Source organism: Citrifermentans bremense R1 (genome assembly GCF_000426865.1).
Taxonomy (GTDB): domain Bacteria; phylum Desulfobacterota; class Desulfuromonadia; order Geobacterales; family Geobacteraceae; genus Geomonas; species Geomonas bremensis.
Genome location: NZ_AUGE01000011.1, coordinates 55,538 through 113,208 on the forward strand (window position 1 = coordinate 55,538; position 57,671 = coordinate 113,208).

The following is a 57,671-nucleotide window of genomic DNA, read 5'->3' on the forward strand; positions in this document are numbered from 1 at the left end:
TGGAGACGATGCTCTCCTTCCAGCCTATACCCGCTTTCTCCGCGTAGGCGGATCCGACCAAGGCGCCCAGGATGAGCGTTGCCGCCAAAGCGCCTCTTGCTGTTGCTTTTATCATGTTCATACCTCGTTCATTGATGAAGCCTACGGGCTGCTATCTCCTAGCAACCTTGCATTTCGTCTCCCTCGCACTCGGTAAGGGTCATCTTGGAGTCAACTGCGATCTTTGCCGCCTTGGACTTGCTGAACTTCAAGGTCACCTCGTTCCCCTGGACCGAGACTACCTTGGGGGAGCCCCCTGCAGCGGTCACGTTGGCGCCCTTCTTGGCCCAGGCGGGAACCGCCCCCTCGACCGTCACGGTCACCTTTTCACCGTCCACCTTGGTCACCTTGCCGGAGACCGGGCCTGCCGCGAAGGCCGAAACTGCGAGCGTTGCCGTAATGATGGCTGCCGCAAGCAAAGCGATGATTTTCTTCATGGTTTTCCTCCTCTTCGTTTTAGGTCGTGCCAGCCCCCCATCCCCGGATGCAGGAAAAGAGGGCTGGCACCGCCGGTGCTGTCGTTAGAAGATAAGCTGCAACTGCGTGATGTAGGTCATGAAGTCTTCGGTGGTTTCGGTCCCCCCGGCCTTGTTGAAGCCGGTCGAGTTTGCCTCGAAGGTAAGCTTCAGGTTCTGGCCGCGCAGGTAGTAGTTGAACCCGCCGCCGTACCAGTCGATCCTCTGGTCGAATACCCCGTTCAACTCGGCAAAGCGCCACCTCTCGTACCTGACGAAGAGCTGCAACGGCAGGTTCGGGAGCATGTAACCACCCTTCACGTAATAGCCGTTCTTCTGGCCGTTGATGCCTGAGGTCAGGGGGTCCGCCCCGGGTCCGCCCAGGTATGCGTCTTCCAGGTCGACCTTTTCGTAGGCCGCCGATGCGGTGACGGTGCCCATCCCTTCGAGCGGGTACTCGACGAAGCCGTCGACCGTCCACGCCTTGTAATCCTTCTTGTCGGTCCGCGTCAGCGTGTCGCCGTAGGCTACCTCCGGCTCGAACTGGTAGGCGGCGCCGATGGTGGCCACCTTTTTCTTGCCCAGATAGGTCCCCTTGTAGCCGTAGTCGTTCTCGGGGTCGAGGAGAGTGACGTGGGCGCGTGCGGAGTAGCGGAAGTTCGAGGCCGGCGCGGTCTCGCCGGAAACGGCCTTGCGCCCTTCCATGGCATCGACGCGGTACTGGAACATGTCGTCGAAGAGGTTGCCCCAGACCGCCACCCCGGTGTCGCGGGTGGTGGTGTAGGGGGCGCGGATGAAGAGCGAGCGGTCCAGGGTGAGCGGCATCTCGCACGCCTCCAGGTTCTCGCGGGAGAGGTTGTACTTGAATTTACCGACGTTGATGCGGAAGGCGTCGTTGACCTTGAAGCGCATCACGGCGTCTAAGAGCTGGAACTCCGAGCCCTGGTTGCTGTCGGCGACGTCGAACGGGGTGATGTTGGCGTCGGAGATGTACTCGGTCTGGACGTAGAGGGACATGTTGTCGCCGTATTTACCCATGAGCGCCAGGCGGTTTCTGCGGAAGTTGAAGTTCATGGTGCTGTCGCTGTTGTTCTCACCGGAGCCGGTGTCGCGCAGCGTCATCTGGAACTGCCCCTTGTAGTCGAGCTGCAAGGCGCCTTCGTCGTTGGGGCCGAAGGTCATTTTGGGGCCGGCGAAAGCGGTTCCCGCCATGAGTGCAATCCCTAAACCCAGCAAGGGAATGGTCGCTATCTTGGACGTTTTGGTCATAGATTCACTCCTTTTTTGTTATGGTCCGCCCCCGGCAGGGGCCAGGCACCCGGACTAACAGCCGCCACCGCCGCCGGAGGTAGAGCCGCCGGTCGCACCGCTTACGCTGCTGCGATAGGCCTTGTCGGCGCTCTCGATCTGGTTGCCGTCCGCGAAGCTAGGCTCGACGGGGTACATACGCGCCCCGTAGTCGACTATCTTGCGCAGGGTGGCATCGGTGCTGCTGATCGGACGAAGCAGGTTGAAAGTCAGGTTGTCCATGAGCGCCGTGGTATCCCATATCGAACCCGCTTTGAGCTTGCCGCCTATGTTCACGTTGGCGCCTGCGGCCCCCAGGACGCCGTTGGTATCCACGGTGGTGAGGGTGCTGGGAGCAAGGAGGTTCCACTGACCGAGCGAGCCGTCGTACCACTTCACGTCGACATTGGAGTTGTTGTAATAGGCGATGCCGTCGAGTGCAAAGTAGCCCACCGAGGCGTAGTTGCCGGCCCGGCAGAAGACGATGAAGGTTTTGGTGGCGTCGCGGGTTGCCGCGCCCATCGCGGTCGTGCCGCCGGTGCCGAACGCCGTGGCCAGGTCGGATTTTATCGTCGCGGCATCCTTGAACGTGAGGCTGCCGGTCGGTGAGGTCATAGCGGTCGCTATGTAGGAGTACGAACCTTTGATGGCACCGTCGAAGGGGGTGTATTTGGTGCCCTCGAAGAGGTCGGTGGTGGAGGAAACCTTCGATGCGCCGCGCACCGTATCCACCAGCGTCACCTTGTTGGTGTTGCCGGCAACGATGGCTTTTACGTAGGTGATCATCTCCGAAAGGGAAACCCTCATGTCGGTGTTCACCCTGGTGGCCCCGTTCTGGGCTACGCCGTAGCTCGACCTGGCGACGGTCGGCACGGCGGTGGTCAAGGCATAGCTTGCCGCCCACGCGGCGTTGCCCCCCTGCAGGACTTTAAGCCGCTCTTTCGGGAAGCCCCAGTAACGGAGGGTCGTATAGGCACGGGTCACGTTGACGAACCCTGCCGCATTGTTGGTCAGGACGATGGTGGTGTTGCCGTCGATGCCGGCGTTCTGGACGATGCTGTCGATGGCGGAGCCGGTGCAGACCATGCTCCCCACGACCGTCATCGGTCCCTCTGCACGTGTGTTGTCCATGAAAGCCGCAGACCCGGCCGAGATCAGCTGAGCTCCTGGAATATGCCCAACCGTGTTGTACTTGTTGGTCCCGTCACTCTCGTTGTTGGACACGTCGAGAACGACGACGCGGTCGTAGCCGCCTTGCTTGTTGACCAAGCCGGCATCCATCCAGCCTTTAAGATCGCCGGCTGTGATTAAAGCAGTCGCAGTTTTCGTGGTGACAATCGCTTGCGACGGAGTGGTGTAACTGTCAGTGCCGCAGCCCCAGATGGTAAGGGCCGCTATGGCGATTCCCAACAGGGCCGCCAACATTCCCCTGCTCTTCTTCATCATCTTTTCCGACATACAACCTCCTTTGGATTAGGTGACTATCATGTAATTAACCCCTGAACCTTTCCCTCCTTTCGCAGCATTTGTTCAAGCAAATTATTTATTACAAGTTAAAAGCATTTCGCGCACTGTCAAGCGCGCCTGCCTACAGCTCATTATTGTTGTCTAATGTTTGTATAATGGGTGTGGAAAGACTGTCACAGGGGAAACACTGAGAGAGATGTTGCATGTGGCTAGAACTGCAGTGGAATTGCAAGTACAGCATTTCATAACACTCCTGAGATATGACTGTGTATCTCATTCGGGAATATGACAATTTCCTAAAGTGAAAGATTGTCATAGCCCTATGCGCATGTCGCATACATTATGTTTTGCTAACTTTTCACTGTTGCAGTGGGGCTTTTGGCAAAGGCAGACCTCCCGAAAGAAACCCGCACAAATCGTGTTGCAATACTATAGGATTAGTTGCAATATACCCAAACGAAACAAACTCATAAGGCCATGACGCTTTGGCATACTCTCTCAGGAGGGAGAAGACCTGATGGATCTGGTAAACCTCAAGACTCTTATTGAGTCGGCCGAATGCGGCAGTTTTTCCAAAGCTGCAGAGAGGCTCTTTGTGACGCAGTCCGCGGTTTCCCGGCGCATAAAGATACTCGAAGATCACTACGGCCACCTGCTTCTTGATCGTTCCGGCCCAGTACTGACTCCGACCACTGCCGGGGAGCTGCTGATTGATAAAGCGCGCCAGTTATTGAGGTTGGAACAGGACTTCGTGCAAGAACTACAGGCTTTGAGACAGAAAAAGAAGATCTCCTTCTGCTGCACGACCCCCTTCGGCGTCTCCTATCTCCCCGACATCTTTACCAGTTTCATGGCCACAAAGGCCCAGGACACCGAACTTGAGTTCGTCTTCGAGATGCCGGAAGCGGCGCTTAAGGGGCTCAGGGAAAAGCTCTTCGACCTGGTGCTCATCGAGTACTGCGAAGACCTGAACCTGCAGGAGTTCGACTCCTACCCCCTCCCCGACGATGAGATGGTCTTCGTCAGCGCCCCGGGCTACGGCATCGATGCGCCGCTGGTGGAGGTTGACACCCTGCTTTCGCAGCGCCTTTACTGCAAGAAAAGCGGCTGCTGCGCGCGGCGCTTCCTGGAAAAGAGCATGCAAACCCTGGGAAGAGACGCGGCGGAATTCAGCAATACGGTGTTTTTTGACGATATCCCCTTCATCATCAGGGCGGTCATGGCCGGCAACGGGATCACATTCATCTCGCGCAGCGTCGTCGCCTCCGCCTTGGAAAGCGGCGAGCTCATCGCGCACCAGGTCCAGGGGTTCGACACCTCCCGCCCACGGCGGCTGGTGCTCAGGCGCGATTGCAGCCCCGACCCGGCACTTCTCGATTTCATCCAGGGGATCTTCCGGCACTTCTCCCTCAACCCTCCCTCCCAGTTCTCCACCGCAGCCTGAACCCGACCCGAACCTGACGTTCCCCCTCCCTTTTTGCAGCCCCCCCGGACCCTGTCGCATTCTTCCATTAAAATAAATTCGTGATAGGATATTAAACTTCATTATTAACGAGCTCCCGGCTTACCCATGATGGGGCGAAGGCGGGTGCACCCATCTCTGACAAGGGGGAACGAGCAATGAGCGGAAACAGGAAAACCATGGACGGCAACACCGCGGCGGCGCATGTCGCCTACGCGCTCAGCGAGACGGCTGCCATCTACCCGATCACCCCCTCCTCCACCATGGGGGAGGTCGCGGACGAATGGGCGGCGGAGGGGCGCAGGAACGTCTTCGGGCAGGTGCTGAACATCAAGGAGCTGCAGTCGGAGGCGGGAGCGGCGGGGTCGGTGCATGGCTCGCTGGTGGCGGGCGCCCTCACCACCACCTTCACCGCATCGCAGGGGCTTTTGCTCATGCTCCCCAACATGTACAAGATCGCCGGCGAGCAGCTCCCCGGCGTGTTCCACGTCTCGGCACGCGCCGTCGCAACCCATGCGCTCTCCATCTTCGGCGACCACCAGGACGTGATGGCGGCCCGCCCCACCGGCTTCGCCCTGCTCTGTTCCTCCTCGGTGCAGGAGGTGATGGACCTGGCCCTGGTCGCGCATCTGGCCGCACTGGAGGGGAGCATCCCCTTCCTGCACTTCTTCGACGGCTTCCGGACCTCCCACGAGGTGCAGAAGATCGAGGTGATCGAGTACGAGGAGATGGCGCGCCTTTTGAACCGCGAGAAGCTGGCGGCCTTCCGCGCCAAGGCGATGAACCCGGAGCACCCGGAGCTGCGCGGCACGGCGCAAAACCCTGACATCTACTTCCAGGGGAGGGAGCGCGCGAACCCGTTCTACCAGGCGCTCGCCGCCGTGGTGACCCAGACCATGGACAAGGTGGGGCAGCTGACCGGCCGGCACTACCGCCTATTCGACTACATAGGGCACGCCGAGGCGGACCGGGTCTTGGTCACCATGGGGTCCTCCTGCGAGACGGCCGAAGAGGTGGTGCGCTACCTAAACGGCGCCGGCGAGAAGGTGGGGCTCGTCAAGGTAAGGCTCTACCGCCCCTTCGACGCAGAGGCGCTCCTCTCGGCGATACCTGCGTCCGCCTGCAAGATCACGGTGCTCGACCGCACCAAGGAGCCGGGGTCTTTGGGCGAGCCGCTCTACCAGGACGTCTGCACCGCCTTCATGGAGCGAGGCGGCGCCGTCCCCGAGCTCTACGCGGGGCGCTACGGCCTGGGCTCCAAGGAGTTCCGTCCGGTGCACGTGAAGAGCATCTTCGACAACATGAACGGCTCCCCCGGCAAGCGCCACTTCACGGTGGGAATCACCGACGACGTGAGCAACAGTTCGCTCCCGGTTGAGGGGACCCTCTCAACCACGCCGGAGGGGACCATCCAGTGCCGCTTCTGGGGGATGGGTGCGGACGGGACCGTCGGGGCCAACAAGGCCGCCATCAAGATCATCGGCGACAATACCGAACTCTACGTCCAGGCCTATTTCTCCTACGACTCCAAGAAGTCCGGAGGGATCACCGTTTCCCACCTGCGCTTCGGCGAAAGCCCGATCCAGTCCACCTACCTCGTGGACGCGGCCGACTTCATCTCCTGCCAAAAAGCCCCCTACGTGCAGATCTACGACCTTCTGGAAGGGATCAAGGAGGGGGGGATTTTCCTTTTGAACTCCCCCTGGAACACGGTGGAGGAAATGGAGCAGCACCTGCCGGCCAGCATGCGGCGCGACCTGGCCCGGAAAAAGGTACGCCTCTACAACGTGGACGCGATCCGGATCGCCTCCGCCTCCGGGCTCGGCGGCCGCATCAACATGATCATGCAGACCGCCTTCTTCAAGCTCTCCGGGGTGCTCCCCTTCGAGCGGGCCGTGGAACTCCTCAAGGATTCCATCCGCAAGGAGTACGGCAGGAAGGGGGATCAGGTGGTCGAGATGAACCTGGGCGCGGTCGACCTCGCGGTGCAAAGCCTGGTGCGGATTGAGTACCCGGAGTCGTGGCGCGACGCCGACGATGAGCGCGGGCTGGACTTCCGCCTCTCGCAGCAGATGCCCGACTACATGCGCGAGATGGTGTTCCCCATCCTGCGCCAGAAGGGGGACGATCTCCCGGTCTCCGCCTTCTCCCCCGACGGCGTCTTCCCCTTCTCCACCGCGCGCTTCGAAAAGCGCGGCGTCGCCATCAACGTCCCGGAATGGATCAAGGAGAACTGCATCCAGTGCAACCAATGCTCCTACATCTGCCCGCACGCCACCATCCGCCCTTTCCTCGCCACCGATCAGGAACTCTCCGGCGCCCCGGAGAGCTTCGAGACCATCCCCGCCAACGCCAAGGAGATCAAGGGGCACGGTTTCCGGATCCAGGTCTACACCCTGGACTGCATGGGATGCGGCAACTGCGCCGACATCTGCCCGGCCAAGGTCTCCGCCTTGGTGATGAAGCCAATCGACACCCAGTCCGAGGTGCAGGAGGTGAACCGCAAGTTCGCCGAGGCGCTCGCACCCAAGGGTGAGCTGATGAAGCGGAACTCGGTGATCGGGAGCCAGTTCCAGCAGCCGCTTTTGGAATTCTCCGGCGCCTGCTCCGGCTGCGGCGAGACCCCCTACGCCCGCATCGTCACCCAGCTTTTCGGTGAGCGGATGATGGTCGCCAATGCCACCGGCTGCAGCTCCATCTGGGGCGCCTCGGCTCCGGTCTCCCCCTACTGCGCCAACGCGCAAGGGCACGGCCCCGCGTGGAACAACTCACTCTTCGAGGACGCGGCCGAGTTCGGCTTCGGCTACCACATGGCAATCTCGCAGCGGCGCTCGCTCCTGGCCGACCAGGTGCGCCACGCGGTCCAAAGCCTCCCGGAGGGGGAGCTGCATGAGGAATTATCCGGCTGGCTGCAAGGGATGATGGACCCCGAGCTCTCCCGGCGCCACGGCGACCGGTTGAAGGTGCTCCTTCCGCAAGCGGGGAACAACGAGTTGCTGCAGCAGATCCTATCGTCGGCCGACCTCTTCACCAAGAAATCGATCTGGATCTACGGCGGCGACGGCTGGGCCTACGACATCGGCTTCGGCGGCCTGGACCACGTCATCTCCACCGGCGAGGACGTGAACCTTCTGGTGATGGATACCGAGCTCTACTCGAACACCGGCGGGCAGTGCTCCAAGGCCACCCAGTTGGGCGCCATAGCGCGTTTCGCCGCTGCAGGGAAGCGGACCTCCAAGAAGGATCTCGGGCGCATGGCGATGACCTACGGTTACGTCTATGTCGCCTCCATCGCCATAGGCGCCGACAAGAACCAGACCCTGAAGGCGCTCGCCGAGGCGGAAGCCTACCCCGGGCCTTCGCTGGTGATCGCCTACTCCACCTGCATCAACCAGGGGCTCAGGAAGGGGATGGGAAAATCGATCGAAGAGAGCAAGCTGGCGGTGAAGTGCGGCTACTGGCCGCTGTACCGCTACAACCCGCTTCTGAAGCTGGAAGGGAAGAACCCCTTTGTACTGGAATCGAAAGAGCCCGACGGCTCCCTCGCCGAATTCCTCTCCGGGGAGGTGCGCTATCAGGCCCTTGAGAAGCAGAACCCTGAGGTCGCGCGCGAATTGCGCCAGCAGATGGAGCAGGAGGCGCTGGAGCGCTTCCGGGTGCTGAAGGAGATGGCGGACTGGCAGCCGACCGCGGGCGACGTCCCGGAGGACGGCGGGAGGAGCCACGACCACGTTCCCGCCGCGGCAGGAGCCGCCGAGGAGCCGTCACCGGTCTGCGTCAGCGCCACCAGCGACCCCCGCTACAGCCGTCCCGGCCAGCCCGAGGAAGAGTGCGACGACGGCCGCGCCGGCATCGACAAGAAGATCAAGGAGTGAGGATAGACTGGGTGATCAAGCGGGAGCGGCTTGCCGACTGCGAGTAACTGGCGCGGTCGCGCGGAAAGCCGCTCCCGCAGCATTTCAGCAAGACGACCCGATGCAGCTTTTTTTCTCCCACGCCGCGTTACTGGCGGCGAAGAGCCCCACCGCCGCCAGGCCAATCCAGCCGGCGGCATAAAAGACGGCGGTGAGCCCGAAACGGTCCTGCAGCCATCCCCCCAGAAGCGGTCCAGCCACGAATCCAAGGTTTAGCGACGTGTTGAAGATCCCGACAGCCAGACCCGTCCCGTGACGCTCCCCCTGTTCCAAAAGGAGCGCGGTGCTGGCAGGCTGGGAGAGCACACTGCAAAGCCCGATCCCTCCCCCCAGCATAAGCACCTGGTGGAACCCCTGCGCCACAGGAATCAGGAAGTAGAGCAGCGACACGGAGACCCCTCCCAGGAGCACCAGGGACTTGCGGGGAAGGCGGTCCGAGAGCCGGCCGACCGGACGCAAAAGAGAGGTTATCACCAGGGTACTGGAGGCGAGCACCAAGCCGGTCTGGGTGCCGTTGAGACCAAGCCGCGCGTTCAGCAGGATGGGAAGGAACCCCGCCAGAAGCGATATGCCGCATCCCCGGCCGAAGATGAAGACCAAGAGCCCTCTCATGGGGCGGTGGCGCGCCGCCTCAAGGGCGGCCGGCAGCGCCGCGCGGACGGTTTGCTTTCCGGCGGGGATTGCCGTGCCGCAAACGCGAGGGATGCCCCGCAGCGCCACCGTCAGCGCCAGCAGACACAATAGCGCCAGACAGGAGAAGATGCCGTAGAAGCCCCACCGGTCGTGCAGCACCCCCCCCAGAAGCGGCCCCACCCCGACGGCCAGGTAGAAGGAGATGTCGAAGGTTCCCGCAGCTCGCCCCTCCCCTTTGGTGCAGCTCGCGGCCCCGACCAGCGAGAGCATCACCGGCCGGAACATGGCGCAGGCAACCCCCTGAACCAGGCGCAGCAGCGTGATGAGCGCCAGATCCGAGCTGAAAAGGTAGCCAAGTGAAACCAGCAGGTAGAGGCTAAGGCTCAGCGTGACGGCGGCCCTCGGGCCGAAGCGGTCCACGCAGGCGCCCATCACCGGGCCGAAGAGTATTTTGGAGAGGGAGAAAAGAAGCAGCGGCAGCCCCAGCAGGATCCCGCGCCCGCCCAGGCTGAAGAGGTAGGTGGAGAAGAAGGCGTCCGCTATGCCGAAACCTAGGCTGGTGGAAAAATTTATCAGAAACAGCGACTTGAACAGATTTCCGTTCTTCATGCCGGGTTCCTCATAGCCTCTTGACGACAGCCTGCCGCGCCTGAGGTGGCGGCAGCGCCCTGGCGCCCCAAGGGTTGGCGCCCTGCGTATCGCGTAACGCAGGGCGCCCGTTTTTACCGTCGTACCTTACTTTGCTTCCTTGACGAAGCGTGCCGCGTTGTTGCCGGCGATCCTGCCAAAGACCACGGTGTCCGTGATGGCGTTGCCGCCCAGGCGGTTCCAGCCGTGCACGCCGCCAGTGACTTCACCCGCCGCGTAGAAGCCGGTCATCGGTTTGCCGTCCTTGCCGATCACCTGGGCCTCGGTGTTGATCTTCACGCCGCCCATGGTGTGGTGGCGCCCCGGCTTGACCCAGATTGCGTAGTACTTGGGTCCGTTGACCGGCCTGGGGATATCCTGGCGCTGGAATTCAGGGTCCTTCTTTGCGGCGAAGGCCTTGTTGTAGGCGTCCACCGTAGCGGTCAGAGCGTCGGCGGGGACCCCCATCTTCGCCGCCAGCGCAGCAACGCTGTCGGCCTCCTGCACCAGGCCGAGGACGATGTAGCCGTCTATCTGGACGTTGCTCTTACGGATATCCTCGCCCAGCACCAGGAACGCCGACTTCTCAGGCTGCGCCAGGATGGCGGCGGAGGCCTTATCGCGGGTGGTCAGCTCGTTCACGAAGCGCTTGCCGGCATGGTTCACCAGGATGGCCCCGCTGCCGCGCACCGTCTCGGAGATGAGGACCTTGGTCTCCCCTCCCATGGTCGGGTGGATCTGGATCTGCTCCATGTCGATCACCTTGGCGCCGATCTTTTCCGCCAGGGCGACCCCCTCGCCGGTAGCCCCGGGCTGGTTCGAGGAGGCGGTCTCCTTGAACTGAGGCTTGTAGAACCCGACCAGCTCGTTGTTCGCGGCAAAGCCGCCTGCCGTGTCGATCACCGCCTTGGCCTTGATGGTATAGACCCCGCTGTGCTTGCCCCTGACCTGGACGCCGGTGACGCGCCCCTTGTCGTCTGAGAGTATCTGCACCACCTCGGAGTTGACCCGGACATCGAGGTTGCGCTTGGCTGCATTCTCACGGTACACCTTGATCAGGTGCGGCCCCACTGCCGCCCCGCCCACCGGACGGTGGGTGCGGTCCACAGCGACCCCCCCCGAGCGCACCAGGTCGGTCATGTCCGCGCCCAGAGAAACCAGGAAATTCACGGCGTCAGCAGAGTTATAGGCAAGCACCTTCACCAGTTCGGGATCGTTCTTGTCCTTGCCCCCCTTCATGGTCTCCTTCACCATCTCAGCCGGGTCATCGTGCATCCCGAGCCTCTCCTGGTACCGGGTCCTGGCGGCGTTGATCCCGCCGGCGGCCAGCATGCTGTTGCCGCCGGTTATGGGCATCTTCTCTAAAAGGATGACCTTGGCCCCTGCATCGTGGGCGCTTATGGAAGCGACGTAACCCGAGCCGCCGGCACCGATCACGACCACGTCGGCCGATTCGATCCGCGCCGATTTCAGGTCCTTTTTCTCCCGGGTTGTTTCCTGCACCCATTTCTTGTCGCTCGACTCCTTCTCGCTCCCCATGGCGGGGATCTTCATGGCGAAGCTGTGGCAGTAGTTGCAGTACGCCTTGGAGGCTACATGCCCCTTATGGCAGACGGTGCAGTTGGTATTCCCCAGGTGCGAGGCGTGCGGGTTGATGTGCTCCTTGGTCTTGGCAGCCAGATCCTTGAAGCCGCCATGGCAACCCTTGCAGTTCTTGTTCAGGGCGGTTTCGTTGTCGTCGACCGCAAGCGATTTCCCGTGGCAATCGGCGCAGGCTACCTCGTTTTTCTTGTGCATGCCGGCCAGAAAGGCGCTCTTCGACCCCTCCGCGCCCCAGGCTACGGAGGCCGCGATCGTGAGGGCTGCCGAGAGAAGCAGTGCGTTTGCCATATTTTTGAATTTCATTTTTCTCTCCTGTAATTTCTCGGTTCTCGTCATCGGGAGCACGCCCTAGAAGAGGAGCTGCACCTGGGCGCGCGCCACCAAGTCGTCGGACTTGTTCTTGTAGGTGTGGCGGTTGCCCACGTCGCCCTGGATCTTCAGGTTGTTGCCGTACAGGAAGTAGTTGACCCCTCCTTGGATCTCGGAAACGGCGTCGTTGGCAAGCTGGCGGTTCGGATCCATCCAGGCGTAACGGAGCGCAAGCTCCAGGCGCTTCGGAATCACGAAGTAGCCGGCCTGCACGTAGGCGCCCTTCGCGATAAGTTCCTTGCCCGAGGCCTCGCCCTGGGCTTTGCCCCAGAAGTACTCACCCTGCATGGAGGCGCCCAGCCACTTGCAGGCGAAGTCCGCTTCCCAGGAATCCACCGAGATGTTCTCGGCGGCCGCAGTCCCGAAATACTTCCCTTTCACCGCCGTGCCGAGCCAGCCGTTGCCGTCGGTCACGAAGTTGGAATTGTTGTTGTCGATGGCGGAGGTCGCCGTGGAACCGGTTCCGGAGACCGTCTTTTTCAATGTGCTCAGGTAGTAGCTGCTTCCCAGGGAAACCAGGGGTTTCGCGGAGTGCTCCAGGTCGCCCTCGCCGTACTTCATGTCGCCCAGGGGATTGAAGGCCAGCCTGAAGTTGTAGGCGTTGTCGTTGGTCTTGTTCTTGGTGTTCTGGCCGGCGCCCCCGAACAGCCCCGCATCGTACTTCACCACCCCCTGCCAGAGGTCGCCGTGCAGGTTGATGCCGGTATCGTACCCCTGCATGAAGGCGTTCCTCACGAAGGAGCCGTCGACGAACTGCTGCGCCGTGTTGGAGGTGATCCACTGCCTGGAATACTGGATCTTCTCCTGCCCCAGCATGACCTGCAGTTCGTCGGCGACCCGGTACTTCAGGTTCACTTCTTCCATGGCCTTGGTGTTGTCCTTTACCACGTTGGCCCAGTTGTAAGTCGCCTTGTAGGTGAGGTCCTTGGTAAAGGCGTAGCCGCTCAGGAGGGTCTTGACACGCCGCAGGTTGAACTGGCTCACGTCCTGCTTGCTGGCCGCTTCGTAGTTGTCGAGTTCGTATTGCGCCTGGATCTGTCCGCCCAGCTGCAGCTGGAACTTCTGGTCCGGCGAAGTGAAAACGAAACCCTTGCCCAGCTTGTAGTCTAAAGGCTTCGCTTTCGACGCTTCCTTGTACTCCGCCTCGGTAATGACACCTTTCTCCTTCAGGATGTCCTCAAGGCTTTTCGCCTGGACGTCGTGCCCAACCGCCATCACCGCCAGAAAACCTGCCATTGCCACTGCCGTATGCTGTCTCATGATCCTCTCCTTCGGATTTTAGGGCGCAGGCCCTGTGATTGCTTTTGATCTTAATTAGAGCAGGATCGATACCAAAGCAGGGCAAATGAGATAACAACTCGTAATTGCGGGCTAATTTGACAAAACAAGGGAGGATGCTGCAGACAACCGCTATAGTCCCAGACTATTGGGGTTTTGCGGCGGGGGCGGGGAACGGTTGTATTTACTGGAACTTACGATGGGTATTGCCGGAGTCTATAGCTATAGACTCCGGCAATAGGGGTTCAGCCGCGGGCGAGTTTCAGGCGCTTCCAGAGGGAGGGTTGGGAGATGCCCAGCAGTCGTGCCGCCAGTGTCTGGTTGCCGCCGGAGCGGTTCATGGCCTCATCGAGGAGGTAGTTCGCGGCGTTGGCGAAGGTCGGGAGAGGCTCGAAGCCCGCAAACGGGTTCTGATCGGGCACCCGCTCCGCAACTCCTCCGCCGGCGGCGCTGATCGCCTTTACAAAGGAGTCCATGGAGAGCATGCGCTCCTTGTGCGTGCTGACCGCGTCGAACACCATCGCCTTGAATTCCCTGACGTTTCCCGGGAAGCTGTAGGTGGAAAGGAGCTGCACCAGCCCCGGGGGCGGAGTCGGCTTCTTCTTGTCCAGCATCTGCGCTGCTTGCTCCAGGAACAGGTCGAGCAGGTACGGGATGTCCCCCTTTCGGCTGCGCAGCGGCGGTACCTCGACGTGGTGGGTGCGCAGCCGGTAGAACAGGTCGCGCCGGAAGCCCCCTTGGGCGACCTTGGACTCCAGGTTCTGGTGGGTCGCCACCACGATGCGCGCCTTGAGGCGCCGGGGCTGGTCGCTCCCCAGCGGGAAATACTCCCCCTCCTGGAGCAGCCGCAAGAGTTTCACCTGCGAGGCGATGCTCAGATCCCCTATCTCGTCGAGGAAGAGGGTTCCGTTCGCTGCCGCCTCTATCATGCCGCGGCGGACCCCTTCCGCGCCGGTGAAGGCGCCGCGCACATGCCCGAAGAGGGTGTCCGCGAATACGGTGTCGTCCAGGCCGGCCACGTTGACCGCCACCAGGTCCCCCCGGCAGCCGCTCAACCGGTGGGTGGCCTGGGCCAGGAGTTCCTTGCCGCAGCCGCTCTCGCCGGTGATCAAGAGCGGGAGGGGGCTTACGGCCACCGCCTCGATGTAGGCGAAGATGGCCTGCATGGCGCGGTCGGCCGTGCAGATGGCGCGGAAGGCCTCCGGATGCTGCAGCTCGCAGGAGACGAAGCGCCGGGTCATCTCCTTGTTGTCGCGTTGCAGTTCCAGGTGCTTGATGGCACGCTGGACGCCGCAGACGATCCTCTCCTCGTCGTCCGTCTTCACGTAGTAATCGTAGGCGCCGAGCTTCATGCAGTTGACCACCTTCCCCACCTGGTTCAGGCCGCTGACCACAATCACCGCCACCGCTGGAAAGCGCTCGGCGATCTGGATCAACAGCTCCTCCCCGGAGAGATGCGGCATGGTCAGGTCGAGTAGAACCAGGCCGATCTCCCCCTGCGCTATGATCTCCAGCACCTTTCGGCTGTCGCTGCAGTACTCCACGTTGGTGATTCCGGAGCTGCTCTCCAATGCCAGCGAGAGCGAGCGCAGCCAGGCCGGTTCGTCGTCCACCAGCAGCACCCGGAAGGAGGGGTAGAACTCACTGTCCATTTTTGCTCCCTGCCACGGCAGCCGGCAGGGAAAGGGTGACCGTGGTCCCCTCCCCGAGCCTCGAATCGAAGGCGATATCACCGCCGTGGTCCTTGATTATGTTGGCGGAGATGGAGAGCCCAAGCCCCGTCCCCCCGCTCTCGCGCTTGGTGGTGAAGAAAGGGTCGGTGAGGTGCTTCAGGTGCTCCGGCGAAATCCCGCTCCCCTGGTCGCGGACCGTGAGCATCACCCTGCCGCTCCCCGCGTCGTACCTGGTCTGAAGCGCGATGGCGCAGCTGGGGTCGGGAAGGGCCTGCCCCGCGTTCATGACCAGGTTCACCACCACCTGCTCCAGCCTCTGCTCGTTGCCGAACACGGCAGGCAACGCTTCTGCATAGCTGACGCTGAAATCGTTGGTGAACTTGCGGGTGGCGACATCCACCAGGCGTACCGCCGTCTGCACCACCTGGTTGAAATCCAGCAGCTCCTTGCGGGCCTCGTCGTCCTTGCGGGCGAAGTTCTTCAGATCCTCGACGGTCTTCTTGATCCGCTCGGCGCCATCCTGCATCTCGTCCAGCATCAGCGGCACTTCCTGCCGCACCCGCTTGTACCTGATCCCCCCCAGGGTCAGCTCCCCCTCTTCCTCCTGGTAACGGTCGAAGATCCGCTCGGCATCGCGGAAAATCTTCTTCAGAGTAGGCATGTTCATCAGGATGATTCCGGTCGGGTTGTTGATCTCGTGAGCCACCCCGGAGACCAGTATGCCCAGCGCAGCCATCTTGTCCGCCTGCACCAGCTGCTGCTGGTTTCTCTGCAGTTCGGCCAAGGCGCTGGAGAGCGACTCGGTGCGCTGCGCCACCTGCCGACGCAGCGAGTAGGACCAGAGCACCGTTCCCATGAGGACCAGGGAAAGGGGGATCACGACCAGCGCCGCGTACTTGGCCACGTCGAGCCAAGAGGTCCGCTGCGGCTCCAAGACCCCGATCCACCTGTCGTAGATCTCGTTGAACTCGCCTGTTTTCTTGAGAATGGAGAGCCCTTCGTTCATCTGGGCCACCAACTCCGCATTGCCCTTTTTCACCGCGTAGCAGTAGTACCGCTGCGGCGCCACGTTGGTCGCCACCGGCACCAGGTTCGAAAGCTTCTCTTCGCGGATGATATACATGGCGGGGAGCAGGGCCACTACCGCGTAGTCGCAGCGTCCCGCCGCCAATTGCTGCAGCGTGTCCCGCGGGCTGCCGGTCAGCACCAGGTCCGCATCATAATGCTTTTCCAGCAAGTAGCTGTGCATGCCGCCGCCGCTATGCACCAGCACCTTTTTCCCCTTGAGCTCTTCCAGGCTTTTGACCGCCGGCGTCCCTTTTCGGGCAAAGATGGCCTGAACTATGATGGAGTGGGGGGTGGAGAAATCGTATTCCCGGGCCCTTGCATCCGAGTACGAGAGCCCTTCCAGAATGTCGACCTCGCCGCTGTCGAGCTCCTTGAGAATCTTGCCGAAATCGTCAAGCCGGATCTCGATCTGCATCCCCATTACCCTGGCGATGGCCCGGGTCAGGTCCACGATGAAGCCGCGAGGTTCGCCGTTATGATCCAGGAACTGGTAGGGAGGGTAGTTGCTGTTGCCCCCCACCACGATGACCCTCAGGTCGCGGCCGGGTGCCGGCCCGGCGTGCGCCGACGAGACAATGAGGGTGAGAGCGGCCAGCAGCAAAAGGGCTTTGATGGACATGGCAAGCGGCTCCAGAGACGCAGCAGGTGACATCTGTTGCCAAGCGGGAAGCAGCACAACAATATCGGGGAAAGTTGCGCCACTTATAGCACCTGCGGCAACTTCGCGTCAAAGCTTTTCCCCCAGCATCAACTGTCTGCACCCTCTACGGTCGCTCCGGCCTTACCGGAAAGGAGATCATAAAAAGCACACGCTATATTAAAATGAATTCATATTGTTATAATGTTCCCTGGCCAGGCCCCAGATAGCCGGGTAATCCCCAGGAAAGAGGTGCGATATGGGAACTTCTGCAGGCGTTGGCTTCAGCCTTCACAAAAACCCGGCTGACGCGGGCAAGGAAGCGGCTCTCCAGGCGATGGAGCGGGGCGGGATGGCCAAACCGGATTTCGTCTTCGTCTTCGCCACGGTCGGGTACGACCAGGAGCTTCTGATACGCTCGGTGCGCGACGCCACCGCCGACGCCCCCTTGAGCGGCTGCTCAGGGGAGGGTGTGATCACGGCGGGCGCCGCCGCCGAGACCAACTTCGGGGTCTGCGTGCTGGCCATAGCCTCGGATGAGGTCAGCTTCGCCAACGCCTACGTGCAGGGGCTCGATGCCGGATACGCCCGGGCCGGCGAGTTGCTGGCCGAGCAGGTCCGCCCGCTGCTCCATGCCGACGCCGTCGCCTGCTTTCTCTTTGCCGACGGCCTCCTCTTCGACTTCGATCCCTTCCGGGACGCCTTCGAAAGGGCCCTCGGGCACGGGAGGCCGCTCCCCCTGTTCGGAGGGCTTGCTGCCAACAACCTCTCTACCCGGAAGACCTACCAGTACCATGACGACCAGGTCATTTCCGAAGGGATCTGCTGCGTCGTCATGTCCGGCAATGCCAGGCTCGCCTGGGGGGTCAACCACGGCTGCGTGCCGGTGGGAACCCGGCGCACCATCACCCGCTGCCACGGCAACATCATCTACGAGATCGACGGCATCCCTGCACTGGAAGCCTTGAAGGAGTACATCGAAGACGGCTCCGGCAGCGACTGGAACAAGGTCACCCTCAACCTCTGCCTCGGCTTCAAAACCCCGGAGCACCTGAGGAAGGAATACGGCGAGTACATCATCCGCTACATGATGGACAAAAACGACCAGGAGGGGTGGGTAAGCATCCAGTCGGATGTGACCCCGGGAAGCGCTCTTTGGATCATGAGGCGGGACAAGGAGCTGATGCGGGAAGGGCTGCAGGCCATCTCGCAGCATATCAGGGAGCAGTTGGGAGAGAACCGGCCCAAGCTGGTGATGCAGTTCGAATGCATGGGGCGCGGGCGCGTGGTCTACCGCGAGCAGGAGAAGATCGAGCTGCTCAAGTCCCTGCAGGACGACCTGGGGGCGGAACTACCCTGGATAGGATTCTACTCATACGCCGAGATCGGACCGGTCTCCGGCTACAACTGCATCCACAATTTCACGTCCGTGCTGTTGGCCGTGTACTAGAGTGCCACGGGGTAACATGGAAAACGGGAGTCCCACCGACAAACAGGCCCTGGAGCAGCAGTTGACTGCCCTGCGCAGGGAAAACGAGGAGCTGGCCCAACAGGTCAAACGGCTGATCAGGGCCGAAGGGAAGCTCTACGAGTACCAGCAGGTGCTCGACCTCCAGTTGAACGAGTACAAAGGGCTTTACGACCTGAGCAGGAGGCTGAGCGGGAGCTTCTACATCCAGGGCCTGTTCCGCGAGACCGTGCAGTACGTGGTCCAGCAGCTGGAGTACGAACGGGCTATCCTGCTCCGCCGCGAAGAAACGGTTACCTACCGCGTCTTGGCCCTTGACGGCTACTACGATCCAAGCGAAAAAGAACAGGCCGCCGCAATTACCATGAAGTACGGCGCCCCCTGCCTCTCCCCCCTTCTAGCCGGCAGGGAGCATGTCACCTGCACCGCAACCTCGACGGAACCCGGAAACGGATGCCGACGGCGCCTACTGATGGACGAGTTCCTGGTATACCCCCTAGGCCACGACGAGGTCCCTCACGCCCTGCTGGTGGTCGGCAACACCGCGGTCAATGCACCCTTTCACCGGCGGGTGCAGGAAAGCGACCAGGCGCTCCTCAGCATGGGAAACCTGGTCGGTCTCGTCTCATCCATTCTGGATACCCACATATTTTTCGAACGGATGATGGAGGCCCGCGAGCAGGAACGGGTCGCCGAGGCGAAGTACCGCAGCCTTTTCGAGAACGCGGCGGAAGGGATCTTCCGCAGGACCCCCGAAGGGCGATACCTCGACGCGAACCCCGCCCTCGCCCACATGATGGGATATACCTCGCCGGAGGAACTGGTCGCCTCCATCACCGACATCGGTACCGAGGTCTACGTGGACCCCGCCTCCTATGCGGAGATGCAGAGGGTGCTGGCGGTCCACGGCAGGGCCGAAAGTTTCGAGACGCAGATCTACCGCAAGGACGGCAGTGTGATCTGGGTATCCCTGAGCCTGCGCGCAGTGCGGGACAGCGAGGGGAAGGTGCTCTTTTACGAGGGGATGTCGGAGGAGATCACCAAAAGGAAGATCGCCGAGGCCGCGCTGCGCGAGAGCGAGCAGAAGTACCGCCAGTTGAGCGAGGCGCTGGAGCTGCGCGTGCAACAGGCGGTCGACGAGCTGCGCCAGAAGGACAAGATGCTGATCATGCAGGGGCGGCAGGCGGTGATGGGGGAGATGCTGAGCAATATCGCCCACCAGTGGCGCCAGCCACTGAACATGCTGGCCTTGCTGGTCCAGGACGTCCAGTTGACCCACAGGCAAACCGGGCTCAGCGAAGAGTTCATATGTGAGAACGTCAGAAGGAGCATGGAGATCATCCAGCAGATGTCCCAAACCATAGACGATTTCAGGTATTTCTACCGGCCGGACCGGGAAAAACTGGAGTTCACGGTGAGCGAGCCGCTGGATAAGGCGCTGGCCCTGTTGAATGGGAGCTTAAGGATACACAGCATCGAGATCCAGGTCCTCAAAACAGGCGAGCCTGCAATCAAGGGATATCTCGGAGAGTTCGTCCAGGTCCTGCTCAACATCCTGATCAACGCTCGCGACGCGCTCATCGCCAGCCGCGCCGCTTCGCCGCTCATCACCGTCAGGCTCTACGAGGAAGGTGGGGAAACGGTGGTTAGCATCGCTGACAACGCCGGCGGCATCCCCGAGGAGATCAAGGAGAAGATCTTCGAACCCTACTTCACCACCAAAGGGCCCGACCAGGGAACCGGCATCGGGCTTTTCATGTGCAAGACCATCATCGAGAAGAGCATGAACGGCAGGCTCTGCGCCAGAAACAGCAGCGAAGGAGCCGAGTTCGTCATCACCGTCCCCAAAACTCCCTGATATCGCTCAATATGGCGTCCGAGACCAGCTCCTCGGCCCCGGACTCGAACCAATCCCCAGGCATGGCGGAACTGTACTCCTCTTGCAGGAAACGGTCGTCCATCAGGACGATCAGGCCGCGGTCCGTTTCCGAGCGGATCACCCGCCCCGCCGCCTGGATCGCCTTGGCCATGGCCGGAATGGTGTAGGCGTACTGGTACCCGTTGCCGTAATGGCGCTGGTAGTACCCCCTCATCTCCTCCCGCTCCAGGTCGAAGTTGGGAAGGGGAGGACCGACCACGAAGGCGCCGATCACCATGTCCCCCGCGTAATCCACCCCCTCCGAAAGGGAACCTCCCTGGACGGCGAAGACAAGCGTCGGGGCGTTCCCCGCGCGCAGCCGCTCAAGGATCTCGGCTACCCTCGCCCCGCTCATCTTTCTCTCCTGGAGCAGCACCTCAAACCCCTCCGGCGCCCGGAAGAGCTCCGCCACCCGCTCAAGGAAAACGAAACTCGGGAAAAATGCAAGGTAGTTGCCGCCTTTCAGCGCCACCACCCGGGCCAGCGCGTCGGCGATCCTGCCGTAATTGCGTTCGCGCCTGGAGTACCTGGTCGATATCTGCGGGATGATCATCAGCTTGCGCAGGCTGCTGGGAAAGGGGCTCTGGAACTCGGCGCAGCGCACCTGTTCGGGGTCGAGCCCGGAAAGCTTCGCGTAGTACTCGAACGGCTTCAGGGTTGCGGAGAAAGCCACCACCTGCTGGTACTCCCCGTACCGGTCTGCAATGAGGGCGGAGGCGTCGCAGCAGGTGATCTTGACGCTCCCCCCGCCGGAATGCGGCTCATAGGAGGTGAAAAACTCCTGCCGCTTCGAGGCGGTGGCAAACTCCAGGATCTCGGCAAACTCCCCCCAGTAATGGCACAGCCTCAAAACCGGGTCCTTCTGCCTGATCTCCACCTCCGCCTCCAGGTAGCGCGACAGCAAGGCGCGCAGCCTTGCGTCCAGCTCAAGGAATGGGGCCAGGGGGGGCTCTATCTTCACCGGGCGCATCCCTTTTCCGCTACCGCTGCAGGACGCCACCGCCGCCAGGCACTCCTCCAGAAGTTCCAGCGCGTCGCGCCGGAAAGGTTTGGGAAGTTCCGCCAGCTCGCCCCGCAGCCCCTCCAAAAGCGCGCTGGAAAGCCTGGGGGAGTAGTAATCCATGGCGCGGGATGGAAGGTTGTGCGCCTCGTCTATTACCAGATTCGGCTTCCCGCTCTGCTCCACGGCGAGTGCCGCGGCCCGCCCCAGCGCGGACCTGGGGGCGAAGACGTAGTTGTAGTCGCAAATGACGACGTCGGCCAGCGGCACCGCTTCGATCTGCAGCTCGAAGGGGCAAAGCTGGTACTTCTCCCCGAATTCCCGGAAGGTCCGCGCTTTCAGCTTCCTTTTCCTGGCCATCAGCTCGACAACGCCCAGCCGGGCGAGCTTGCCGTAGTAATCGCGCGCATACTCGCAGTAGTCAGGCATGCAGACAGGTTCGTTCATGAAACAGATCCTGTTCTTCGCCGTCACGGTGAGCGAACGCAGCGGCACCCCCGACTCGCGAAAGCGCTCCATGGCGTCCTCCGCCACCTCGTGCTGGCTGTTTTTCGGCGTCACGTAGCAGACCGTCTGGCCGCGCCCGAGCGCCTCCTTCAGCACCGGGTGCAGGACCCCAGCGGTCTTTCCCAGCCCGGTCGGCGCCTGGATCAGCATGGCGCGCCCATCGGCCATGCCGGACTCGATCTCCCCCATCAGCTCAAGCTGCCCGGGGCGGGGGGCGGCAAAGGGGAAAGGGAACTCCTTTGCCGCCTTCCTTCTTCTACGGGCGCGCTTCGAGGCCTCGTCCGCCTCCCGCGCCAGTTCGTCCAGGCGCAGCTCCAGCCAGCCCCGGTACGCCTCCAGGTCCAGTTGCACCGGGAGGTCCTCCGAGGCGCCGTTACGGGAGGAAACGAGGTGGAAGGAGAGGCGCGGTATCACGCCGTGCTCCAGCCAATGGAAGTAGCCGTAGGTGAGAAGCTGCAGCGAATACGGCTCGTCCGTGCCCGCGTGAGCCAGCCGGCGCCGGAGCTCCCACAGGTTGAAGCAGCTCTTGATCTCCTCGATTAAGGGTGGAGCGTGGCGGAAGATCCCGTCCAGGCGCCCGTTCACCTGGAACTGGTACCCTCCCCTTTCGAAGACGCGGCTGACCGGCACCTCGGCCTGATAGCTACTGTCGGTCAGCGCGCGCTTTTTCTGGATCTTAAGGTGAATTTCGCGCCCCTCCGCGGTGGAGCGGTCGTAGCCGGAACGGGGCTCTATGCTCCCGGTGCGGGGAACGGGAAGGGCGAAATATCCTACCGGGATGTTGATGAGATTCGGTGCAGGCTTCATGGGAGAACTCTTGACGCGAGGACGGACATACCTCTTTGATTTAGCGACACTTTCCAATGAATGACCTGCGCTTGTCAAGTTAAGAATGAGGACGATTGCAATCCATGAGGAAGCGAGTATTCTCTTTCCCTGTGCATTCTCATTACTTGTCTAAAGGAGATCTCACCAATGAAAAGAATCCTCGCAGCTGTCGTGCTCTCCCTTTTCTGCGCCGGTTTCGCTGCCGCTGCCGACGACGCCGACGTGGTACTGCCGGCGAAAAACGGCAACGTCACCTTCCCCCACAAGAAGCACCAGGACATGAAGGAGCTGAAGTGCACCGACTGCCATGAAACCGACAAGGGAGGGAAGATCGCCAACCTGGGCAAGGAGTGGGCCCACAAGACCTGCAAGGGGTGTCATACCGACAAAGGGAAAGGCCCCACCAAGTGCACCGAGTGCCACAAGAAGTAACCCCTCCCCACTCACCTATAAAGGCGGAGGCTGTCACGGCCTTCGCCTTCGTTGTTTCCCCAGCCTCTGCCCCCCAATTAAAATTAAAATAAACAAACTACATGAAGGCCAACATTGACATCTGTTAATTTTTATAGATAATGAACCCTGCTCGTGGCAGCAAGATTGTTCAGGGGAAGGGCCGTCGGCAGCGCCGCGTCACCCATCAGGCTCTAATGATCGACATTCTGTGGTAGGGAGAACGTATCATGAGGGACCCGTTCCACGATCTCCATCATCAAGAAGCGAGCATCACCTCACACATCAGGCTCATCTCCGAAGGGGGCAGTTCCCATGCCGGCAGTGTCGAGCTGGTTTGCATCGACTCCATCCACGCCACCCAGACCTGCACGACCGAATCCCAGCACAGCGGCTATCGCTCAGCTACCGCGTGCAACGCGGCCACCCCTTTGGAAATATCGCTATGCTGCATCGGCGCGGAACACGCCCATGAACTGGACCACCAGTCGATCCCGGAGGTACTCAGGCAGCGCTTGGAGCGGCTTGGGAAGGCTCTCGGTGAAGGCGCCAGCGTGAGCGTCAGGCACCCCGGCAGGCTTTGGTCCATAAGCGACGCTAAGCGCAGGTTCTCGGCAAGAAGGGTCGCGGCACGCATAGCGGTGTACCCCGAGCCTGAGCCTTGAAGAAAATCTCACCCGATTAGGTTCCGCTGGCCGGTCCTTTCAACGCATAGCGGCCACGGTGCTTACCAGACGAAGACCACAGGAGAGAGCAATGGGCGAAGACAACAACCATGGGGGGGAAGCCGGTTCCGCGTCCACGCATGTAAAGCTCGTGTCGGAAGGTGGAGTCGATGCGCCCGAGGCGCAACGCGCGCGGTTCTGGTCGCCGGAACAGATGGTGGCTAGCTGCATCACCCCACAGCAGATGGATAATTTCAGGGCCTACAACAACGTCTGCATGACGCTTCCCACCAACGACAGGTATGCCTTTTCCGTTACCATGGAACATGCGACAAAACTGGATGAGGGGGTGATCCCTGAATCCATGCTTCAGGAATTCGAGGCAAACGCTACGCCCCTCTCCCAGGCAGCCCGCCTCAAGGTGCAGCACGCAGGCAGGGTCTGGTTCATCCTCGATCTGGACAAGAAGTACTCGGTGCGCATGGTACCGACGAGGCTGCTGGTGTACAGCGAAACGCTGTGACCCGCCCAGGGGCAGAGAACCATTATGAGTGACTATCACGCCTTCGAGCAAGGCGGCGACAACTTCCTGTTTTTCTCGCGCTCCGCGCGGCTCTACCAACTGAGCGAGATAGCCTCCCGGATGCTCACTGAACTCCGGCCGCCGCAACCAGGGCTTGGTACACTCCCCCCCCCAGGCCTCCCCCCACGCCATCTTTCCGCCGGTGAAGCGCCGCTTTATGCCGAGCTTTGCGACTTGCTGCACCAGGAGCTCGGGGTTCCGCTTCCCGTGTCCCGGGACCCGCAGACCAAACCGGGAGAAAACTGCCTCCAGACCTTCTCCATCTATCTGGCCCAGAACTGCAACATGGCGTGCTGCTACTGCTGGAACTGCGGGGGAACCTTCGGAAAACCCGGGCATCTGATGGGAGAGAAGTCGGCGCAGCGTGCCATAACGCTCATCCTGGACCTGGTTCAGGCATCCACCGCAGACAAGATTTTCATCAACTTCTACGGCGGCGAGCCGCTGCTTGACTTTCCTATCCTGACCAAGATAACCCTGGAATTGCTGCAGCACGAGGCGCGGCTGGGCAAGAACTTCTACCTCACGCTGGACACCAACGGCACTCTGCTGGAGGGGCCGGTAGCGCAGTTCCTGGCACGCTACTTCACCCAGATCGGTGTCAGCCTTGACGGAAACCAGCGGGTCCACGACATCCAGAGACCAGGAAAGTACGGCGAGAGCACCTGGCAGCTCATCGTCAACAACATGAAGGCCTTCCCCAACCCGAAGCTCTTGGGCATCCGGGCCACCCTGACCGCGTTCTCCGACAGCTACCTGGAGACCTTCCGCCAGCTCAGTACGCTGGGGGTGAGCCGGATCCAGCTGGAATACTGCCATGAGCCCGGGTACCACAAATACCCCATCTTCGAAAAGCTGAACGTGCCGGTGGAGCGGCAGTTGACCGAACTCCGGGAGTTCATCGACTACTACGTCGATTACATCAGCCATTACCAGGAAACCCGCGACATCCCCTTAGCCTCCAACGTCCTCGACAACATCACGAGGATCAGGCGCGGCAGCCGCTTCACCAAGCCGTGCGGCGCCGGAACCAACACCCTCGCCATCAACAGCCGCGGAGAAATCTTCCCCTGCATCGCCTTCGTGGACCGTGACGACTTCGCCATGGGGAAGGCTGGCGTCGACTGCGGTCTCTCCCTGCACGACACCCTTTCCGGCTTCGAGGTCGACGGCCAGCTCCCATGCCATTCCTGCTGGCTGCGCTACGACTGCGCCGGCGGATGCTACGCCACCCATTACGACATGACGGGGAACCCCCGGCACCCGCACCCGCATTACTGCGAGAGCATGAAGGGGCGGGCCGAGGTCTACTTCTACGCCCTGACCCAGATGCTTAACAAGTGCCCGTGGCACCTGCAACGCAATCCCCATTCTGATCCCTCCTAGCCTACTGTTTCCCCCTCGCCCCTTCATGAGTTTTTTCGTGTTGACACGAGACTGCATCGGTACGATTATGAGGGCGGCTCTGCCGTTAATGAGCCATTCCGGGGGATATTATGGCCAGGAAGATCTTCATCGCGGCATCGGGTCAGAACATAGGCAAAACCACCATCAGCGTCTCGCTTTTGCACCTGGCCCAGAAGAAGTACGGGCGGGTCGGTTTCATGAAGCCTTTGGGGCCAAAGCCTGCCCTTTTGCGCGGGGTGTCCGTCGACAAGGACGCCGCCCTCATCGCACAGGTGTTCGGGCTCGACAAGGACCTCCCCTACATGTCCCCGGTCGTGGTGCACCCTGACACCTCGCGCCAGGCCATTGACGGCAAGATCCCCCTGGACGAGCTTCCCGACCGGATCCTCGCCAGCTACGCGGAACTGGAGAAGCACTGCGACTTCATCGTGATAGAAGGGTCGGGGCATCCCGGGGTCGGGTCCGTGCTGAACCTCTCCAACGCCCGCATCGCGAAGATGCTGAACGCGCCGGTCCTGATGGTGAGCGGCGGCGGGGTCGGCAACGTCATCGACACCATCGCCATGAACACCGCGCTCTTCAAGTTGGAAGGAGCCGAGGTGCGCGGGGTGCTGGTGAACAAACTCTTTGCCGAGAAGCGGGCGCAGACCCTCGACTACCTCACCCGCGCCTTCGCCGGAAAGCCCTTCTCGGTGTTGGGCGGGTTCGACTATAAACCCGTGCTCGCCAACCCGACGCTTAGCCGGGTGGCGCGCCTTTTGGACCTGCCGCTGCACGGCAACCGCCGCGAGGTGCGGCGCATCATCCATCACGTGCAGATCGGCGCCGCCTCCACCCAGCGCGTCACGGAAATGCTGCGCGACTCCTCGCTGTTGCTCGTCACCAGCAGCCGAGACGAACTCCTGGTCACCTTGGCCAACCTCTACCAGATGCCGGAATACCGTTCCCGGATCGTGGGTCTGGTCATCCCCGGGATCTCCGACGTCAGCGTCATCACCCAGCGCATCATCGACCGCAGCAACATCCCCTATTTCCGCACCGACAAGCTGAGCACGGCCGACCTTTACCGCATCATCACCGACGACGTCTCGAAGATCACCGCAAGGGATACGGAAAAGCTGCGTCTCATCAAGTCACTAGCCGAGGAAAGGCTCGATTTCGACGCCATAGACGAGGTCTTCGCCACCCCGCCGCAGGTCTGACCGGCTGCGGGACGCCAGTTCTGCCCCCTCTCTTCAGAGGCCAAAAAAAATACCCCTCGCCGTATGGAGAGGGGTATTTTTCGCGTTCAGCGCAGCGCCATTACTTCTTGTGGCACTCACCGCACTTGGTCGGGCCTGCGCCCTTGTCCGAGTGGCATCCTTTACAGGTCTTGTGGGCGAAATCCTTGCCGAAACCCTCGATCTTGCCCGGTCCCTTCTCATGGCAGGCCTTGCAGTCCTTCAGGGTGTCCTGGTGTTTCTTGTGGTTGAAGGTGACGTCCCCGTTCTTGGCGGGGAGGGTGATGACATCCGCTGCCAGAACTGCCCCCGCGCTGAAGATGACCATAGCTACTGCGGCGATTGCTTTTTTCATTTCGTTACCCCTTTTCTTTTTTGAGTTTTTTGCTGCCGAACTGTGGTAAAAATAGCATCGAACGAGGGCCCCCGGTATCGACATCTATAGCAATATGACCCGATGTCGGGTTCCGGACACCCCGCATCGGGCTGGAAACGGTGCTGAAATGACGCCAGGGGAGCCGGCAGCATGATGGATGCAAACGACAGAGCCGACAAGTTATCCGCCGCAAGCGTCGCCATAGACGGGGTCCGGATAAGGACGGTCCGCGAGGCGAAGAGGCTGACCCAACTCTACGTCGCCAACGTTGTGGGAGTAACCACCGACACCATCTCGCGGTGGGAAAATAACCGCTATCCCTCCATCAAGCGGGAAAACGCCCAAAAGCTTGCCGACGCCCTTGAGGTCCCGCTCGGGGATATCCTGCGCGACGAAGCACCTGTCCCCGAGGACGAACCCGGCACTGAGTTCCCTCCCCCCTCCCCGCGCCGGACGAAGCTCCTTATCCTCTTTGGCCTGGCCGCGCTCCTGCTGCTTCTCGTTGTCGTCATTCTCGCCCGCACCCCCTCCTCCGCTCCAAAAGCAGTGCGCTGGCTGCCGCGCTACGCAGCGCCGGGAGAGGTCATCCCGGTGCAGGTCAAGGTCACACGCCTGCCTGCCGCCCCGTTCGGGTTCATCCTCAAGGAGAAACTTCCCGACGGGATGCGGCTGGTGAGTTCGGTTCCCCCTAATTCCGCGGCCGAACCTGCCGGGTCGAGCCTCAAATGGCTGGTTCCCGGTGGAGGAAGCCCCGTTACCATCTCGTACTCGGTGCGAACCCCTGCCCCCTTCGCGCAGGGCAAGGACGTCAAGGTAAAGGGGGAGATCGTGCTGCACGGAGGAGGCGCCAACCGGACCGAAGAGGTCGGCGGCGGCAGCGAGGTTCGCATCGGCCCGTACCACTGGGCAGACGCCAACGGCGACGGACGCATCGACGACGACGAGATCATGCCGGCCTACTACGTCTGCGACGAGATGAAGGGGCTCGGGCTGGACTGGAAGACCATCGAAGCGATCTGGACCGGCAAAGGGTACCGTTGGGATCCCAAGACCGGTTACACCGTCCTCAAGTAGTCCCGGCACGCATTCCAATCCCGCCAAAATTCTCTCCTCTCCCCGTCAAACATTGGGTTACACTAAGAAAAGGCATGGTAAACTGATCTCCGCCGCTCACCACAGACCTGCCGCCAGCGGTAGCTTAACTAAACGGAGCAGAGGAGGAGTCATGAAAGCCCTGATTTTAAGTGCGGATAATTTCGAAGATACCGAATTGCTGGTTCCTCTTTACAGACTGCGCGAGGCCGGGTATGCGGTCGACGTGGCATCGGAAAAGGCGGGTTCCATACACGGTAAGCACGGTTACGAAGTGCCCGTGAACAAGCTGTTCAACGAGGTGACGCCGGCCGATTACGCGGTCCTGGTACTCCCTGGCGGCAAAGCGCCCGCGGCCATCCGCAACAGCCCGGCGGTCCATGAAATCGCCCGCGCCTTCATGTCGGCGTCCAAACCAGTGGCCGCCATCTGCCACGGCCCGCAGATCCTGATCTCTGCCGGACTGCTGAAGGGGCGCAAGGCGACCTGCTATGAGTCGGTGGCCCCTGAACTGCGGGACGCCCAGGCGCAGTACCAGGATGTCGAGGTGATAGTGGACGGAAACCTGATCACCTCAAGAAAACCCGACGATCTGCCCGCCTTCTGCCGCGAGTTGGTGCGCATGGTCAAGGCGGCTGCGTAAACCGAAGAAAAGGCATGCACCACAGAGGACACGGAGGAACACAGAGGATAACCAGAACCGGGTACAACCAAAAGGTTTATCTTAAAGCCTTGACTTTTCCTCTGTGATTCCTCTGTGACCCTCTGTGGTGAGAGCTTTTGATGCTACCTACAAACAAAAGGGCGGCCCCATCCTAGCGGGGGCCGCCTTTTTTTGTATCTCTGCCGTGACCTTGCTACTTCTTGAGGTTCTTCTTGATCCTTTCGACAGCCTCGACGACGTTGTCGCGGTTGCCGAAGGCCGAGAGGCGGAAGTACCCTTCGCCGCTGGGACCAAAGCCGCTGCCGGGGGTGCCGACTACGTGGCAGTCATTCAAAAGCTTGTCGAAGAAGTCCCAGGAGGTGAGCCCGGCTGGGGTCTTGAGCCAGATGTAAGGAGCGTTGACGCCGCCGTACACGGTAACCCCGGCCGCTGAGAGACCTTCGCGGATGATGCGCGCGTTCTCCATGTAGTAATCGATGTTGGCCTGGGTCTCTTTCCAACCCTGCTCGGTGTAAACTGCGGCGGCCGCTTTCTGCACAGGGTAGGAAGCCCCGTTGAACTTGGTGGTCTGACGGCGCAGCCAGAGCTTGTTGAAGCTGTACTTCTCGCCGTTGGAAGTCGTCCCTTCGAGCTCGTCGGGAACTACTACCAGGCCACAACGAACGCCGGTGAAGCCGGCAGTCTTGGAGAAGGAGCGGAACTCGATGGCGCACTTCTTAGCCCCTTCGACTTCGTAGATGGAATGCGGAATCGAGGGGTCGGTGATGAACGCCTCGTAAGCCGCATCGAACAGGATGATGGAGTCGTTGGCCAGCGCGTAATCGACCCACCCCTTCAACTGCTCCTTGGTCGCCACGGCGCCGGTGGGGTTGTTCGGGAAGCAGAGGTAGATCATGTCCACCTTCTCCTTCGGATACGCCGGGAAGAAGCCGTTCTCTTCGGTGCAGGGCATGTAGACCAGCCCCTTGTAGTACCCCTTGTCGTCGGCATCGCCGGTGCGGCCGATCATGACGTTGGTGTCGTTGTAGACCGGGTAGACCGGGTCACCGATGGCGACGGTGTTGTCGAGCGCGAAGATGTCGAGGATGTTGGCGCAGTCGCACTTGGAGCCGTCGGAGATGAACATCTCCGTGGTCTTCAGGTCGACGCCCAAAGGTTTGTAGGACTTCTCGATGATGGCGTCGATCAGGAAGTCATACCCCTGCTCCGGACCGTAACCCATGAAGGAGTTCTCGCTGGCGAGATCGTCCACCGCATCGTGAAACGCCTTGAGGATGGTCGGAGTAAGCGGCTGGGTCACGTCGCCGATCCCAAGGCGGATCACCTTCGCCTCCGGGTTTGCAGCGGCGAAGGCGCGCACGCGGCGGCCGATCTCGGGGAAAAGGTATCCTGCTTTAAGTTTCAGGTAGTTGTCGTTAATTTTTGCCACATCTTCCTCCAGAAAATTTTCTTATCTATCTCAGTCCCAGCACGTCCTGCATGTCGTAGACGCCCGGCTTGGCAGTGACCACCCATTTGGCGGCACGCACCGAACCCCTGGAGAACATGTCCCGGGTGTGGGCGCGGTGGGTAATCTCGATGCGCTCACCCATCCCGATGAAGAAGACAGTGTGCTCGCCGACGATGTCGCCGCCGCGCACGGTCTGCATCCCGATCTCGTCATGGGTGCGCTCGCCGCAGATCCCCTCGCGGTGGTAGTTGGCGACCTTGTTGTAGTCGCGCCCCAGCGCGCTGGCTACCACCTCTCCCATCCTTACCGCGGTCCCGGAGGGGGAATCCTTCTTCAGGCGGTGGTGCGACTCGACGATCTCGACGTCGAAGTCTTCGCCGAGAATCTTGGCGACGTCAGCCAGCACCTTGAAGCAGACGTTGACGCCCACCGACATGTTCGGTGCGATGATCACCGGGATCTCGCGGGCAAGTTCCGCAGCCAGGGCCCGCTCCTCGGGGGTGAACCCGGTGGAGCCTATCACGATGGATTTGCCGTAGAGCGCGCAGACTTCGAGGTTCTTCAGGGAGACCTTCGGAGCGGTGAAGTCGATCAGGACGTCGCACGCCTGAACCACGGCGTTCAAGTCGTCGCTGATGGCGACGCCGATGGCGCCCAGCCCCGCGTTGTAGCCGGCGTCCTGCCCCACCATCGGGTGCCCCGGGCGCTCCAGAGCGCCGCAGATCTCGACCCCTTCTGCTTCCTTGACGGCTGCGATGATCCGCCCGCCCATGCGTCCGGCAGCTCCGCAAACAGCTATTTTTACCATTAGGTTGTCTCCGTAAATAAAATCTATTCCTGATCAATTCCCCTTTTACAAAGGGGTACTCAGGGGATTTTCAGCTACTTCACTAGGCTCTAGGGGGACAGAATTCCAGGGGTTCCTGGGGGACAGGCACCTTGCGGAGCCAGTCCCCCAGGAATGCTAGATGAGCTTGTATTCCTTCATGATGGCGGTCAACTTGGCCAGGTTCGCCTCCATCAGCGGGGCGAGCGGCAGGCGGACCTCGGAGCTGCATTTGCCCATGAGGGAAACGGCGGCCTTGACCGGCACCGGGTTGCTCTCGATGAACATCGCGTTGGAGATCTTCAGCAGGTACAGGTGCAACCTGCGCGCCTCTTCCATGTTGCCGGCGTTGAACGCGTCGACCAGCGAAGAGACTTCCTTCGGCATGATGTTGGCGGTTACGGAGATGACACCTTTACCACCTGCGGCCATGATGGGGAGGGTGATGAAGTCGTCACCGGAAAGAACGTCGATCTTGTCCCCACAAAGGGCGAGCACCTCGGAAGCCTGCTGCAGCGAGCCGGTTGCCTCCTTGATCGCCACGATATTCTGGTGCACGGACAGCCTCGCCACCGTTTCCGGCAACAGGTTGACACCGGTGCGGCCCGGTACGTTGTAAAGGATCTGGGGGAGCGCTACGGCATCGGCAACCGCTTTGTAGTGACGGAACAGCCCTTCCTGGGAAGGCTTGTTGTAGTACGGGGTCACCAGGAGCGCGCCGTCCGCGCCCAGCTCCTTGGCGTGCTGGGTGATCTCGATCGCCTCGTGGGTCGAATTGGACCCCGTGCCGGCGATGACCGGAACCCTTTTGTTGACCTGCTCGACCACGACTTGGATGACACGGTCGTGCTCGACATAGCTGAGGGTGGAAGACTCGCCGGTCGTGCCGCAGGGAACGATTGCGTCGGTACCGTTCTCTATCTGGAATTCCACAAGCTCGCGCAGTTTCTCTTCGTCCACCGCTCCGTTTTTGAATGGGGTGACGATGGCTACGATGCTTCCTTGGAACATGTGCTACCTCCTTGTATGACTGCTAACGGTTATTGAAATTGTTAGAGCTCCGCGGCGCCGCGACAGTTTTGCCGCGGCTCCATCGGGGCTCGAAGCGTCAAGCGAGCGGAGCCTCTTAAAGAAAGGACGGAACGCGCTCGCCCCGGACCAGGTCCTCCAGCTTCTCCCGGTCGCGCACCACTTCGAACTTGCCCCCGTCGACCATGACTTCGGCGGCGCGGGGGCGGCTGTTGTAATTGCTGCTCATGGTGAAGCCGTAGGCGCCGGCCGACATGAATGCAATCAGGTCGCCCTGACGGAAGTTCGGTATCTCGCGCTCTTTCACCAGGAAATCGCCCGATTCGCAGATGGGACCGACGATATCGCCTTCGATCACGCCGTCCTGGTTCCTGAAGACCGGCCTGACGCCGTGGAAGGAGCCGTAGAGAGACGGACGGGCCAGGTCGTTCATGCCGGCATCCACGATGACGAAGTTTTTTTCCTCGCCTTTTTTAGTGTAGAGGCATTTGCCGACCAAAATGCCGGCATTGCCTACTAGGTTCCTCCCTGGCTCGAAAATTAGGTGCAGCCCGAGATCCTTGGTCTCTTCCTGGATGGAGGAGCCGTAATCTGCAGGCAGCGGTGGTGCTTCGTCGTCGTACTGGATGCCGAGGCCGCCACCAAGATCGAGATATTTGATGTCGATCCCCATCCCCCTCACGCCGTCCAGGAGCCTTTTCAGCTTCTTGATGGCGTCGACAAAGGGAGAGACCTTGGTGAGCTGGCTGCCGATGTGGCAGTCAATGCCCAGTATCTCTATGTTGGCGAGTCCCTTGGCGCGCTGGTACTGCTCCAGGGCGCGCTCGATGTTTATGCCGAACTTGGCCTTCTTCAGGCCCGTGGTGATGTACGGATGGGTTTGAGGGTCGACGTCCGGGTTCACGCGGATGGCGATACCCGCCTTCTTGCCGATACGGCCGGCGACATCGCTGATGCGGTCCAGTTCCTGCTCGGACTCAACGTTGAACATCAGTATTCCGCTCTCCAGCGCGTAGGCGATCTCGTCGTCCCTTTTGCCCACCCCGGAGTAGACCACTTTCTTCGGGTCCACCCCCGCGGCGAGCGCACGGTAAAGTTCTCCGCCGGAGACGATGTCGACCCCGCCCCCCAGGTTGATGAAGGTCTTCAGCACAGCGAGGTTGGAGTTGGCCTTGACGGAGTAGCAGATGGTATGAGGTGCCTGGGCGAAGGCATCGTCCATGGCCTTGTAGTGTCTTTCCAGCGTCGCCTTTGAATAGATATAGACGGGGCTGCCGACGGCGGCGACAATATCCTTTATCGCCACGTCTTCTGCGAACAGCTCTTCACCTTTATATTGGAAATGATGCATGTTCTCGTCCCCCTTAGATCTCTTTCAAAATCTACGGCGTAAACAAAAAAAGTTTTTATTTCTAACATACAAAAGATGCAGTTGTCAAAATTATTGCTCCCGGAAAGGGCTAAGAATTCCGGGGTTCACTCAGAGGTTTCCATCAAAAGAGGGGATAAGGCGACTACTGAAACAGTTTTTTACTATGTCCAAAAACAGCCTTGCTGAGTGTGCAATTTCCAATTATCTATCCACTATCGCCAGCAGAGAAGAATTCTTGGTTTCGATACCTTCCACTAGACCCTCAAGCAGTTGCTCGCCGACAGTCACTTCACGTCGTTAGTAGATTCTAAACAAATGTGAGACAGTCTCCGCTCTCCGGAAAATTAAACCTGAAGAGTTTGAACCAGCTCTGAGGGCCTCACTCAGCCAAATTGCACAAAAATTAGGCTTTCAAAAAGCAGTCAAAAACGGTCGATCTCACATCTCCCCAACCCATGGCTCATCTTTTAATCTGTCGTCCATTTATGACTGCTTTTTGCTCATTAGATAAAATATTAACAATTATTAACCTAGTTTCGCCCTATTATAACCAACGATCTGGCGTCGCCGGTGCCGGGAAGGGCAAAATCAATGATTTCGAGTACGCCGGTGCCGAGAGCGTCGAGTTTGTCCTTCGCTCCTTCCACCTCTTCGGCAGCGCTGCGCCCTTTCATGGCGACGATGCGTCCCTCCGGTTTCAGAACCGGCAGCGCCATGGCGACGAAGGAGGGAATGTCGGAGAACGCCCTGGATACAACCCAGTCAAAGCTGGCAGCATACTCCTGCGCCAGCGTCTCCGCCCGCACATGCAGCGCGGTGAAGCCCGTAAGGTTCAGAAGCCGCACCGCCTGCTTCTGGAAACTGATTTTCTTCACCACGGCATCCACAGAAACCATCTCCAGGTCAGGCTGTACGATCTTCACCGGGATACAGGGAAAGCCCCCGCCCGAGCCGATATCGAGCAGGCGCCCGGGGCCGCGCACCGCCTTGAGGAGGCTCAACGAATCGACCAGATGCTTGAGGGCGATATCCTCGTCGCCGGTGATGGCCGTAAGGTTAATCTTCCGGTTCCACTTCTTGAGCTCCTCGGCGAAGAGGTTCAGGCTCTCCAACTGCGCCGAGTCGAGCTGCACGCCCAGCTCGGCGGCGCCCTTTTTCAGGAGGTCTTTCGCGCTCTGTATCATCTGCCGTACCTCGCTTTGAGCGCGATGGAGAGGATGGTGATCCCCGCCGGCGTCACCCCAGGGATGCGGGACGCCTGTCCCAGCGTGTCCGGCCGGAACCGGACCAGCTTCTCGCGCACTTCGGCGGAAAGGCTCGGAACGGTGCTGTAGTCCATGTCCGCGGGAATCGTGGTGCTCTCCAGTCTCGCCGCGCGAGCTACCTGCTCCAGCTGGCGCTCGATGTATCCCTTGTATTTGATCTGGATCTCAAGCTGTTCGCGCACCGTTTCCGGCAACTTCATAATCTCCGGGTAAATCCTGGAGAGGTCGCTGCAGGTGAAATCGGGACGACGCAGCAGCTGCTCATAACTGATGGCATTTTGGATCCCGACCAGATCCCACTCCTGCAGAAGTTCCTCACCTGCTGCCGACGGCGTCAATCTCTCCCTCGATAGCCGATCCAGTTCCGAGTCGATCAGTTCCTTCTTGGCCAGGAAAGAGTGGTACAGGCTCTCGGGAACCAGCCCGATGTCGTGCCCCTTCTCCCGCAGACGGAGATCCGCGTTGTCCTCGCGCAGCAGCAGCCGGTACTCGGCGCGCGAGGTGAACATGCGGTACGGCTCCTTGGTGCCAAGCGTCACCAGGTCGTCTATCATGACGCCTATGTACGCCTCGCTCCTACTCAGCACCAGCGGTTCCTTCCCCTGCACCCTGAGCGCCGCGTTGATCCCTGCCATAAGACCCTGGGCAGCCGCTTCCTCGTACCCCGAGGTGCCGTTGATCTGCCCGGCGTTGTACAGGTTGCGGACCAGCTTCGTCTCCAGCGAGGCGTGCAACTGGATCGGGTTGACGTAGTCGTACTCGATCGCGTAGGCCGGGCGCATGATCTCCACCCGCTCAAGCCCTTCGATGCTGCGGTAGAAGGCCCACTGGATATCGATGGGAAGCGAGGTCGACATCCCGCTCGGGTACACCTCGACCGTCTCGCGCCCTTCCGGTTCGATGAAGGTCTGGTGCCTGTCCTTCTCGGGGAAGCGGACCACCTTGTCTTCGATGGAGGGGCAATACCGGGGGCCTATCCCCTCGATGATACCGGCGTAAAGCGGCGAGCGGTCCAGCCCGGAGCGGATGATGTCGTGGGACTTTGGATTCGTATAGGCAACGTGGCAGGGAACCTGCGGCTGCTCGATCCTTTCGGTGGAGAAAGAGAAAGGGATCGGATTCTCGTCCCCGTGCTGCGCCTCAAGCCTGTCGAAGTCGATGGTCCTGCCGTCCAGGCGGGCGGGAGTACCGGTCTTCAACCTTCCCACCTCGAAGCCCACGTCCTTCAAGCCGTCCGAAAGGCCGATGGAGGGAAGGTCCCCTGCCCTGCCGCCCGGGTAATGGACAAGACCGATATGGATAAGCCCGCGCATGAAGGTACCGGTGGTGAGAACAACGGTCCTGCTTAGGTACCTCACTCCGCCCTTGGTGTCCACCCCTGCAACCGAGCCCTCTTCCAGGTACAGGTCAGTGACCTCCACCTGCTTCAGATCCAGGTTATCCTGCTGCTCCATGACGTGCTTCATGCGCAGGCGGTACAACTGCTTGTCGGCCTGTGCGCGGGAGGCGCGCACCGCTGGGCCCTTCTTGGTGTTGAGCACGCGGAACTGAATTCCGGTAGCGTCGATGTTCCGCCCCATCTCCCCGCCCAGTGCATCGATCTCCTTAACCAGGTGCCCCTTCGCCAGGCCACCGATGGCCGGGTTGCAGGACATGAGCGCAATGGCGTCCAGGTTGATGGTGAGCATAAGGGTGGAACGCCCCATGCGGGCAGCGGCCAGAGCGGCCTCGCACCCGGCATGACCGGCACCGACCACGATCACGTCATATGTCTTATCGTAAACTATCAAAACCTTACTCCATTGATGCCTGAGACTTATTTGCCGCAGAGGACGCTGAGGTCGCAGAGGGATTTAAACTGAATTGTTCCACGTGGAACATTAGGTCTAACGGCGCAACCGGCGTGCGCTCACAGCGTGAAAACAACGACTATAAATATCCTGGCAGCTTCCCACGTTGCAAACTTCACCGTACCGTATCCTTCATATCGTGCTCTGGAGCCAGCAAACTATCAGCATAGGTTCCAAAGCTATGTTCCACGTTAAACAAACTAGAAATCCTGAACCATCCCGAGATGTTACACACTAATAGATCTACTTCCCAATACAGAAGCTGGAGAAAATCCGGTCCAGTACGTCGTCCGCCGTAGTCTCGCCGGTGACCTCCCCTACCGCGTCCAGCGCATCGCGCAGATCGACGGGGAGAAGCTCCATATTCACCCCGGACTCCAGGTTCGCTACGAACGATTGCAGCGACTCCCTCGCCTTCAAGAGCGCATCGCGATGCCGCGCCTTGGAGAGGGCTACAAACTCGCGACCATCTATGGCGTGCCCGTGCATGAAGGCGTTGGTGATGGCGTCACGCAGTTGAGGGACGCCGTCTCCAGTGTGGGTGGAGATAGCGACCACCGGAGCGAAGCAGCCGGAGGGAAGCTCCACCGCCAGCGGCAGGTCGGACTTGTTGCGCACCACGATGCAGCTCTTCGATCCGATGGCCTCCAGGATGGCGGCGTCTTCATCCTCAAAAGCGGACGACCCGTCGATGACAAAAAGAACAAGGTCCGCCTTGGGAATACGGTCCAGTGAAAGGCGCACGCCTTCCTGCTCTACCTGGTCTTCGGACTCGCGGATCCCGGCGGTGTCCAGGAGCTTCACAGGGAGGCCGTTTATGTTGACCACCTCCTCGATGAGGTCCCTGGTGGTGCCGGGAACGGAGGTGACGATGGCGCGTTTTTCCTTTAATAGCGTGTTGAGCAGGCTCGACTTTCCTACGTTGGGCTTGCCGGCGATAACCACGGACACACCGTCGCGTAGCACCCTCCCCTCGTCGAACCCGGCGATCAGGGCATCTAGTTCAGCCAGCGCGGGGGCCACTTTGCCCAACACGTCGGTCTCTACAGCGACATTCACGTCATCCTCGGGAAAGTCGATCAACGCCTCGACATAGGCCAGCGCATAAACTATCCCTTCTTTCACCGTTGAGATGCGCCGCGACAGGAGCCCTTCCCGCTGATGCTGGGCCAGTGCCAACGACGCATCGGTACGGCTGGATATGACGTCCATCACGGCTTCTGCCTGCACCAGATCGATGCGCCCGTTGAGGAAGGCACGCTTGGTGAACTCGCCTGGCTCAGCCGGGCGCGCCCCTTGGGAGATGATCAGCGACAGTATGCGGGAGACCACCAAGGTGCCGCCGTGGCACTGTATCTCGACCACGTCCTCGCGGGTGTAGGAGTTGGGCGCCTTCATATATACGGCCATGGCCTCGTCCACCAGGTCGCCGGTTCCGGGCTGTACCACTTCACCATAAGAAAAACGGTGGCTTTTTAGGCCACCGTTCGATTTGGCGTTGAAGATGCTCCGGGCGATCTGCAGAGCTGCGGGGCCGCTGATCCTGACGATCCCGATGCCGCCTTCCCCTACCGAAGTGCTGATTGCTGCAATTGTGTCGCGGACATACATTTGCTGTACCTGATGCCGGTTAGTCTGCTACGGCTTTGTTGATATACATCTGCTGCGCGATGGTCAGCACGTTGTTCACCAGCCAGTAGATAACAAGGCCGGACGGGAAGTTCAGAAACATGAAGGTGAAGACGATGGGAAGCATGAGCATCATCTTGGCCTGCACCGGATCCATGTTGGTCGGGGTCATCTTCTGCTGGATGAACATGGTGGCGCCCATGATGATCGGGGTCACGTAGTACGGGTCCTTGGCGGAGAGGTCGGTGATCCAGAGGTAAAAGGGCGCGTGGCGCAGTTCGATGGAGTACATCAGCGCGCGGTAGAGTCCGAAGAATACAGGAATCTGCACCAGCATCGGAAGGCAGCCACCGAGAGGATTCACCTTGTGGGTCTTGTACAGTTCCATCACGGCGCGATTCATTGCATCGCGATCGTTCTTGAACTTCTCCTTCAGCTCAGTCATCTTGGGCTGCAGCTTCTGCATGTCCTTCATCGACTTGTAGCTCTTGTGGGTGAGCGGGAAGAAGACAAGTTTCAGGATGAAGGTGATGATGATAATGGCGATGCCGTAGTTGCCGGTGTACTTGTAAAGGAATTTGAGTGAATGAACCAGCGGCTTCGCAATAGGACCGAACCAGCCGTAGTCTATTACTTCATCCAGACGGTCACCCTGCAGCTTCAGGATGTCGAGATCCTTCGGGCCATAGTAGACGGCGTAATTTACAGCGGAACGCTGACCAGGTGCCACGGTGACAGTGGGCGAAACGATGTCGCGCTGAATGGCGTCATTGGCCGGGCGCGTGATGCGAACCTGGCTGATGCTCCCTTTGTCGGCGATGATGCCGTCCATGAAGTACTTGTCGGCAAACGCGGACCAAGCGATGTCCTTCCCGTACTGCACCGGGTTCTTGAGCAGGTCGTCCAGCTTGTCGACCTTCACCTTCCCTTCGCTTAGGGTCGAGGGTGCATGAACTTCGTACCTCCCCTCCTTCTTCGCTTCTACGACGCGAGAGGTCTGCAGCGTATGCATGGCCCCGGTCAGCGCCACATTCCCTAGGTTCTGGACTTCCTCGGTAAGGTCGATGCGGTAGGCGTCGCCGGAAAAGGTATAAACCTTCCTGAAGGTGATCCCCTGCGAAGTGGTGGTGGAGAATTCAAGCGATCCCTTGCCGCCGTTCGTGACCTTGACCTCACCGGTGCTTGCGCTGTAAAGGGCGTCAGGGGAGATGCCGAACTCCCTGGAGTCGCTGAGAAGCGCATAGCGGTTGGCTGCGGTCTCGTTGACCAGGACGATGTCCTTTCCATGGGGGCCGGAAGTCTCCTTGTACTTCTTGAGGACGAACTTCTTCAGGCCGCCCCCTTGGGTGGAGAACACGGCGGTGTAGAGATCGGTATCGACGGTGACGTCCTTGGCAACAGCTGGCGCCTGCCCCGCCTGCGGTGCAGGCACAGCGACGGGCGCGGTACCTGCGGTCGGTGCAACTGCCGCCGGTGCTGGCGCGGTAGCGGAGCTCATGGCTGCCTGTTTGGCGCCTGGCGCCGGTACCGGTTTGGGCGTCGGGAAAATGAAAGAGTAAGCGTAGAGGACCCCGATGGAGAGGAGTACCGCTATGATGAGACGTTTTTCCATGAAATTCTCCTGAAGAGACTATTTAACCGGATCGTACCCCCCCGGATGAAACGGGTGGCACTTCAGTACACGAGCGGCCGTCAACCACAACCCCTTTACGGGACCGTACTTTTCCAATGCTTGTAAGGAGTAATGCGAACAGGTAGGGTAAAAACGGCAGGAAGGGGCCTTGAGTGGAGAGATGAACCTCTGGTAGAAAACTACAAGGCCTATGAATATCTCTTTAAGCATACTTTTTTCGCAGCCGCCCGAAGGCGGCTGCGAGCTCTGTTGAAATCTGGTGAAAGTCAAGCACGTCCGCCCCTTTCTTGGCAACTATGTTGATGTCAGCCGAGATAAAAAGAGACTTATTCTGCCTGTAAAACTCCCGTAGCCTTCTCTTGATACTGTTCCGGACTACGGCGTTCCCTACCTTCTTGCTCGCGGTAAACCCAACCCTCGTACCCGTACCTTCATTGCGTTTCAACAGCACAAGGAAGTACTGCGTATGCAGCTTCGATGCACCTTCGTTGAACTGCAGGAACTCGGGACGCCTTAAAAGGCGTTCGGCCTTGGGAAAATTGGAGCTGGTCAAACAGGAAAACTATTTGGTGGCGATGCTTACGGAAAGACGCTTGCGCCCTTTGGCCCTTCTCCTCTTGATGACGAGACGGCCGTTCTTGGTGGCCATACGTACCAAGAAACCGTGGGTTCTTTTCCTGGAGGTGTTGCTGGGCTGGAAGGTTCTTTTCATCTTTATCTACTCCTTAAACGTTATGGTAATCAGTACTTTTAAAGGCAAGTGTCGAACTTAAACATAAACGACAATCTATGTCAAGGTGTTTTTCCAAAGTCAAGTTTTGCCTTGCAAAAACGGGCCTGCTCTGATAGTCTGCGGCTGCAAAAAAATTAACATCGGCTTAGTCTGTGTAAAACTCGATAACCTACTGTATTTACCTATCTTATTTATTATCAACAGTTGTTGATAAATCTGTTTAAAAACAGTGAAAAAAAAGGCCTCTCTCCATGGAAAATATTTGGCTGGAAGCCCAGGCAAATCTTAAGCAAGTACTAACCGAACAGACATACAGTACGTGGATCGACCCATTGAAGTTTCTGGGCGCCACCGTTGACACCATAGTCCTCGAAGTCCCCAGTTCATTCTTTCAAAAGTGGGTTACTGACAAATATCTGGCCATGATCAAGGAAGCCATCTCCGCGGTCAACGGCAAAAGCTACCAGATAGAGTTCCATGTTGCCGAAGAGAAGCCGGAGGCAGCTCACGAGGCAAAGCCCGAAAAAGAGGCCAAGCCTGCCAGGGAGAAAGAAAAGGATAAGGACAAGGAAAAAGAGAAGGATAGAGAAAAGGAGAAGAAGGAGCTGGTTCCCAATCTGAACCCCAAGTACACCTTCGAATCTTTCGTCTCGGGTCCTAGCAACCAGTTCGCTTATGCAGCCTCCCAGGCGGTGGCGAACAAGCCGGCCACCAATTACAACCCGCTTTTCATCTACGGCGGTGTAGGCCTTGGGAAGACGCACCTGGTCAACGCCATCGGCAACCATATCCTGGCCAAGAACCCGAAGGCGAAGATCTGCTACTACTCCTCCGAGAAGTTCATGAACGAGATGATCAACTCGCTCCGCTACAAGAAGATGGACGAGTTCCGCAACAAGTTCCGGAAAATGGACCTGCTGCTCATCGACGACATACAGTTCATGGCCGGAAAAGAGGCCACGCAGGAAGAGTTCTTCCACACCTTCAATGCGCTCTATGAGTCGCACAAGCAGATCGTGGTCACCTCCGACAAGTTCCCGAAGGACATCCCAGGGCTCGAGGAGCGGTTGAGAAGCCGTTTCGAATGGGGGCTGATCGCCGACATCCAGCCGCCGGGGGTGGAGACCAAGGTCGCCATTCTCAAGAAGAAGTCCGACATGCACGCGGTCAACCTCCCCGACGACGTGGCTCTCTTTCTAGCGGAAGGCGCGAACAGCAACATCCGCGAGTTGGAAGGGATGCTGATCAGGCTGGAGGCGTTTGCAAGCCTCACCGGCCAGGAGATAACGCTCAGCATGGCCCGCGAGGTGATGAAGGACATCATCGTCGAGAAGACCCGTGACATCACCGTCGAGATGATACAGAAGACAGTGGCGGAGCACTTCCGCATCAAGGTATCCGAACTGAAATCCGACAAAAGGATCAAGACCCTCGTGGTCCCGCGCCAGATAGCGATCTACATCTGCCGCGAGCTCACCAAGGCGTCCTACCCGGAAATAGGCGAGAAGTTCGGCGGGAAGGACCACTCCACCATCATCCATTCGGTGAAAAAGATTGAGAAGCAGATCGCGGGTGACGATGAGTTTAAGGCGACTGTGGAAGACATAAGGAAAAAGCTGTTCACATAAAGGGGAAAACTGTGCATAACTTCCCCCTTCAGCGCGGTGTCAAAATGGCCTGTGCAGAAACGAACCAAACTCAACAGATTATGCCTGTGACTTTCCAGAGCAAAAAACGGCGGCTTTTCAAAGGGTAAGAGGGCTTGTCCACTTATCAACAGGCCACTATCTACTACTACTTTAAAAACTTTAAAAACATAATAGAAAAAGAACCGGGGGACACATGGAGTTCAGAATCAGCAAAGAGATTTTTATGAAAGCCCTCCAGAGAATTCAGGGTATCGTAGAAAAACGCAATACCATGCCGATTCTCTCCAACGCACTGCTGGAGGTTCAAAACGACCAGCTCTTCATCACGGCCACCGATCTCGAGGTAGGCATGAAGAGTTCCTACCCCACGGCTGTCATCAGGGAAGGAAAGATCACCGTTTCAGCCAAAAAGCTTTACGAGATCGTAAAGGAGATGCCGGACGAGGAGATTCACTTCACCACCAAGGACAACGACTGGGTCGAGATCACCTGTGGCAAGGCGCGATTCAACATAGTCGGGCTTTCATCCGATGAGTTCCCTTATTTCCCCAAGGTGAAGGAAGAAAGCTTCCTGGTCTTCAAGAACGAGATCCTCGCGGACATGATCGAGAAGACCTCCTATGCAATCTGCTATGACGAGACCAAGTACAACTTAAACGGCGTCTTCATCAAGGCGTTCGATGAAAACGGAGAGAACGTACTCAAGATGGTGGCGACCGACGGTCACCGACTATCCGTCTCTCAGAAAACAATCACCGGGAACATCACTTCCGAGCTCTCAAAAGGGGTCATCTTCCCCAAGAAGGGTATCTTCGAGCTGAAAAAGATGGTGGAGGAGGAAGACGGCGAGATCATGCTCGGCTTCATGGACAACTCCGCGGTGATCAAGAAAGGAAACACGGTGGTGGTTATGCGGCTCATCGACGGTGAATTCCCGGACTACACCAAGGTGATCCCCGCCAGCAACGACCGGATCGTACAGATAAACCGCGACAAATTTCTGCACTCGCTGAAAAGGATGGCGATCCTCTCCAGCGAAAAGTTCAAGGGGGTCAAGATAGACGTGAACCCCGAGCTGGTGATCATCTCGTCCAGCAACCCGGAACTCGGCGAGGCAAGAGAAGAGATCGAGGTCCAGTACGAAGGCAACAACATCTCGGCCCGCTTCAACGCCAAGTACCTGATCGACGTCCTGTCGGTAATGGAGCAGCGCGAAGTGGAATTGAAGCTCAAGGACGAACTCTCTCCGGTCATCATGAAGGCAGCGGCAGAGGAGGAGTTCCTGGCAGTCATCATGCCGATGAGGCTCTAGAAAAACAGATTATGATTGAGATAAAGATTAAGAAAACTGAAACATCAGGCGGAGCTATTGATCATTTACTGTAACAGCCAGGTTTCCTTAATCTCAATCTTAATCTTAAGTTAATCTAGATTTCAGATGAAATTGATAAAGCTCAAACTTGCTTCCTTCCGCAACCTGCAGAACATAGAACTTGCGCCAGGCAAGAAGTTCAACGTTTTCTACGGTAATAACGGCCAGGGCAAGACCAACCTGCTGGAGTCGATCTACCTCCTAGCTACCATGAAGTCGTTCAAGCAGGCGCGAAATGCGGAGCTGATCGCGTTCGGAGGCGAGTTTGCGCTGGTGAAAGGGACCGTGGAACGGGACCAGGTCCGGCGGGAAATCGCGGTTCTCATCGAGAAGCAGGGGAAAAAGGCGAAGGTCGACGCCAAGCTGATGACCAGGCTGGACGACTTCTTCGGCAACCTGAACGTGGTGCTCTTCACCCCGGAAGAAATCTCCATGGTGCGCGGCGGACCGGACCTCCGGCGCAGGTACCTGGACCGGGCGGTTTTCACCTGCGACCTCGGCTACCTGACCGCGTACCACGACTACGCAAAGATCCTGAAGAACCGCAACGCCCTCCTGAAGGTGAACGAGACCACGGGGATAGAGGTCTGGACCGAGCAGCTGATACAGGCGGCGCTTTTGGTGATCGAGCGGAGAAAGGCCTACCTCGACCGTATAGGGAAGCTGCTGCAGGGGTTTTACAGCGAGATATCAGGAAACGAAGAGACGGTTCAGATCGAGTACCGGCTGCATGGGGTGGACGCGCGGCTTTTCACCGAAGATCCGGCCGGGGCTCTCAACCAGGCCCTCAGGGCGCATGCTGCGGAGGAGAGAAGGCGCGGCTCCACTGCCATCGGCCCTCACCGCGACGACCTTTACTTCGGCCTCAACGGCCGCAGCGCCAGACAGTATGCCTCCCAGGGACAGCAGCGCTCCTTCGTGCTGGCGCTCAAGATGGCGGAGATAGAACATATCACCAGGTGCTTCGAGGCGCCGCCGGTTCTCCTGCTGGACGACATGACCAGCGAACTGGACCGGGAGCGCAACCGCAACCTGATGGAGTTTTTGAAGAAACGGGAGATGCAGGTATTCATCACCACGACGTCGCTCCATAACGTGGACGTCGACGAGCTGCAGGACAACAGGACGTTTCGCATCAAAGAGGGAAAAATTCTCGACTAGGGGTAAAGATGAACTCAGAAGAACAGGGCGATTACGGGGCAGATAAGATCCAGATACTGGAAGGACTGGAAGCGGTACGAAAACGTCCGGCCATGTACATCGGTTCCACAGCCGCTCAGGGTTTGCATCACCTGGTGTACGAACTGGTGGATAACGCGATCGACGAGGCGCTGGCCGGCTACTGCGACGCGGTCCAGGTCATCATCCATTTGGACGGCTCGGTGACGGTCGAGGACAACGGTCGCGGCATACCGACCGACATGCACCCGACCGAGGGAAGGTCGGCGGCGGAGGTCGTCCTCACCGTTTTGCACGCCGGCGGTAAATTCGACAACACCTCCTACAAGGTCTCAGGCGGCCTGCACGGCGTCGGCAGTTCCGTCGTCAACGCGCTTTCCACCAGGCTCGACCTGGAGATCCGCAGAAACGGGCATATCTACACCCAGACCTACCGCAAGGGGGTTCCGCAAGCGCCGCTGGAGATAACCGGCGAGACCAAGAGGCGCGGCACCAAGATCACCTTCTTTCCCGACGGCGAGATCTTCGAGACCACCGAGTTTTCCTTCGACGTCCTCTCCAAGAGGCTCAGGGAGCTCGCCTTCCTGAACGCCGGGGTGCGGATCAAGATCCACGACGAGCGGACCGAGAAGGACCACGACTTCTACTACGAGGGGGGTATCAGGAGCTTCGTCGAGTACCTCAACAAGAACAAGAACCTGGTCAACCCGGAGCCGATCTACATCAGGGGGGAGAAAAGCGGCGTCGATATCGAGATCGCCATGCAGTACAACGACTCCTACGACGAAAAGGTCTTCTCCTTCGCCAACAACATCAACACCCACGAGGGTGGCACGCACCTCATCGGTTTCAAGGCGGCGCTTACCCGCACCATGAACACCTACGCCAACACGAACAACCTTTTGAAGAACGTGAAGGTGGCGATCTCCGGCGACGACCTGAGGGAAGGGCTCACCGCGGTCATCTCGGTGAAGATCTCCCAGCCGCAGTTCGAGGGGCAGACCAAGACCAAGCTGGGGAACTCGGAGGTGAAAGGTTACGTCGAGACCCTCATGAACGAGAAGCTTGCCACCTACCTGGAAGAAAACCCGGCCATGGCGCGAAAGATCCTGGAGAAGTCGATAGACGCGGCCCGGGCCCGCGAGGCGGCAAGGAAGGCGCGCGAACTGACCCGCAGGAAAGGGGCGCTCGAGGTGGGAACGCTGCCGGGGAAACTCGCCGACTGCCAGGAGAAGGACCCCGCGCTTTGCGAACTGTTCCTGGTCGAGGGCGACTCCGCAGGCGGCTCCGCCAAGCAGGGGCGCGACAGGAAGTACCAGGCGATCCTCCCCTTGAAGGGGAAGATCCTCAACGTCGAGAAGGCGCGTTTCGACAAGATGCTCGCTTCCCAGGAGATCAGGACCCTGATCTCGGCCCTTGGCACCAGCATCGGCAAGGAAGACTTCGACATGGCGAAGCTTCGTTACCACCGCATCATCGTCATGACCGATGCGGATGTCGACGGCTCGCACATCCTCACCCTGCTTCTGACCTTCTTCTTCCGCCAGATGCTGGAGTTGATCGAGCGCGGCTACCTCTACATCGCGCAGCCGCCTTTGTACAAGATCAAACGCGGCAGGAAAGAGCAGTACCTGAAGAACGAGGCGGCCCTGCAGGCCTACCTCCTCGAAGAAGGGACCGAGGAGATGACGCTCAAGCTCGGCGTCGGCAACGACGAGCGGGTGTACCGCGGCAAGCAGATCATCCCCATCCTGACCCAGCTGATCGACTACAACGAACTGTTCGACAAGGTGGTGAAGAAGGGTATCAACGACGAACTCCTGCGCGTGTTCCTGAAGACCGGCGTGAAACCCGGCCTCGAGGAGATGGCCGACCTGATCGCCCTCTTGCCGAAGATGAAGGAGGCCTTCCCCGAGGTGACCACCGAGGAGTTCGGCGACAGCATCATATTCGCCTTCGGCAACCTGAGGGTGAAGATAGACCACCAGATCTTCTCGGTGCTCGAGTCCTACGAGTACGGCATGCTGCTGGAGAGTCACAAGCGGATGCGTTCGGTTATGGGGACAGGCACGGGCGTCGTCTTAGGCGCCGAAGACAAGCTGGTGCTCGAGACCGAGAACCAGGAGGACATCCTCTCCTTCTTCATGGAAAGCGCCAAGAAGGGTCTCTACATCCAGCGCTACAAAGGTCTGGGCGAGATGAACCCGGAGCAGCTCTGGGAGACCACCATGCACCAGGAGAACAGGGTGCTCTTGCAGGTGAAGATCGAGGACGCGGTGGCCGCCGAGGAGATCTTCACCGTGCTCATGGGGGACCAGGTAGAGCCGCGGCGCGATTTCATCGAGCAGAACGCGCTGAACGTCTCCAACCTGGATATATAAAAATTTTTTCGCCCTCCCTGCGGGAGGAAACGGTTCAGAGTTTGAGCAAGAAGTGTCAGTTAAAAGACCGGATTGTCGGATTTTTTAACAGTTATGGCATGGGAGCCGGAAGCTTCTTCATTAGTCTTTAATGAACTCAAATTCCGTCGACGCGACTCCCTGAAGCTGCGAGCTGCGAATCCAATCATGGAAATACCCCTTTTATAAAGAGGTATTTAGGCCGGGTCAGGGAACTGGTGCTTTCTTAAACAAAAAAAATCTACCCTCCCTTCGGGAGGGGATAGTCTTTGCATATTTCTACTTGCAACGCAAAAGCTTCGGCGAATACGCCGCCTTTTGACGGAAAGGTTCCTTAAATGCTGAATCAACTGAACAAGGTATCGGTAAACATCGAAGATGAGATGAAACGCTCCTACATGGACTACGCCATGTCCGTGATCGTGGGGCGCGCTCTTCCGGACGTGCGCGACGGGCTGAAGCCGGTACACAGGCGCTGCCTGTTCGCCATGTACGACATGAGCAACGACTGGAACAAGCCGTACAAGAAATCGGCCCGCGTGGTCGGCGACGTCATCGGTAAATACCACCCGCATGGCGACACCGCCGTTTACGACACCTTGGTCAGGATGGCCCAGGACTTCTCGCTGCGCTATCCGCTGGTCGACGGCCAGGGGAACTTCGGCTCCATCGACGGCGACTCCCCTGCGGCTATGCGTTACACCGAGATCAGGATGGAGCAGCTGGCCCACGAGCTTTTGGCCGACATCGACAAGGAAACGGTCCCCTACGGCCCCAACTACGACGACTCGCTGAAAGAGCCGCTGGTGCTCCCCTCCAAGTTCCCCAACCTCTTGGTGAACGGCTCCGCCGGCATAGCGGTCGGCATGGCCACCAACATCCCGCCGCACAACCTCTCCGAAGTGATCGACGGCATCGTGGCCATCATCGATAACCCGCAGCTTACCTTCGAGGAGCTGGTGGAACTGATCCCGGGGCCGGATTTTCCGACCGGCGGCTTCATCTACGGCCGCGAAGGGATCATGAAGGCCTACTCGACCGGCCGCGGCATCATCCAGATGCGCGCCAAGGTGCAGATCGAGACCCAGAAAAAGACCGAGCGCCAGTCCATCGTGGTCACGGAAATCCCGTACCAGGTGAACAAGGCGAGGCTGGTCGAGAAGATAGCCGAGTTGGTCAAGGAGAAGAAGATCGAGGGGATCTCGGACTTAAGGGACGAGAGCGACCGCGAGGGTATGCGCGTCGTCATCGAACTGAAGAAGGACGAAAACCCGACCATCATCCTGAACCACCTCTACAAGCAGACCCAGATGCAGTCCTCCTTCGGCATCATCATGCTGGCCATCGTCAACAGCCGGCCGCGCGTTTTGACGCTGAGAGAGACCATCGACTTCTTCATCGAGCACAGAAAGGAGATCGTCACCCGCCGCACCATCTTCGACCTGAAGAAGGCAGAGGCGAGGGCCCACATCCTGGAAGGCCTGAAGATAGCGCTGGACAACCTGGACGAGGTGATCGCGCTGATCAAGGCGAGCGCCTCCCCGGCCGAGGCGAAGGCGGGGCTCATGGAGCGCTTCGGGCTCTCCGACCTTCAGGCCCAGGCGATCCTCGACATGAGGCTGCACCGCTTAACCGGCCTCGAACGCGAGAAGATCATGGAGGAGCTGCGCGAGATCCTCAAATACATCGCGAGATTGAAAGAGATCCTCGCCTCCGAGGCGGAGATCCTCAAGATCATCGTGGGCGAGCTCGTCGAGCTCAAAGACAAGTTCGGCGACAAGCGCAGAAGCGAAATAGTGATGCAGACCGCGGACATCTCGCTGGAGGACACCATCGTCGAGGAAGACATGGTGGTCACCATCTCGCACACGGGCTACATCAAGCGCAACGCCGTCACCCTCTACCGCGCCCAGCGCCGCGGCGGCAAGGGCAAGACCGGCATGAAGACCAAGGAAGAGGATTTCGTCGAGCAGCTTTTCATCGCCTCCACCAAGGATTACCTGATGTTCTTCACCGACGCCGGGAAGGTCTACTGGCTCAAGGTGTACGAGATCCCGGAGGCGGGGCGCGCGGCGCGCGGCAAGGCGATCGTGAACCTCTTGAACCTGGCGGCGAACGAGAAGATCACCACCATACTCCCGGTCAAGGAGTTCGTGGACGACAAGTTCATCATGATGGCCACCAGAAACGGCGTGGTGAAGAAGACCAACATGATGGAGTACTCGCACCCGAGGGTAGGCGGCATCATCGCCGTGAACCTGGACGAAGGGGACAAACTGATCACCGTAGCGCTCACCGACGGCAAGCAGGACGTGCTGCTCGCTTCCGCCAACGGCAAGGCGATCCGCTTCAAGGAAGAGGACGTCCGCACCGTGGGACGCGTCTCGCGCGGGGTGCGCGGCATGACGCTGGAGGACGAGGACGTGGTGATCGGCATGGAGATCCTCAACGAGAACTTCACCGACTCCACCATCTTCACCGTGACCGAAAACGGCTACGGCAAGCGGACCGAGATCAGCGAGTACCGCAGCCAGTCGCGCGGCGGCAAGGGGGTCATCACCATCAAGACCACCGAGAGAAACGGCAACGTGGTGGACATCAAGCAGGTCAACGACGACAACGACCTGATGCTCATCACCGACCAGGGAAAGATCCTGCGCGTCCCCGTCGCCGGCTTCTCCATCATCGGGCGCAACACCCAGGGGGTGCGCCTCATGGTGAAAGAGGAGAACGAGCGGGTAGTAGCCGTGGCCCGGCTCGCCGAGAAAGAGGAGGAGCACGACGAGTCGGAAGAGAGCGAGCTCGACGAGATCGTGGAACTGGAATCGGGCGAAGAGCAGGGCGAAGAATAACAGCCCATCCCCTCTGGGAGAGGGGCGGGGGTGAGGGCGGCCGCCCAGCCTGGACCCATCTTCGTGGCATCTCCCTCACCCGCCCTTTGGGCACCCTCTCCCAGAGGGAGAGGGAATGGACGGACGATCAGTTGTGCAGCCGGCCATATACAGTCGGACCTTGTTATGTTCCCCGTTTGGGGGTGCCGTGAATTCGAGGTAGGGCATGCAAACCAACAGGATAGACAACTCATTGAAGGAACGCCGGGATATCCTGGACCTTCTGGGCAAACTTCGGGGTGACGGCATCTCCATCCACGAGATGGAGAAGATCGGCCAGAAGTTCCAGCAGGCGGGAAGGCGCGCGCTGCGCCCGCTGGTGCGCGAGCTCTGGCGCGAGAATTCCGGGGAGTTGATCACTAAGTATGCCTACATCCTCGACTTCTTCGAAACCGACGACTGGCTGGACCAGTTGATCCAGATAGCGCTCAAGCGCAAGGACTTGGGCGCGGACGGCAAGGCGGCGCTTATGGTCGCCCTCGAAGGGTACGGGGTCGACGTCCACTCCCCCCCCTTCAAGCAGCCCCCCCCCGCGCCCCGCAGCACCTTGGGAGAAACGGTCCAGGGGGCCATCCGGCTGGGCGAGGAGGGGATGGTAACTTTCCTCGACGACTTCCTCTCCTACCAGCAAGAGGTGCAGCAGATTGTGATCCGCGAGCTGTCGCAGTCCGGCGATCCCTCCGGTTCGCGGCTCCTTGCCGCGATGCTCTGGCACGAGGACCGGACCGTCGTCCTCTCCGCGCTGCAGGCCCTGGCCCGGATCCGGGATCCCTTGGCCGCAGGCGTCTTGCAGGATTTCCGCGCCGACTGCGCCGAAGAATATTCCGACACGGCGCAAAAATGCCTGCGCCGGCTAGGCTTCCTCGGGATCAAGGCGTCCGCGCCGCGACAACTGCTCCCCTTCCATGCCGCCCACGCCACCGCCCCCGACGGCGACGGCTACCGCTCGCTTTTGCTGTCGCGCCGGACCGCGGAGGGGCGACTCTGCGTCTTGTACCTGCAGGTGCATGAACGGCGCGGGGTGCTGGCAGCCTGGGGCTCGGCAGAACTTACCCTTGAGGAGTTCCGCTCCGAGGTGGAAGGTTTCCGCATGCAGGACGACCTGCACGAAGTGCCCCCTTCCTACCTGCTTGCGCTGGTGCGCGACGCCCTTTACTGGAGCCGCGAACTCTGCTACCTTCCCGCCGACTTCTACATGCGCCGCGGCATCTTTGCCGGAGAGGACATGACGCCGGCGCCGTTTGCGCCGACTCTGACCGCCCTCCCCCAGCACCGGGTGCTGAGCTTCGAAGAGGGAGAAAACGCGGCCCGGGCCCTGTTCAAGAACCCGCTCTTCACCGGGTGGTTCATGGCAAGCCAGAGGGTCTACGATTATGCCGAGGAATGCCGCGCCGGCGCCGATATCGAGCAGGTGCTGCAGAGGTTTTGCGAGGAACTTCTCGCCCCGGAACTGGAGCTGATCCGGGAGAGGCTTTTGGTGAGCGCCGACCTGATGCGGGTACTGGGTAATCCCTCCTTCGAGGTGGCCAACGTGGTTTCCCTCGCAGAGAGCCTGGAGGACAACCCGCTCCCCCTCCACCTGCACCCCTTCCTGCGCTGCTTCGCGCTGGAAAGCATGGAAATAGCAAAAGAGTCCCTGGAGCGTGGCGACGAAGCGCCGCTTCGGGCGGCCGAGGAATTTTAACGACCCTACCCTTCTCCCTCCGGGGGAAGCGGGATTACCATAAAAAGAGAGATCGGATGGCAGAAAAAATAGCCGTTATCGGTGCAGGGAGCTGGGGCACGACCCTCGCCGACCTGCTCGCCAAGAAAGGGCACGAGGTCACGCTTTGGGCCTACGAGCCCGAACTCGTACTGGAGATGCGCGACAACAGGGAGAACAGCCTGTTCCTTCCCGGCATCAAGCTGAACGAGCGTCTCGCCTTCACCAACGACCTGGCCGAGGCGTATCGCGGCTGCAGCATGGTGCTCTGCGTGGTCCCCTCGCAACTGGTGCGCCGGGTGATGACCAACTCGCTCCCTTTCCTCCCCAAGGAAGCGATTATCGTCAGCGCCTCCAAGGGGATCGAGGTCGACACCCTGGCCACCGTTTCCGAGATCTACCAGGAGATCCTCCCCCCCGAGCAGTTCCAGGTGCTGGCTGCCCTTTCCGGCCCTAGCTTCGCGCGCGAGGTCGCGCTGGAGATGCCGACCGCGGTCACTGCGGCCGCGAGCTCAGAGGCTGTCGCCCGCCGGGTGCAAGAGGCGTTTACCACCGACTACTTCCGGGTCTACCGCAACTCCGACGTGGTCGGGGTGGAACTTGGCGGGGCCATCAAGAACGTAATTGCCATCGCCGCCGGCATCTCGGACGGCCTTGGTTTCGGCAGCAACACGAGAGCTGCCCTCATCACCCGCGGCCTGGCCGAGATGACCCGCCTGGGAGTCGCCATGGGGGCGCAACCCTCCACCTTCGCGGGGCTTGCCGGGATGGGGGACCTGGTGCTCACCTGCACCGGCGACCTCTCGCGCAACCGCAGCGTCGGCATCCAGATCGGCCAGGGGAGGACCCTCTCCGAGATTCTGGGAGAGATGCGGATGGTCGCCGAAGGGGTGAAGACCACCGAATCGGCCTACAACCTGGCCAAGAAGCTTGGGGTGGAGATGCCCATCATCGAGCAGATGTACCAGATGCTCTACCAGAACAAGCCCGCCCGGGAAGCGGTTCTGGAGCTGATGACCAGAAACCTGAAAGCTGAAGGAGCTTAAAAGCAGGAAAAACAGATTGAGATTAAGATTAAGAAAACCTTGAACCAACCTCGATCCAGGTCTTCCTCAATCTTGATGTCTTTCTGATGCAAAGGTTGAGGTTGAGATTGAGACGAGAAGAACCGGCAATCACGCGGGTTTTGAATTTTCTCAATCTTAATCTTTATCTTTATCTGATTTACAAAGGATAGGTGATGCAACTTCGTTTTGGCATAAGAACAAAACTGCTCCTGTCCATACTCGCCATCCTATTCGTATCATACTCAACCCTGCTGTACTCCTCCATGAAGACCCTCAACGCGTCGCTGCAGACCGAGCTGGACCGGAACCTGGCGACCAACCTCAAGTACGCACGCAGCCAGTACCTGGATCAAGCCGAGATCGCCAAGTTTGCCATGATGCAGTCGGTGGTTTCACAGACGGTGCAGCAGCGCCTGCGCGAGCGGGACAGCGCCTGGTTCTCCACGCGCATCAAGCGCTGGCACGACGTGCTCCCCTTCGTGGACCTGGTGGTCGTGGTAGATCCCCAGGAAAAGGTCCTGGCCACCCTGCAAGGCCACGAAAAAGACGGGCCGATGGAGCTGCCGGCGATGGTGAAACAGGCCCTCGCCAGCAAGAGGGCCATCTTGTCGACCGAGCTGCTCAGCGGTGAGTTCATGTGCCGCGCAGGGGTGCCAGGATACTGCGAGCGCCCCGGCAGCGAGGCCTTAGTCGCCACGGTGGCGGTCCCGGTCATCGGAACGGACGGCAGCGTGCTCGGTTGCGTGGTGACCGGGGACATCCTGAACCACCACCCGAATCTCCCCGGCAAGCTGCAGGAGGTCACCGGGAACAACGTGGAGGTGACCCTGACCCAGCGCGGTCTTCGGGTCGCCAGCAGCCTTCCGGCACGGGTGCGGGAATCGTACATCCTCTCTCCCAAGGTGCTCGACGTGCTGGAACGCGGCGAAGTGTACCGCGGCCGGACGGACATGGGCGCCAAGAGCTACGAAACCATCATCGACCCGCTTTTGAACAGCAGGGGGGAGTTCGTCGGCTCGCTTTCGGTGGCGATATCGACGGAAACGGTGACCAACAGCAGGCGGGAAAACCTGCAGTACATACTCGCCTCGGCTTTCCTGGGCATCATCTGCTCCTTCGCCATGGCCTACTTCGCCTCGCGTCACCTGACGGGGCCGCTGCGGCAGTTAGCGGTGAGCGCGCGCCGTATAGAGGAAGGGGACCTCGACCAGAGGGTAGTCGGCCACCAGCGGGACGAGGTGGGGATGCTGGCCTCTTCCTTCAACAACATGGCCGAATCGCTCAAGGAACGGGACGGCATCATCAACAAGAAGACCGGCGACCTCCAGGAGCTGAACGAACAGCTGGAGAAAATGGTCGAGCAGCGGACCTCCGCCCTCAGCATGGAGATGGGGAGGCTGGAGGCGGTGTTGACGAGCCTTGCCGAAGGGGTGGTGGTGACCGACCGGGACAACCTCGTGGTGCTCTTCAACCCGGCGGCTCAGCAGCTCTTCGAACTGGTCCCGCACCGCGTCATCGGGCAGTCTGTCGAGCGCCTGTGCGAGATGACAGGGTTTTGCAATGTCCTGGAACAGATCAGCGAGAAGGCGCAACGGGAGCCCCGCGGCGGTAAAAAAGAGGTCACCGTGAAAGGGAAGCGGCTGCACGTGAACACGGCCACACTCCAGGACGAGGCAGGGGAGTTCGCGGGAATGGTCATGTCGCTGCGCGACGTCACCAAGGAGGAGCAGGTGGACCGGATGAAGACCGAGTTCATATCCACCGTTTCGCACGAGTTGAAGACGCCGCTAACTTCGATCAAGGGGTCGCTGCAACTGCTGCTGACCCGCAGCAAGTGGCTCACGGATACCGAGAGGCAGCTTCTGACCGTCTGCTTCCGCAACACGCAGCGGCTGATCCGGCTGATCAGCGAGATCCTCGACATCTCCGGCATCGAATCCGGCGGGATGATCTTCAACTTCAGGCCCCTTTGCATCGGTGAACTTGCGGTGTACGCGGTCGAGGAGATCAAGTCCTTGGCCATGGGGCGTGAGATCACCATCGTCAACACCGTGGGCGAGCATCTTCCCATGGTATTCGGCGACAGCGATCGCCTGATCCAGGTGATGACCAACCTCCTCTCCAACGCGGTGAAGTTTTCCCCCGAGGGGAAGGTGGTCATGGTCACCGCGGAGCAGGAAGGAAACTACGTGGTGGTCTCGGTGGCCGACAGAGGAAGGGTGATACAGTGGTCCGACCGGGACAAGCTTTTCAAGAAGTTCCAACAAATTGAATCGACCGAACGCAACAAGATCGGCGGGACCGGGTTGGGGCTCGCCATCTGCAAGGAGATAGTCGAGCGGCATCACGGCAGGATCTTCTACACCGCCGCCAAGGAATACGGCAATACCTTCAGCTTCACGGTGCCGATAATAGGGGAGACAGATGCAAAAGGATAAGATTCTCATCGTGGACGACGAGGCGGACATCGCGCTCATCCTCAAGCTGCAACTGGAGGACGCCGGCTACGAGACGGTCCGGGCCCGCGACGGTGTAGAGGCCCTGGAGGCGGTGGCGCAGGAGCCGTTCGACCTCATCATGCTCGACATAAAGATGCCCCGCATGGACGGCCTCGAGGTGCTGAGCCGCCTGAAGGGGGACGAGACCCCGGTGGTGATGATGACAGCCCACGGCAGCGAGGACATCGCCGTCGACGCCATGAAGAAGGGGGCGCTCGACTACATATCGAAGCCTTTTTCCACCGACGACATGCTGCAGAAGGTGGAGCGCGCCATCGGCATCGACCGCACCCGCAAGGAAAACGCCAGGCTCTCGCAGCAGTTGGACGAGGAGCGGCGCAAGATGGAGGCGGTGCTGCAGGGGATGGCCGATCTGCTGGTCGCAGTCGACCCGCAGGGGCGCATCATCACCTGGAGCCGGCAGGCGGCCAGGCTTTTGGCCGCAGAAGGGGAGAGCCTCTCGGGGAAAACCCTGGAAGAGGTGCTCAAGGCCGAGGTCCCGGGGGGAGAACTCCCGGCCCGGACCGTCTTGCGCACCGCGGAGCCTCGCCTCGACGTCGGCTACCTGCTGAAGATCGGCAGCCAGACTGTGCCGGTACTCTCCTCGGCGGCGCCGCTTTGGAACGCGAACGGGGAGCTCGCTGGGAGCGTCGAGATCATCAGGGACATCTCAAAGCTCAAGGAGCTGGAGCAGGAAAAAGAGGATTTCGTGAGCATGCTCTCCCACGACCTCAAGTCCCCCATCACCGCGGTGGTCGGCTCCATCGACCTGGTGCGGGAGGCGAAGCTCGGCCCGGTGACCCCGGACCAGTCGGAATACCTGAACGCCGCCATAGAGAGCTGCGAAGAGATGGTGGAGATGATCGACACCCTGCTCGGCATCCACAAGTTCGAGGCGGGGAAGATGAAGCTGAACTTCCGGGAAGAGGATCCGTCGCTGCTCATCAACCGGGGCGTGGCCAAGTTCCAGACGCCGGCGCAGCGCGGCGCGATCAGGCTTTTTGCGACCCTCCCCCCGTCCCTCCCCGCTATCTCGGCCGACCGCTCCTCGTTCAGCCGCATCCTGGGAAACCTCCTTTCCAACGCGGTGAAGTTCACCCCCGAGGGTGGGGAGATAGAGGTGTCGGCGGATCTGGTACAGGACCCGGCGCCCGTGCTGGCGCAGGTACCGGAGGAGTGCTATCCCGGGCAAGAGCTGCCCAGGGAAGGGGAGTTCGTCAGGATCAGGGTGCGCGACTCCGGCGTCGGGATTCCGCAGGAATCGCTCGGCTCCATCTTCGACCGTTTCGTGCAGGCCAGAAACCGCCGGCAGGGAAAGACCCGCGGCACCGGCCTGGGGCTTGCCTTCTGCAGGAAGGCTGTCGACGCGCATGGCGGGTACATCTGGGCGGAGAGCGAGCCGGGCGCAGGCTCCGTCTTCACCCTCTTGTTCCCGGCGCTTCCGGAGGAAGAGGACGAGTAGCAGCTGACCGTTCTGCACGCGGTGAAAAAGCCCTTTAATTAGCCCATGCAACAGGGCCGGGGAAGAGGGGAGAGATGAAAGTTATTTTAATCACTCCTCTTTTTTGTTGCCGGGAATATAGTAAAGTAATTCCTGGTTCGAGAGGTGGACCCTCTCATGGGAGAAAGCAGGTGAAGTAAGGAAAATTACGACGGGTAAGGGGGCGATGTGGCACTGCGTGAAAGTGACGCCGGATATCGCGAATTGTTTGAAGCAAACCCTCAGCCGATGTGGGTCTGTCACCAGGAGAGCAGGAGGCTTCTGGCGGTGAACGAGGCAGCCCTGCTGCTTTATGGATATCGTCGCGAGCAGTTTCTGGAACTGGCCCTGGAGCATCTGAGCGGCGGCGAGCCGATGGGGGACCCGCGTGCGTCGCAGGACCAGCAGCTGCGCTGCAGGCAGTTGAAAAAGGACGGCAGTTCCTTCGAAGCGCAGCTCATCTGCCACCCTTGCCAGTTCCAAGGAGAGCGGGTGCAACTGGTGCTGGTGCGCGATGAGGGCGGCGCCCAGCAAGAGACGCAGCTTAGGTACCGGGTGCTTCAGCAGGGAAGTCTTTTGGAGGCGGCGCAGCGCGAGCTGGAGACCTTCAGCTATTCCGTTTCGCACGACCTGCGCGCGCCGCTGCGCCACATAGACGGCTTCAGCCGCGCTCTCATGGACGATTACGGCACCCTTATGGACGGCCAGGGAAAGGAGTACCTGACCAGGATCTGCCAGGCGGCGGAGAAGATGTCGCAGCTCATCGACGCCATGCAGCAACTGTCAAGGGTGGGACGGACGGAGTTGAGCCTGGAGAAGGTCGACCTGAGCGTGAAGGCCCAGGTGATTTCATTGGAACTGAAGCACCGGGAGCCCGAACGACGGGTCGACTTCGCCATCGAGGAGGGGGTGAAGGCCGAGGCCGATGCCAAGCTGGTGCGCCAGCTTCTGGAGATCC

The 57,671-nt window shown here is 60.0% G+C and carries 43 protein-coding genes (2 of these 43 running past the window's edge); 21 read left to right on the forward strand and 22 right to left on the reverse strand.

From position 1 onward, the window contains the following. The 4 genes from extKL to extH all read right to left on the reverse strand — a co-directional run. Positions 1-115, reverse strand: partial view of a multiheme c-type cytochrome (seleno)protein ExtKL gene (gene extKL, locus K419_RS0108905; RefSeq protein ID WP_264175608.1) — the 5' portion only. Its footprint begins 1,238 nt before the window's first position; 115 of the gene's 1,353 nt are visible here — the first part of the coding sequence; the start codon lies at positions 113-115; its stop codon lies beyond the left edge, outside the window. Between the two features lie 43 nt (positions 116-158). Continuing rightward, positions 159-476 (reverse strand): selenite/tellurite reduction operon protein ExtJ, encoded by a 318-nt coding sequence (extJ, locus tag K419_RS0108910; RefSeq protein ID WP_026841276.1) that lies wholly within the window; start codon positions 474-476, stop codon positions 159-161. 84 nt (positions 477-560) lie between these two features. Continuing rightward, positions 561-1,763, reverse strand: a complete 1,203-nt coding sequence (extI, locus tag K419_RS0108915) for a selenite/tellurite reduction operon porin ExtI (protein ID WP_026841277.1) — start codon at positions 1,761-1,763, stop codon at positions 561-563. 54 nt (positions 1,764-1,817) lie between these two features. Next, positions 1,818-3,239, reverse strand: a complete 1,422-nt coding sequence (gene extH, locus K419_RS0108920; protein ID WP_026841278.1) for a selenite/tellurite reduction operon rhodanese-like protein ExtH — start codon at positions 3,237-3,239, stop codon at positions 1,818-1,820. A 526-nt stretch (positions 3,240-3,765) separates the two neighbouring features. Between extH and K419_RS0108925 the strand changes: the two genes are divergently transcribed. Both K419_RS0108925 and nifJ read left to right on the forward strand, forming a co-directional pair. Then, on the forward strand, positions 3,766-4,692 hold the full coding sequence (locus K419_RS0108925) for a LysR family transcriptional regulator (protein ID WP_026841279.1): 927 nt from the start codon (positions 3,766-3,768) through the stop codon (positions 4,690-4,692). A gap of 176 nt (positions 4,693-4,868) precedes the next feature. Then, positions 4,869-8,585 (forward strand): pyruvate:ferredoxin (flavodoxin) oxidoreductase, encoded by a 3,717-nt coding sequence (gene nifJ, locus K419_RS0108930; protein WP_026841280.1) that lies wholly within the window; start codon positions 4,869-4,871, stop codon positions 8,583-8,585. 84 nt (positions 8,586-8,669) lie between these two features. On the opposite strand, the gene K419_RS0108935 is transcribed toward nifJ, so the two are convergent. From K419_RS0108935 to K419_RS0108955, 5 genes are all read right to left on the reverse strand, one after another. Next, positions 8,670-9,866 carry an MFS transporter gene (locus K419_RS0108935; RefSeq protein ID WP_026841281.1) on the reverse strand — a complete coding sequence of 399 codons (1,197 nt, stop codon included), beginning with the start codon at positions 9,864-9,866 and terminating at the stop codon, positions 8,670-8,672. A gap of 126 nt (positions 9,867-9,992) precedes the next feature. Further along, complete coding sequence (locus K419_RS0108940; protein ID WP_026841282.1) at positions 9,993-11,789, reverse strand: flavocytochrome c; 1,797 nt, start codon at positions 11,787-11,789, stop codon at positions 9,993-9,995. Positions 11,790-11,834: 45 nt separating this feature from the next. Then, positions 11,835-13,115, reverse strand: a complete 1,281-nt coding sequence (locus tag K419_RS0108945) for a porin (protein ID WP_026841283.1) — start codon at positions 13,113-13,115, stop codon at positions 11,835-11,837. Positions 13,116-13,378: 263 nt separating this feature from the next. Further along, entirely contained in the window at positions 13,379-14,785 is a 1,407-nt protein-coding gene (locus K419_RS0108950; protein WP_026841284.1) for a sigma-54-dependent transcriptional regulator, read from the reverse strand. Continuing rightward, complete coding sequence (locus K419_RS0108955) at positions 14,775-16,493, reverse strand: transporter substrate-binding domain-containing protein (protein WP_026841285.1); 1,719 nt, start codon at positions 16,491-16,493, stop codon at positions 14,775-14,777. Before K419_RS0108955 ends, K419_RS0108950 begins: the two co-directional genes overlap by 11 nt. 277 nt (positions 16,494-16,770) lie before the next feature. Between K419_RS0108955 and K419_RS0108960 the strand changes: the two genes are divergently transcribed. Beyond that, complete coding sequence (locus K419_RS0108960; RefSeq protein ID WP_026841286.1) at positions 16,771-17,961, forward strand: FIST signal transduction protein; 1,191 nt, start codon at positions 16,771-16,773, stop codon at positions 17,959-17,961. A gap of 16 nt (positions 17,962-17,977) precedes the next feature. Further along, on the forward strand, positions 17,978-19,837 hold the full coding sequence (locus tag K419_RS0108965; protein WP_026841287.1) for a PAS domain-containing sensor histidine kinase: 1,860 nt from the start codon (positions 17,978-17,980) through the stop codon (positions 19,835-19,837). Here K419_RS0108965 and K419_RS0108970 read toward each other — a convergent pair. Continuing rightward, entirely contained in the window at positions 19,815-22,211 is a 2,397-nt protein-coding gene (locus tag K419_RS0108970; RefSeq protein WP_026841288.1) for an ATP-dependent DNA helicase, read from the reverse strand. The two genes, K419_RS0108965 and K419_RS0108970, sit on opposite strands and share 23 nt — an antisense overlap. A gap of 168 nt (positions 22,212-22,379) precedes the next feature. Here K419_RS0108970 and K419_RS0108975 point away from each other — a divergent pair, with 168 nt between their 5' ends. The 5 genes from K419_RS0108975 (at position 22,380) to K419_RS0108995 (ending at position 26,539) form a co-directional block, all read left to right on the forward strand. Beyond that, positions 22,380-22,664 (forward strand): cytochrome c7, encoded by a 285-nt coding sequence (locus tag K419_RS0108975; RefSeq protein WP_026841289.1) that lies wholly within the window; start codon positions 22,380-22,382, stop codon positions 22,662-22,664. Between the two features lie 248 nt (positions 22,665-22,912). Further along, positions 22,913-23,347 (forward strand): hypothetical protein, encoded by a 435-nt coding sequence (locus K419_RS0108980; RefSeq protein ID WP_026841290.1) that lies wholly within the window; start codon positions 22,913-22,915, stop codon positions 23,345-23,347. A gap of 91 nt (positions 23,348-23,438) precedes the next feature. Then, positions 23,439-23,870, forward strand: coding sequence for a hypothetical protein (locus K419_RS0108985; RefSeq protein WP_026841291.1), 432 nt, complete (start codon positions 23,439-23,441; stop codon positions 23,868-23,870). Positions 23,871-23,894: 24 nt separating this feature from the next. Continuing rightward, entirely contained in the window at positions 23,895-25,316 is a 1,422-nt protein-coding gene (locus K419_RS0108990) for a radical SAM/SPASM domain-containing protein (RefSeq protein ID WP_026841292.1), read from the forward strand. Positions 25,317-25,426: 110 nt separating this feature from the next. Further along, positions 25,427-26,539, forward strand: coding sequence for a phosphotransacetylase family protein (locus tag K419_RS0108995; protein WP_012532475.1), 1,113 nt, complete (start codon positions 25,427-25,429; stop codon positions 26,537-26,539). Positions 26,540-26,639: 100 nt separating this feature from the next. Here the strand turns inward: K419_RS0108995 and K419_RS0109000 are convergent, their stop codons facing one another. Further along, positions 26,640-26,912, reverse strand: a complete 273-nt coding sequence (locus K419_RS0109000) for a cytochrome c7 (protein ID WP_012532476.1) — start codon at positions 26,910-26,912, stop codon at positions 26,640-26,642. A gap of 171 nt (positions 26,913-27,083) precedes the next feature. Here K419_RS0109000 and K419_RS0109005 point away from each other — a divergent pair, with 171 nt between their 5' ends. Both K419_RS0109005 and K419_RS0109010 read left to right on the forward strand, forming a co-directional pair. Continuing rightward, positions 27,084-28,007, forward strand: coding sequence for a helix-turn-helix transcriptional regulator (locus tag K419_RS0109005; protein ID WP_026841293.1), 924 nt, complete (start codon positions 27,084-27,086; stop codon positions 28,005-28,007). Between the two features lie 151 nt (positions 28,008-28,158). Continuing rightward, the gene (locus K419_RS0109010) at positions 28,159-28,668 is read left to right on the forward strand and encodes a type 1 glutamine amidotransferase domain-containing protein (RefSeq protein WP_012532478.1); all 510 of its coding nucleotides are present in this window, start codon (positions 28,159-28,161) and stop codon (positions 28,666-28,668) included. A 214-nt stretch (positions 28,669-28,882) separates the two neighbouring features. Here the strand turns inward: K419_RS0109010 and K419_RS0109015 are convergent, their stop codons facing one another. The 11 genes from K419_RS0109015 to rpmH all read right to left on the reverse strand — a co-directional run bounded on the left by K419_RS0109015 (position 28,883) and on the right by rpmH (position 40,455). Continuing rightward, positions 28,883-30,118 carry an LL-diaminopimelate aminotransferase gene (locus K419_RS0109015; protein ID WP_026841294.1) on the reverse strand — a complete coding sequence of 412 codons (1,236 nt, stop codon included), beginning with the start codon at positions 30,116-30,118 and terminating at the stop codon, positions 28,883-28,885. Between the two features lie 25 nt (positions 30,119-30,143). After that, entirely contained in the window at positions 30,144-30,947 is an 804-nt protein-coding gene (gene dapB / locus K419_RS0109020) for a 4-hydroxy-tetrahydrodipicolinate reductase (protein WP_026841295.1), read from the reverse strand. Between the two features lie 156 nt (positions 30,948-31,103). Beyond that, the gene (gene dapA / locus K419_RS0109025) at positions 31,104-31,976 is read right to left on the reverse strand and encodes a 4-hydroxy-tetrahydrodipicolinate synthase (protein ID WP_012532481.1); all 873 of its coding nucleotides are present in this window, start codon (positions 31,974-31,976) and stop codon (positions 31,104-31,106) included. Positions 31,977-32,091: 115 nt separating this feature from the next. Next, entirely contained in the window at positions 32,092-33,345 is a 1,254-nt protein-coding gene (gene lysA, locus K419_RS0109030) for a diaminopimelate decarboxylase (protein ID WP_026841296.1), read from the reverse strand. Positions 33,346-33,896: 551 nt separating this feature from the next. Next, positions 33,897-34,550: a 16S rRNA (guanine(527)-N(7))-methyltransferase RsmG gene (gene rsmG, locus K419_RS0109035; protein WP_026841297.1), complete on the reverse strand. Its 654-nt coding sequence runs from the start codon at positions 34,548-34,550 to the stop codon at positions 33,897-33,899. Further along, on the reverse strand, positions 34,547-36,421 hold the full coding sequence (mnmG, locus tag K419_RS0109040) for a tRNA uridine-5-carboxymethylaminomethyl(34) synthesis enzyme MnmG (protein ID WP_026841298.1): 1,875 nt from the start codon (positions 36,419-36,421) through the stop codon (positions 34,547-34,549). The genes rsmG and mnmG overlap by 4 nt, the downstream gene beginning before the upstream one ends. 303 nt (positions 36,422-36,724) lie before the next feature. Next, on the reverse strand, positions 36,725-38,092 hold the full coding sequence (mnmE, locus tag K419_RS0109045) for a tRNA uridine-5-carboxymethylaminomethyl(34) synthesis GTPase MnmE (protein WP_026841299.1): 1,368 nt from the start codon (positions 38,090-38,092) through the stop codon (positions 36,725-36,727). A gap of 19 nt (positions 38,093-38,111) precedes the next feature. Beyond that, positions 38,112-39,722, reverse strand: coding sequence for a membrane protein insertase YidC (yidC, locus tag K419_RS0109050; RefSeq protein ID WP_026841300.1), 1,611 nt, complete (start codon positions 39,720-39,722; stop codon positions 38,112-38,114). 18 nt (positions 39,723-39,740) lie between these two features. Beyond that, a complete protein-coding gene (yidD, locus tag K419_RS23095; RefSeq protein WP_083770294.1) occupies positions 39,741-39,953 on the reverse strand; it encodes a membrane protein insertion efficiency factor YidD in 213 nt (70 codons plus the stop codon). Next, a complete protein-coding gene (rnpA, locus tag K419_RS0109055; RefSeq protein ID WP_026841301.1) occupies positions 39,946-40,296 on the reverse strand; it encodes a ribonuclease P protein component in 351 nt (116 codons plus the stop codon). Before rnpA ends, yidD begins: the two co-directional genes overlap by 8 nt. A 9-nt stretch (positions 40,297-40,305) precedes the next feature. Then, entirely contained in the window at positions 40,306-40,455 is a 150-nt protein-coding gene (gene rpmH / locus K419_RS0109060; RefSeq protein ID WP_012532489.1) for a 50S ribosomal protein L34, read from the reverse strand. A 272-nt stretch (positions 40,456-40,727) separates the two neighbouring features. Here rpmH and dnaA point away from each other — a divergent pair, with 272 nt between their 5' ends. The 10 genes from dnaA to K419_RS21850 form a co-directional block, all read left to right on the forward strand. Beyond that, positions 40,728-42,104: a chromosomal replication initiator protein DnaA gene (gene dnaA / locus K419_RS0109065; protein ID WP_026841302.1), complete on the forward strand. Its 1,377-nt coding sequence runs from the start codon at positions 40,728-40,730 to the stop codon at positions 42,102-42,104. 214 nt (positions 42,105-42,318) lie between these two features. Then, positions 42,319-43,437, forward strand: a complete 1,119-nt coding sequence (gene dnaN, locus K419_RS0109070) for a DNA polymerase III subunit beta (RefSeq protein WP_026841303.1) — start codon at positions 42,319-42,321, stop codon at positions 43,435-43,437. 126 nt (positions 43,438-43,563) lie between these two features. Continuing rightward, a complete protein-coding gene (gene recF, locus K419_RS0109075; RefSeq protein ID WP_026841304.1) occupies positions 43,564-44,658 on the forward strand; it encodes a DNA replication/repair protein RecF in 1,095 nt (364 codons plus the stop codon). An 8-nt stretch (positions 44,659-44,666) separates the two neighbouring features. Beyond that, on the forward strand, positions 44,667-47,057 hold the full coding sequence (gene gyrB / locus K419_RS0109080; protein WP_026841305.1) for a DNA topoisomerase (ATP-hydrolyzing) subunit B: 2,391 nt from the start codon (positions 44,667-44,669) through the stop codon (positions 47,055-47,057). Positions 47,058-47,413: 356 nt separating this feature from the next. Beyond that, on the forward strand, positions 47,414-49,927 hold the full coding sequence (gyrA, locus tag K419_RS0109085; RefSeq protein WP_026841306.1) for a DNA gyrase subunit A: 2,514 nt from the start codon (positions 47,414-47,416) through the stop codon (positions 49,925-49,927). Positions 49,928-50,132: 205 nt separating this feature from the next. Further along, a complete protein-coding gene (locus K419_RS0109090) occupies positions 50,133-51,650 on the forward strand; it encodes a HEAT repeat domain-containing protein (RefSeq protein WP_026841307.1) in 1,518 nt (505 codons plus the stop codon). 56 nt (positions 51,651-51,706) lie between these two features. Next, positions 51,707-52,714 carry an NAD(P)H-dependent glycerol-3-phosphate dehydrogenase gene (locus K419_RS0109095; RefSeq protein ID WP_026841308.1) on the forward strand — a complete coding sequence of 336 codons (1,008 nt, stop codon included), beginning with the start codon at positions 51,707-51,709 and terminating at the stop codon, positions 52,712-52,714. Between the two features lie 194 nt (positions 52,715-52,908). Further along, entirely contained in the window at positions 52,909-55,173 is a 2,265-nt protein-coding gene (locus tag K419_RS0109105) for an ATP-binding protein (protein ID WP_026841310.1), read from the forward strand. Further along, positions 55,160-56,695, forward strand: coding sequence for an ATP-binding response regulator (locus K419_RS0109110; protein ID WP_026841311.1), 1,536 nt, complete (start codon positions 55,160-55,162; stop codon positions 56,693-56,695). The genes K419_RS0109105 and K419_RS0109110 overlap by 14 nt, the downstream gene beginning before the upstream one ends. A 267-nt stretch (positions 56,696-56,962) precedes the next feature. After that, positions 56,963-57,671, forward strand: the 5' portion of a protein-coding gene (locus K419_RS21850) for an ATP-binding protein (protein ID WP_264175609.1). The gene runs 302 nt beyond the window's last position; the window shows 709 of its 1,011 coding nt (coding positions 1-709); it begins with the start codon at positions 56,963-56,965; its stop codon lies beyond the right edge, outside the window.

Bases quoted from the DNA above. Each gene is read 5' to 3' on its own strand.
- extJ (WP_026841276.1), bottom strand. From the start codon at position 476: ATGAAGAAAATCATCGCTTTGCTTGCGGCAGCCATCATTACGGCAACG.
- extI (WP_026841277.1), bottom strand. From the start codon at position 1,763: ATGACCAAAACGTCCAAGATAGCGACCATTCCCTTGCTGGGTTTAGGG.
- extH (WP_026841278.1), bottom strand. From the start codon at position 3,239: ATGTCGGAAAAGATGATGAAGAAGAGCAGGGGAATGTTGGCGGCCCTG.
- K419_RS0108925 (WP_026841279.1), top strand. From the start codon at position 3,766: ATGGATCTGGTAAACCTCAAGACTCTTATTGAGTCGGCCGAATGCGGC.
- nifJ (WP_026841280.1), top strand. From the start codon at position 4,869: ATGAGCGGAAACAGGAAAACCATGGACGGCAACACCGCGGCGGCGCAT.
- K419_RS0108935 (WP_026841281.1), bottom strand. From the start codon at position 9,866: ATGAAGAACGGAAATCTGTTCAAGTCGCTGTTTCTGATAAATTTTTCC.
- K419_RS0108940 (WP_026841282.1), bottom strand. From the start codon at position 11,789: ATGAAATTCAAAAATATGGCAAACGCACTGCTTCTCTCGGCAGCCCTC.
- K419_RS0108945 (WP_026841283.1), bottom strand. From the start codon at position 13,115: ATGAGACAGCATACGGCAGTGGCAATGGCAGGTTTTCTGGCGGTGATG.
- K419_RS0108950 (WP_026841284.1), bottom strand. From the start codon at position 14,785: ATGGACAGTGAGTTCTACCCCTCCTTCCGGGTGCTGCTGGTGGACGAC.
- K419_RS0108955 (WP_026841285.1), bottom strand. From the start codon at position 16,493: ATGTCCATCAAAGCCCTTTTGCTGCTGGCCGCTCTCACCCTCATTGTC.
- K419_RS0108960 (WP_026841286.1), top strand. From the start codon at position 16,771: ATGGGAACTTCTGCAGGCGTTGGCTTCAGCCTTCACAAAAACCCGGCT.
- K419_RS0108965 (WP_026841287.1), top strand. From the start codon at position 17,978: ATGGAAAACGGGAGTCCCACCGACAAACAGGCCCTGGAGCAGCAGTTG.
- K419_RS0108970 (WP_026841288.1), bottom strand. From the start codon at position 22,211: ATGAAGCCTGCACCGAATCTCATCAACATCCCGGTAGGATATTTCGCC.
- K419_RS0108975 (WP_026841289.1), top strand. From the start codon at position 22,380: ATGAAAAGAATCCTCGCAGCTGTCGTGCTCTCCCTTTTCTGCGCCGGT.
- K419_RS0108980 (WP_026841290.1), top strand. From the start codon at position 22,913: ATGAGGGACCCGTTCCACGATCTCCATCATCAAGAAGCGAGCATCACC.
- K419_RS0108985 (WP_026841291.1), top strand. From the start codon at position 23,439: ATGGGCGAAGACAACAACCATGGGGGGGAAGCCGGTTCCGCGTCCACG.
- K419_RS0108990 (WP_026841292.1), top strand. From the start codon at position 23,895: ATGAGTGACTATCACGCCTTCGAGCAAGGCGGCGACAACTTCCTGTTT.
- K419_RS0108995 (WP_012532475.1), top strand. From the start codon at position 25,427: ATGGCCAGGAAGATCTTCATCGCGGCATCGGGTCAGAACATAGGCAAA.
- K419_RS0109000 (WP_012532476.1), bottom strand. From the start codon at position 26,912: ATGAAAAAAGCAATCGCCGCAGTAGCTATGGTCATCTTCAGCGCGGGG.
- K419_RS0109005 (WP_026841293.1), top strand. From the start codon at position 27,084: ATGATGGATGCAAACGACAGAGCCGACAAGTTATCCGCCGCAAGCGTC.
- K419_RS0109010 (WP_012532478.1), top strand. From the start codon at position 28,159: ATGAAAGCCCTGATTTTAAGTGCGGATAATTTCGAAGATACCGAATTG.
- dapB (WP_026841295.1), bottom strand. From the start codon at position 30,947: ATGGTAAAAATAGCTGTTTGCGGAGCTGCCGGACGCATGGGCGGGCGG.
- dapA (WP_012532481.1), bottom strand. From the start codon at position 31,976: ATGTTCCAAGGAAGCATCGTAGCCATCGTCACCCCATTCAAAAACGGA.
- lysA (WP_026841296.1), bottom strand. From the start codon at position 33,345: ATGCATCATTTCCAATATAAAGGTGAAGAGCTGTTCGCAGAAGACGTG.
- rsmG (WP_026841297.1), bottom strand. From the start codon at position 34,550: ATGATACAGAGCGCGAAAGACCTCCTGAAAAAGGGCGCCGCCGAGCTG.
- mnmE (WP_026841299.1), bottom strand. From the start codon at position 38,092: ATGTATGTCCGCGACACAATTGCAGCAATCAGCACTTCGGTAGGGGAA.
- yidC (WP_026841300.1), bottom strand. From the start codon at position 39,722: ATGGAAAAACGTCTCATCATAGCGGTACTCCTCTCCATCGGGGTCCTC.
- yidD (WP_083770294.1), bottom strand. From the start codon at position 39,953: ATGCTTAAAGAGATATTCATAGGCCTTGTAGTTTTCTACCAGAGGTTC.
- rpmH (WP_012532489.1), bottom strand. From the start codon at position 40,455: ATGAAAAGAACCTTCCAGCCCAGCAACACCTCCAGGAAAAGAACCCAC.
- dnaA (WP_026841302.1), top strand. From the start codon at position 40,728: ATGGAAAATATTTGGCTGGAAGCCCAGGCAAATCTTAAGCAAGTACTA.
- dnaN (WP_026841303.1), top strand. From the start codon at position 42,319: ATGGAGTTCAGAATCAGCAAAGAGATTTTTATGAAAGCCCTCCAGAGA.
- recF (WP_026841304.1), top strand. From the start codon at position 43,564: ATGAAATTGATAAAGCTCAAACTTGCTTCCTTCCGCAACCTGCAGAAC.
- gyrB (WP_026841305.1), top strand. From the start codon at position 44,667: ATGAACTCAGAAGAACAGGGCGATTACGGGGCAGATAAGATCCAGATA.
- gyrA (WP_026841306.1), top strand. From the start codon at position 47,414: ATGCTGAATCAACTGAACAAGGTATCGGTAAACATCGAAGATGAGATG.
- K419_RS0109090 (WP_026841307.1), top strand. From the start codon at position 50,133: ATGCAAACCAACAGGATAGACAACTCATTGAAGGAACGCCGGGATATC.
- K419_RS0109095 (WP_026841308.1), top strand. From the start codon at position 51,707: ATGGCAGAAAAAATAGCCGTTATCGGTGCAGGGAGCTGGGGCACGACC.
- K419_RS0109105 (WP_026841310.1), top strand. From the start codon at position 52,909: ATGCAACTTCGTTTTGGCATAAGAACAAAACTGCTCCTGTCCATACTC.
- K419_RS0109110 (WP_026841311.1), top strand. From the start codon at position 55,160: ATGCAAAAGGATAAGATTCTCATCGTGGACGACGAGGCGGACATCGCG.